The sequence below is a fragment of the Peribacillus sp. NPDC006672 genome (assembly GCF_050274955.1).
Classification (GTDB): Bacteria; Bacillota; Bacilli; order Bacillales; family DSM-1321; genus Peribacillus.
In genome coordinates this window covers 1-57,136 of the sequence record NZ_JBNNOR010000013.1, presented here as the reverse complement: position 1 = coordinate 57,136, position 57,136 = coordinate 1, and the positions used below count along the sequence as shown (strand labels likewise).

Annotated in this window: 52 protein-coding genes, 21 tRNA genes, 1 rRNA gene, 1 riboswitch and 1 other annotated feature (1 of these 76 cut by a window edge); of the genes, 20 read left to right on the top strand and 54 right to left on the bottom strand. The window is 41.9% G+C overall.

Annotation, left to right across the window (positions count from 1 at the left end):
* A protein-coding gene (gene gltB / locus ACQKKK_RS19605; RefSeq protein ID WP_427618362.1) for a glutamate synthase large subunit crosses the window boundary here: on the bottom strand, nt 1-1,077 show its beginning. The gene continues 3,468 nt to the left of window position 1, outside the view; 1,077 of the gene's 4,545 nt are visible here — the first part of the coding sequence; it begins with the start codon at nt 1,075-1,077; its stop codon lies off the left edge, out of view.
* A gap of 134 nt (nt 1,078-1,211) precedes the next feature.
* Between gltB and ACQKKK_RS19600 the strand changes: the two genes are divergently transcribed.
* Together ACQKKK_RS19600 and ACQKKK_RS19595 are read left to right on the top strand one after the other, a co-directional pair.
* Entirely contained in the window at nt 1,212-2,114 is a 903-nt protein-coding gene (locus ACQKKK_RS19600; RefSeq protein WP_427618360.1) for a LysR family transcriptional regulator, read from the top strand.
* A gap of 282 nt (nt 2,115-2,396) precedes the next feature.
* Nucleotides 2,397-2,993 (top strand): hypothetical protein, encoded by a 597-nt coding sequence (locus ACQKKK_RS19595; RefSeq protein WP_427618358.1) that lies wholly within the window; start codon nt 2,397-2,399, stop codon nt 2,991-2,993.
* Between the two features lie 835 nt (nt 2,994-3,828).
* Here the strand turns inward: ACQKKK_RS19595 and ACQKKK_RS19590 are convergent.
* The 4 genes from ACQKKK_RS19590 to ACQKKK_RS19575 form a co-directional block, all read right to left on the bottom strand.
* Complete coding sequence (locus tag ACQKKK_RS19590) at nt 3,829-6,996, bottom strand: Ig-like domain-containing protein (RefSeq protein WP_427618356.1); 3,168 nt, start codon at nt 6,994-6,996, stop codon at nt 3,829-3,831.
* 338 nt (nt 6,997-7,334) lie between these two features.
* Nucleotides 7,335-9,749 (bottom strand): leucine--tRNA ligase, encoded by a 2,415-nt coding sequence (leuS, locus tag ACQKKK_RS19585; protein ID WP_427618354.1) that lies wholly within the window; start codon nt 9,747-9,749, stop codon nt 7,335-7,337.
* 54 nt (nt 9,750-9,803) lie between these two features.
* Nucleotides 9,804-10,036, bottom strand: a binding site (T-box leader).
* Between the two features lie 152 nt (nt 10,037-10,188).
* Complete coding sequence (locus ACQKKK_RS19580; protein WP_089362672.1) at nt 10,189-10,452, bottom strand: DUF2524 family protein; 264 nt, start codon at nt 10,450-10,452, stop codon at nt 10,189-10,191.
* 95 nt (nt 10,453-10,547) lie between these two features.
* On the bottom strand, nt 10,548-11,054 hold the full coding sequence (locus ACQKKK_RS19575; RefSeq protein ID WP_427618352.1) for an SMI1/KNR4 family protein: 507 nt from the start codon (nt 11,052-11,054) through the stop codon (nt 10,548-10,550).
* Nucleotides 11,055-11,224: 170 nt separating this feature from the next.
* Here ACQKKK_RS19575 and ACQKKK_RS19570 point away from each other — a divergent pair, with 170 nt between their 5' ends.
* Both ACQKKK_RS19570 and ACQKKK_RS19565 read left to right on the top strand, forming a co-directional pair.
* The gene (locus ACQKKK_RS19570; RefSeq protein WP_427618350.1) at nt 11,225-12,193 is read left to right on the top strand and encodes a TIGR01212 family radical SAM protein; all 969 of its coding nucleotides are present in this window, start codon (nt 11,225-11,227) and stop codon (nt 12,191-12,193) included.
* Complete coding sequence (locus ACQKKK_RS19565) at nt 12,183-12,755, top strand: class I SAM-dependent methyltransferase (RefSeq protein WP_427618348.1); 573 nt, start codon at nt 12,183-12,185, stop codon at nt 12,753-12,755. Before ACQKKK_RS19570 ends, ACQKKK_RS19565 begins: the two co-directional genes overlap by 11 nt.
* A gap of 528 nt (nt 12,756-13,283) precedes the next feature.
* Here the strand turns inward: ACQKKK_RS19565 and ACQKKK_RS19560 are convergent.
* The gene (locus ACQKKK_RS19560) at nt 13,284-14,087 is read right to left on the bottom strand and encodes a lysophospholipase (protein ID WP_427618346.1); all 804 of its coding nucleotides are present in this window, start codon (nt 14,085-14,087) and stop codon (nt 13,284-13,286) included.
* 211 nt (nt 14,088-14,298) lie between these two features.
* Between ACQKKK_RS19560 and ACQKKK_RS19555 the strand changes: the two genes are divergently transcribed.
* Nucleotides 14,299-14,817 carry a gamma carbonic anhydrase family protein gene (locus ACQKKK_RS19555; RefSeq protein WP_061466260.1) on the top strand — a complete coding sequence of 173 codons (519 nt, stop codon included), beginning with the start codon at nt 14,299-14,301 and terminating at the stop codon, nt 14,815-14,817.
* Nucleotides 14,818-15,279: 462 nt separating this feature from the next.
* Here ACQKKK_RS19555 and metK read toward each other — a convergent pair whose 3' ends face one another.
* Entirely contained in the window at nt 15,280-16,473 is a 1,194-nt protein-coding gene (gene metK, locus ACQKKK_RS19550) for a methionine adenosyltransferase (RefSeq protein ID WP_427618344.1), read from the bottom strand.
* A 163-nt stretch (nt 16,474-16,636) separates the two neighbouring features.
* Nucleotides 16,637-16,800, bottom strand: a riboswitch (SAM riboswitch).
* 407 nt (nt 16,801-17,207) lie between these two features.
* Between metK and pckA the strand changes: the two genes are divergently transcribed.
* Nucleotides 17,208-18,797: a phosphoenolpyruvate carboxykinase (ATP) gene (gene pckA / locus ACQKKK_RS19545; RefSeq protein WP_427618342.1), complete on the top strand. Its 1,590-nt coding sequence runs from the start codon at nt 17,208-17,210 to the stop codon at nt 18,795-18,797.
* A 440-nt stretch (nt 18,798-19,237) separates the two neighbouring features.
* On the opposite strand, the gene ACQKKK_RS19540 is transcribed toward pckA, so the two are convergent.
* Genes ACQKKK_RS19540 through ACQKKK_RS19530 form a run of 3 tightly spaced genes read right to left on the bottom strand, consistent with a single transcriptional unit; the run spans nt 19,238 to nt 23,137 of the window.
* A complete protein-coding gene (locus tag ACQKKK_RS19540; protein WP_427618340.1) occupies nt 19,238-20,539 on the bottom strand; it encodes a nucleotide sugar dehydrogenase in 1,302 nt (433 codons plus the stop codon).
* Nucleotides 20,540-20,583: 44 nt separating this feature from the next.
* A complete protein-coding gene (locus ACQKKK_RS19535; protein WP_427618338.1) occupies nt 20,584-21,900 on the bottom strand; it encodes a glycosyltransferase in 1,317 nt (438 codons plus the stop codon).
* A 28-nt stretch (nt 21,901-21,928) separates the two neighbouring features.
* A complete protein-coding gene (locus ACQKKK_RS19530; protein WP_427618337.1) occupies nt 21,929-23,137 on the bottom strand; it encodes a glycosyltransferase family 4 protein in 1,209 nt (402 codons plus the stop codon).
* Between the two features lie 191 nt (nt 23,138-23,328).
* Here ACQKKK_RS19530 and wecB point away from each other — a divergent pair, with 191 nt between their 5' ends.
* Nucleotides 23,329-24,465 (top strand): non-hydrolyzing UDP-N-acetylglucosamine 2-epimerase, encoded by a 1,137-nt coding sequence (gene wecB, locus ACQKKK_RS19525; RefSeq protein ID WP_427618335.1) that lies wholly within the window; start codon nt 23,329-23,331, stop codon nt 24,463-24,465.
* A 212-nt stretch (nt 24,466-24,677) separates the two neighbouring features.
* Here the strand turns inward: wecB and ACQKKK_RS19520 are convergent, their stop codons facing one another.
* From ACQKKK_RS19520 to ACQKKK_RS19510, 3 genes are all read right to left on the bottom strand, one after another.
* The gene (locus tag ACQKKK_RS19520; protein ID WP_427618333.1) at nt 24,678-26,135 is read right to left on the bottom strand and encodes a S8 family serine peptidase; all 1,458 of its coding nucleotides are present in this window, start codon (nt 26,133-26,135) and stop codon (nt 24,678-24,680) included.
* A gap of 760 nt (nt 26,136-26,895) precedes the next feature.
* A complete protein-coding gene (locus ACQKKK_RS19515; protein WP_427618331.1) occupies nt 26,896-28,251 on the bottom strand; it encodes an MATE family efflux transporter in 1,356 nt (451 codons plus the stop codon).
* 25 nt (nt 28,252-28,276) lie between these two features.
* Nucleotides 28,277-28,855: a TetR/AcrR family transcriptional regulator gene (locus ACQKKK_RS19510; RefSeq protein ID WP_427618330.1), complete on the bottom strand. Its 579-nt coding sequence runs from the start codon at nt 28,853-28,855 to the stop codon at nt 28,277-28,279.
* Between the two features lie 248 nt (nt 28,856-29,103).
* On the opposite strand from ACQKKK_RS19510, the gene ACQKKK_RS19505 reads away from it, so the two are divergent.
* Complete coding sequence (locus tag ACQKKK_RS19505; protein ID WP_427618328.1) at nt 29,104-29,511, top strand: VOC family protein; 408 nt, start codon at nt 29,104-29,106, stop codon at nt 29,509-29,511.
* A 49-nt stretch (nt 29,512-29,560) separates the two neighbouring features.
* Here ACQKKK_RS19505 and ACQKKK_RS19500 read toward each other — a convergent pair whose 3' ends face one another.
* The 7 genes from ACQKKK_RS19500 to ACQKKK_RS19470 all read right to left on the bottom strand — a co-directional run bounded on the left by ACQKKK_RS19500 (nt 29,561) and on the right by ACQKKK_RS19470 (nt 33,656).
* Nucleotides 29,561-30,334, bottom strand: a complete 774-nt coding sequence (locus tag ACQKKK_RS19500) for a sulfite exporter TauE/SafE family protein (protein WP_427618326.1) — start codon at nt 30,332-30,334, stop codon at nt 29,561-29,563.
* A 42-nt stretch (nt 30,335-30,376) separates the two neighbouring features.
* Complete coding sequence (locus ACQKKK_RS19495; RefSeq protein ID WP_427618480.1) at nt 30,377-30,841, bottom strand: DUF523 domain-containing protein; 465 nt, start codon at nt 30,839-30,841, stop codon at nt 30,377-30,379.
* Between the two features lie 358 nt (nt 30,842-31,199).
* Nucleotides 31,200-31,472, bottom strand: a complete 273-nt coding sequence (locus ACQKKK_RS19490) for a hypothetical protein (RefSeq protein WP_427618324.1) — start codon at nt 31,470-31,472, stop codon at nt 31,200-31,202.
* Between the two features lie 18 nt (nt 31,473-31,490).
* Entirely contained in the window at nt 31,491-31,892 is a 402-nt protein-coding gene (locus ACQKKK_RS19485; protein ID WP_427618322.1) for a hypothetical protein, read from the bottom strand.
* Between the two features lie 3 nt (nt 31,893-31,895).
* Nucleotides 31,896-32,102, bottom strand: coding sequence for a helix-turn-helix transcriptional regulator (locus ACQKKK_RS19480; protein WP_427618320.1), 207 nt, complete (start codon nt 32,100-32,102; stop codon nt 31,896-31,898).
* Between the two features lie 472 nt (nt 32,103-32,574).
* On the bottom strand, nt 32,575-32,817 hold the full coding sequence (locus tag ACQKKK_RS19475) for a DUF2584 domain-containing protein (RefSeq protein WP_427618318.1): 243 nt from the start codon (nt 32,815-32,817) through the stop codon (nt 32,575-32,577).
* Nucleotides 32,818-32,867: 50 nt separating this feature from the next.
* Nucleotides 32,868-33,656: an alpha/beta hydrolase family protein gene (locus ACQKKK_RS19470; protein WP_427618317.1), complete on the bottom strand. Its 789-nt coding sequence runs from the start codon at nt 33,654-33,656 to the stop codon at nt 32,868-32,870.
* A 180-nt stretch (nt 33,657-33,836) separates the two neighbouring features.
* Here ACQKKK_RS19470 and ACQKKK_RS19465 point away from each other — a divergent pair, with 180 nt between their 5' ends.
* The 4 genes from ACQKKK_RS19465 (at nt 33,837) to ACQKKK_RS19450 (ending at nt 36,752) form a co-directional block, all read left to right on the top strand.
* Nucleotides 33,837-34,793 carry an ABC transporter substrate-binding protein gene (locus ACQKKK_RS19465; RefSeq protein WP_427618479.1) on the top strand — a complete coding sequence of 319 codons (957 nt, stop codon included), beginning with the start codon at nt 33,837-33,839 and terminating at the stop codon, nt 34,791-34,793.
* 27 nt (nt 34,794-34,820) lie between these two features.
* The gene (locus ACQKKK_RS19460; protein ID WP_427618315.1) at nt 34,821-35,591 is read left to right on the top strand and encodes an ABC transporter ATP-binding protein; all 771 of its coding nucleotides are present in this window, start codon (nt 34,821-34,823) and stop codon (nt 35,589-35,591) included.
* Nucleotides 35,581-36,372: an ABC transporter permease gene (locus tag ACQKKK_RS19455; RefSeq protein ID WP_427618314.1), complete on the top strand. Its 792-nt coding sequence runs from the start codon at nt 35,581-35,583 to the stop codon at nt 36,370-36,372. The genes ACQKKK_RS19460 and ACQKKK_RS19455 overlap by 11 nt, the downstream gene beginning before the upstream one ends.
* Before the next feature lie 71 nt (nt 36,373-36,443).
* Nucleotides 36,444-36,752, top strand: coding sequence for a hypothetical protein (locus ACQKKK_RS19450; RefSeq protein ID WP_427618312.1), 309 nt, complete (start codon nt 36,444-36,446; stop codon nt 36,750-36,752).
* A 126-nt stretch (nt 36,753-36,878) separates the two neighbouring features.
* On the opposite strand, the gene ytkD is transcribed toward ACQKKK_RS19450, so the two are convergent.
* Both ytkD and ACQKKK_RS19440 read right to left on the bottom strand, forming a co-directional pair.
* A complete protein-coding gene (gene ytkD, locus ACQKKK_RS19445) occupies nt 36,879-37,340 on the bottom strand; it encodes an RNA deprotection pyrophosphohydrolase (protein ID WP_427618310.1) in 462 nt (153 codons plus the stop codon).
* Between the two features lie 93 nt (nt 37,341-37,433).
* The gene (locus ACQKKK_RS19440) at nt 37,434-37,784 is read right to left on the bottom strand and encodes a hydrolase (protein WP_427618308.1); all 351 of its coding nucleotides are present in this window, start codon (nt 37,782-37,784) and stop codon (nt 37,434-37,436) included.
* Nucleotides 37,785-38,019: 235 nt separating this feature from the next.
* Here ACQKKK_RS19440 and ACQKKK_RS19435 point away from each other — a divergent pair, with 235 nt between their 5' ends.
* Nucleotides 38,020-38,277: a DUF6154 family protein gene (locus ACQKKK_RS19435; protein ID WP_427618306.1), complete on the top strand. Its 258-nt coding sequence runs from the start codon at nt 38,020-38,022 to the stop codon at nt 38,275-38,277.
* A 106-nt stretch (nt 38,278-38,383) separates the two neighbouring features.
* Here ACQKKK_RS19435 and ACQKKK_RS19430 read toward each other — a convergent pair whose 3' ends face one another.
* Nucleotides 38,384-38,824, bottom strand: coding sequence for a Dps family protein (locus ACQKKK_RS19430; protein ID WP_125161299.1), 441 nt, complete (start codon nt 38,822-38,824; stop codon nt 38,384-38,386).
* 124 nt (nt 38,825-38,948) lie between these two features.
* On the opposite strand from ACQKKK_RS19430, the gene ytzI reads away from it, so the two are divergent.
* Nucleotides 38,949-39,104 (top strand): YtzI protein, encoded by a 156-nt coding sequence (ytzI, locus tag ACQKKK_RS19425; RefSeq protein ID WP_214793202.1) that lies wholly within the window; start codon nt 38,949-38,951, stop codon nt 39,102-39,104.
* A gap of 39 nt (nt 39,105-39,143) precedes the next feature.
* Here the strand turns inward: ytzI and ACQKKK_RS19420 are convergent, their stop codons facing one another.
* Nucleotides 39,144-39,617, bottom strand: a complete 474-nt coding sequence (locus ACQKKK_RS19420; protein ID WP_427618303.1) for an S-ribosylhomocysteine lyase — start codon at nt 39,615-39,617, stop codon at nt 39,144-39,146.
* Between the two features lie 190 nt (nt 39,618-39,807).
* Here ACQKKK_RS19420 and yidD point away from each other — a divergent pair, with 190 nt between their 5' ends.
* Nucleotides 39,808-40,047, top strand: coding sequence for a membrane protein insertion efficiency factor YidD (yidD, locus tag ACQKKK_RS19415; protein WP_427618302.1), 240 nt, complete (start codon nt 39,808-39,810; stop codon nt 40,045-40,047).
* A 122-nt stretch (nt 40,048-40,169) separates the two neighbouring features.
* Nucleotides 40,170-41,117 (top strand): metal ABC transporter solute-binding protein, Zn/Mn family, encoded by a 948-nt coding sequence (locus tag ACQKKK_RS19410; protein WP_427618300.1) that lies wholly within the window; start codon nt 40,170-40,172, stop codon nt 41,115-41,117.
* Between the two features lie 88 nt (nt 41,118-41,205).
* Here the strand turns inward: ACQKKK_RS19410 and ACQKKK_RS19405 are convergent, their stop codons facing one another.
* A complete protein-coding gene (locus ACQKKK_RS19405; RefSeq protein ID WP_427618298.1) occupies nt 41,206-42,270 on the bottom strand; it encodes a DctP family TRAP transporter solute-binding subunit in 1,065 nt (354 codons plus the stop codon).
* A gap of 141 nt (nt 42,271-42,411) precedes the next feature.
* On the opposite strand from ACQKKK_RS19405, the gene ACQKKK_RS19400 reads away from it, so the two are divergent.
* Both ACQKKK_RS19400 and ACQKKK_RS19395 read left to right on the top strand, forming a co-directional pair.
* Complete coding sequence (locus tag ACQKKK_RS19400) at nt 42,412-44,022, top strand: ATP-binding protein (protein WP_427618296.1); 1,611 nt, start codon at nt 42,412-42,414, stop codon at nt 44,020-44,022.
* Nucleotides 44,015-44,710, top strand: a complete 696-nt coding sequence (locus ACQKKK_RS19395) for a response regulator (RefSeq protein ID WP_427618294.1) — start codon at nt 44,015-44,017, stop codon at nt 44,708-44,710. The genes ACQKKK_RS19400 and ACQKKK_RS19395 overlap by 8 nt, the downstream gene beginning before the upstream one ends.
* A 50-nt stretch (nt 44,711-44,760) precedes the next feature.
* Here ACQKKK_RS19395 and ACQKKK_RS19390 read toward each other — a convergent pair whose 3' ends face one another.
* The 7 genes from ACQKKK_RS19390 to ACQKKK_RS19360 all read right to left on the bottom strand — a co-directional run bounded on the left by ACQKKK_RS19390 (nt 44,761) and on the right by ACQKKK_RS19360 (nt 52,908).
* A complete protein-coding gene (locus ACQKKK_RS19390) occupies nt 44,761-44,907 on the bottom strand; it encodes a hypothetical protein (RefSeq protein ID WP_427618292.1) in 147 nt (48 codons plus the stop codon).
* Nucleotides 44,908-45,449: 542 nt separating this feature from the next.
* Nucleotides 45,450-46,553 (bottom strand): o-succinylbenzoate synthase, encoded by a 1,104-nt coding sequence (menC, locus tag ACQKKK_RS19385; protein ID WP_427618477.1) that lies wholly within the window; start codon nt 46,551-46,553, stop codon nt 45,450-45,452.
* Complete coding sequence (locus ACQKKK_RS19380) at nt 46,550-48,031, bottom strand: o-succinylbenzoate--CoA ligase (protein ID WP_427618290.1); 1,482 nt, start codon at nt 48,029-48,031, stop codon at nt 46,550-46,552. Before ACQKKK_RS19380 ends, menC begins: the two co-directional genes overlap by 4 nt.
* An 85-nt stretch (nt 48,032-48,116) precedes the next feature.
* Nucleotides 48,117-48,935, bottom strand: coding sequence for a 1,4-dihydroxy-2-naphthoyl-CoA synthase (gene menB / locus ACQKKK_RS19375; protein ID WP_053347924.1), 819 nt, complete (start codon nt 48,933-48,935; stop codon nt 48,117-48,119).
* A gap of 1 nt (nt 48,936) precedes the next feature.
* Entirely contained in the window at nt 48,937-49,758 is an 822-nt protein-coding gene (gene menH, locus ACQKKK_RS19370) for a 2-succinyl-6-hydroxy-2,4-cyclohexadiene-1-carboxylate synthase (RefSeq protein ID WP_427618288.1), read from the bottom strand.
* A complete protein-coding gene (gene menD / locus ACQKKK_RS19365) occupies nt 49,755-51,506 on the bottom strand; it encodes a 2-succinyl-5-enolpyruvyl-6-hydroxy-3-cyclohexene-1-carboxylic-acid synthase (RefSeq protein WP_427618286.1) in 1,752 nt (583 codons plus the stop codon). Before menD ends, menH begins: the two co-directional genes overlap by 4 nt.
* Nucleotides 51,499-52,908, bottom strand: coding sequence for an isochorismate synthase (locus ACQKKK_RS19360; protein ID WP_427618284.1), 1,410 nt, complete (start codon nt 52,906-52,908; stop codon nt 51,499-51,501). Before ACQKKK_RS19360 ends, menD begins: the two co-directional genes overlap by 8 nt.
* A 298-nt stretch (nt 52,909-53,206) precedes the next feature.
* Here ACQKKK_RS19360 and ACQKKK_RS19355 point away from each other — a divergent pair, with 298 nt between their 5' ends.
* Together ACQKKK_RS19355 and ACQKKK_RS19350 are read left to right on the top strand one after the other, a co-directional pair.
* Complete coding sequence (locus tag ACQKKK_RS19355) at nt 53,207-54,127, top strand: 1,4-dihydroxy-2-naphthoate polyprenyltransferase (protein ID WP_427618282.1); 921 nt, start codon at nt 53,207-53,209, stop codon at nt 54,125-54,127.
* Nucleotides 54,128-54,273: 146 nt separating this feature from the next.
* Entirely contained in the window at nt 54,274-55,023 is a 750-nt protein-coding gene (locus ACQKKK_RS19350) for a TraR/DksA C4-type zinc finger protein (RefSeq protein WP_427618280.1), read from the top strand.
* A gap of 41 nt (nt 55,024-55,064) precedes the next feature.
* Here ACQKKK_RS19350 and ACQKKK_RS19345 read toward each other — a convergent pair.
* The 22 genes from ACQKKK_RS19345 to rrf form a co-directional block, all read right to left on the bottom strand.
* A tRNA-Glu gene (locus ACQKKK_RS19345) sits at nt 55,065-55,136 on the bottom strand.
* 3 nt (nt 55,137-55,139) lie between these two features.
* Nucleotides 55,140-55,230 (bottom strand) — tRNA-Ser (locus ACQKKK_RS19340).
* A gap of 1 nt (nt 55,231) precedes the next feature.
* Nucleotides 55,232-55,306 (bottom strand) — tRNA-Asn (locus ACQKKK_RS19335).
* Nucleotides 55,307-55,318: 12 nt separating this feature from the next.
* Nucleotides 55,319-55,395 (bottom strand) — tRNA-Ile (locus ACQKKK_RS19330).
* A 5-nt stretch (nt 55,396-55,400) separates the two neighbouring features.
* Nucleotides 55,401-55,474 (bottom strand) — tRNA-Gly (locus ACQKKK_RS19325).
* Between the two features lie 4 nt (nt 55,475-55,478).
* A tRNA-His gene (locus ACQKKK_RS19320) sits at nt 55,479-55,554 on the bottom strand.
* A 16-nt stretch (nt 55,555-55,570) separates the two neighbouring features.
* Nucleotides 55,571-55,646: transfer RNA gene (locus ACQKKK_RS19315), tRNA-Phe, on the bottom strand.
* A gap of 22 nt (nt 55,647-55,668) precedes the next feature.
* A tRNA-Asp gene (locus ACQKKK_RS19310) sits at nt 55,669-55,744 on the bottom strand.
* A gap of 6 nt (nt 55,745-55,750) precedes the next feature.
* Nucleotides 55,751-55,824, bottom strand: a tRNA-Met gene (locus ACQKKK_RS19305).
* A 101-nt stretch (nt 55,825-55,925) separates the two neighbouring features.
* Nucleotides 55,926-56,018, bottom strand: a tRNA-Ser gene (locus ACQKKK_RS19300).
* A gap of 21 nt (nt 56,019-56,039) precedes the next feature.
* Nucleotides 56,040-56,116: transfer RNA gene (locus ACQKKK_RS19295), tRNA-Ile, on the bottom strand.
* Nucleotides 56,117-56,126: 10 nt separating this feature from the next.
* Nucleotides 56,127-56,203 (bottom strand) — tRNA-Met (locus ACQKKK_RS19290).
* A gap of 28 nt (nt 56,204-56,231) precedes the next feature.
* Nucleotides 56,232-56,307, bottom strand: a tRNA-Ala gene (locus tag ACQKKK_RS19285).
* A gap of 17 nt (nt 56,308-56,324) precedes the next feature.
* Nucleotides 56,325-56,401 (bottom strand) — tRNA-Pro (locus tag ACQKKK_RS19280).
* A 9-nt stretch (nt 56,402-56,410) separates the two neighbouring features.
* Nucleotides 56,411-56,487, bottom strand: a tRNA-Arg gene (locus ACQKKK_RS19275).
* A gap of 9 nt (nt 56,488-56,496) precedes the next feature.
* Nucleotides 56,497-56,585, bottom strand: a tRNA-Leu gene (locus ACQKKK_RS19270).
* Between the two features lie 12 nt (nt 56,586-56,597).
* Nucleotides 56,598-56,672, bottom strand: a tRNA-Gly gene (locus ACQKKK_RS19265).
* 8 nt (nt 56,673-56,680) lie between these two features.
* Nucleotides 56,681-56,762, bottom strand: a tRNA-Leu gene (locus tag ACQKKK_RS19260).
* Nucleotides 56,763-56,770: 8 nt separating this feature from the next.
* Nucleotides 56,771-56,846: transfer RNA gene (locus ACQKKK_RS19255), tRNA-Lys, on the bottom strand.
* A gap of 22 nt (nt 56,847-56,868) precedes the next feature.
* A tRNA-Thr gene (locus tag ACQKKK_RS19250) sits at nt 56,869-56,944 on the bottom strand.
* Between the two features lie 10 nt (nt 56,945-56,954).
* Nucleotides 56,955-57,030: transfer RNA gene (locus ACQKKK_RS19245), tRNA-Val, on the bottom strand.
* A gap of 11 nt (nt 57,031-57,041) precedes the next feature.
* Nucleotides 57,042-57,136, bottom strand: a 5S ribosomal RNA gene (gene rrf / locus ACQKKK_RS19240); the annotation flags it as partial.

The following is a 57,136-nucleotide window of genomic DNA, read 5'->3' as shown; positions in this document are numbered from 1 at the left end:
TTGCTTGCCATTCGTAAAGGATATCGCCGTCGGACCATCCCATGGCTCCATGAGCATGCTATGATATTCATAAAATGCCTTCTTTTCCTTCGTCATATGTGGATTTTCGGTCCACGGTTCAGGAATGAGCATCATGGCCGCGTGTGCCGGTTTACGCCCTGCAAGCACGAAGAATTCAAGTGCATTATCAAGAATCGAAGAATCACTGCCGTCTGTATCCAAAATAGGCAGGACCTTTTGCAGGTCATCCCCGAATGCTTCTGAAACAAACTGCTGCTCACGCGCTTTCATCCAATTCACATTACCTCTAAGCGTATTGATTTCACCATTATGGATCAGGTAACGGTTTGGATGTGCCCGTTCCCAACTAGGAAAAGTATTTGTGCTGAAGCGGGAATGCACTAAAGCGAAAGCAGAAACGAAATCCTCCTGTTGAAGGTCAAGATAAAAAGCATCCACCTGCTCTGGCGTCAATAATCCTTTGTATACGATCGTAGCACTTGAAAGGCTGGCAAAATAGAAACGTTTGCCGCGTTCACGGGCCCAGTTTTCAGCTTGTTTTCTAATAATGAACAATTTACGCTCAAAAGCTAAATCATCGGTTATCCCTTCACTTGCCCCAATGAATACTTGGCGGATCGTCGGACATGTCTCCTTACCGACCTCACCGATTTTCGCTGCATCAATAGGAACCGTTCTCCAGCCTATTAGCGTTTGGCCCTCTTGTTCGATAAATGCATTCAAACGAGCTTCGATTTCATTCCGTTCCACATCATTGTTTGAGAAAAAGAGCATCCCTACACCATAACGCCCTTTTGCTGGCAAATTCATTTCCGGGCAAGCCAGCCTGAAATATCTATCAGGAATCTGTACCATTAATCCTGCACCATCTCCTGTAAGGGGATCGCTGCCTTGTCCGCCGCGATGATCTAATTGGCACAGCATTTTCAGTCCCTGTTTGATTATGTCATGTGTAGCAAGCCCTTTTAAATGAGCATATAACCCGATCCCACATGCATCATGTTCAAATTCAGGATGATAGAGCCCTTGTGCTTTTGGTATTTGATTGTATGTCATATTAATCGCCCCCATCGTTTTCTTACACCGGTATTTCACTTACATTTTATTCTAGGTTTTCAAATCGATATAAACAATATATAATTTTAATAGAATCTATCTCGATTCGAGATGAATGGTAGGAGGATGAATAAATGGAACTACGACAATTACGTTATTTCATTGAAGTTGCCGAGAGAGAACATGTCTCTGAAGCCGCAGTGCACCTGCATATCGCACAATCAGCAATCAGCCGGCAAATCTCTAAATTGGAAGATGAGCTTGGTGTTCTTTTATTTGAAAAAACCGGCCGAAATATTCAGTTAACTCCCATCGGAAAAATATTCCTGATCCATGCAAAAACGGCTATACAAGCGATAGAATATGCCAAATATCAAATTGAGGAATTTTTGGACCCTGAACACGGAACCATTAAAATCGGGTTCCCGACCAGCCTCTCCACCCATTTGCTGCCTACCGTCATTTCCGCTTTTAAAGATGAGCAGCCGAATATCGGATTCCACTTAAGACAGGGATCTTATTCCTCTTTAAAGGAAGCCGTCAAAAATCGCGAAATCGGATTAGCCTTTCTTGGACCAATCCCGATAAACGATCCAGATATCGAAGGTCATATCCTGTTCACGGAAAACATTTCCGCATTGCTGCCCATAACCCACCCATTGGCGGAAAGGAAGAGTCTGCGCCTAAGTGACTTACGAAATGATCCATTCGTCTTGTTTCCCAAAGGATACATCCTTCACAGTATTGCTATCGAAGCATGCAAAGCAGCCGGTTTCGCACCGAATATCGCCTCGGAAGGTGAAGACATGGATTCTATAAAAGGACTCGTATCAGCCGGAATTGGGGTCAGTTTACTCCCTGACAGCACCTTTTATGAAGTCACGCCAAGACTGACTGTCAAAATCCCGATCGACACCCCCGAAGTCAAACGGACTGTTGGCATCATTACTCCAAAAAACAGGGAATTGGCACCATCGGAAGAACTTTTCTATCAATTTGCCAAAAAGTTTTTCTCTGTTCTCGAGCAATATCAATAAATCATGGTTGAGGATGTTCCATTCATCATTCATCATTCATCATTCAGCATTCAGCCCATCAGCATTAATCCGGTAAAACCGCCCCTCTTTCAAAAAAACGTATGGAAGCCAGGGGCGCGATCCTTCTAAACTATGAATGTTGCCAACAATGCTCTTTCCCAGCCATTCTAAATGTAAAAAAAGGTTTACCTTTTATCGCGTTCCGAATCATTTTTTCATTGAAATGTTATAATATATGGAAATTGAGTTTAATTACGCAAATTTATCAAGGGGGTGAAATACATGAAAAAGATCATATTATCCATCATCCTATCCCTGCTCTCACTTTCTTTAGTCGCCTGTAAGGTTAATGATCCAAAATCCGGGAATACCCTTTCAGTTCCTGAGCTGACAGCAAGGGAAAATGCCATCCTGGAGAATACATCTGAACATTCCTTTCTTATCGATTTCAAAATTGATGATACATACAAGGAAATGTCCGTCTGGGTAGAGAAATATGAATTTGGTAAACTAGTTGAGGATGAAAAAGGCCGCATGACAACTGGGATTGCAAAGAATGGGACGATCATCTTCACCACATCCAAAACGGATGATGACAAAGATCAATCGATGTTCAATATCAGCATTCAAAACGACGATGGAACGTCTACAGCTACTTACCCTGAAAAGATTGAGAAGATGGATGCAAGCGTATGGGGCAGTCCTAGTAATTTCAATATAAACACAAAAAAGCTTGCATTGGCGAGTATTTGCTATTCAAGTGGAGATGAAGGCATGCATTCACTTTCCAATGATTTTTACAATGACATGGATCGTCATATGGAAGAGTTAAAGGAATACGATGTCGTCTACCTTCTGAGAAGTGAATTCACTAAATGAGCTGACAAATACAGGTGCAAGTTGAATCAAAACTTGCACCTGCACAGTTTGTTTTAGCACGCTAATACTACAAAACTCTATGATTTCAAGAAAAAATGAGGCATTTGAAGATTCCAAAAAAGGGTTGGCAATCAACTTGATGAAGTGAAAAAGTCCAAGCACTGGCTGATTTATGGGCGAATCCAAATTATGGGTATGAAAAAAATTTCATAAAATCAATTTTTCTACTTTTTTAAAAGGGGGTTGAAGGAAAAGGCATTTGGGTGTAATCTTTAAAAATAAAAAAAACGGAAAGAAGATATTAAATTGAAGAAAATCATCCTCCTCTTTGCAGCAGTAGTCATTGCGAGCTCTCTCGGACATCAAATAACCGGTGGATATATGGATCCTCGAAAATCCCGTCATAGGTATATACATTTAAAAAAAGGAATCCGTAATACATGAGATTGATTCCTTATAATGCAGAAATTGAAAAATGTTTGGATTTTGCAGGAATTTACTCCAAACGCTCATTCCCGGCCTCAACTGAAAGCGTTCCTAACCCAATTGAACAAGCTAAAATAGTACTTAACGCTATTACTCTTCCTTTTTCCATCTTATTTCCTCCTAATTTCGGGATTACTACACTTTAACTTCTAGTCCCCTTTCTTCCCACTTCTCTAATAAAGATTTATAGTACAGGATTAAAACGCCAAACTCCAGATTTGATATCATGCAATGACAACACGCAGGCAAAAGACACAATCATTTCAAAAACACTACTAGCGGTGTTTTCATTCGTTTTCTCATAAAAAAAGGCCGTTTAACATGTAAGTTAAACGGCCTCCACCTGTTACTATTTAGATTTTTTAACCGTTACTTTTGTAGCTTTTCCTGCGTTGCCCGCTTTATCTTTTGCTGAGACATATAATGCGGAACCTGCTTTTTTCTTGCTGATTTTAACAGAGAATTTTCCATTTTTATCAGCTTTTGCAGTTCCGATGTTTTTATCATTGTACTTCACGGTAACGGTTGAACCGATTTCCGCTTTACCTGTTACTTTGGTTGCTTTGTCGTTTACTTCATTCACTTTCGGTGCACCTGGAGCAGTTTTATCTTTAACCGTTACTTTTGCTGCTTTTCCTATATTACCTGCTTTGTCTTTTGCAGAGGCATATAATACGGACCCTGCTTTTTTCTTGCTGATTTTAATAGAGAATTTTCCATTTTTATCAGCTGTTGCCGTTCCGATGTTTTTATTGTTGTGCACCACGGTAACTTTTGAACCAATTTCCGCTTTACCAGTTACTGAGGTAGCTTTATCGCTTACTTCATTCACTTTTGGCGCATCTGGAGCCGTTTTATCAAGAACAGTCACGGTTGCCGCCTTGCTTTCACGTTTTGCTAAGTCTGTAGCTGTGACTGAAAGTTTAGTGCCAGCCTTTTGCTTGCTGATTTTTACTTTGAAATTCCCTTTGCTGTCCGTGTTACCTGAACCAATCACTTTTTTTGCGCTATTTTTAATCGTGATTTTCATGTCAGCTTGTGATTGACCCGTTACATTCGTATCTTTGTCACTTAGAGCTTTAACAGTTGGCTTGTTAGGGGTTGCACCCTTATTCACGAATACTTTAATTGAAGATACTGCTAGTTTAGAAGAATCAGAGATATTCACAGTAAGCTGCTGCTCAGCTTTTTGGACTGGAATAGTAACAGTGAACGTTCCGTTAGCTGCCGCTGTTGCTTTACCGAGCGATTTCTTCCCGTTTTTCACTTCGATTACTGAACCTTTTTTAGCTGAACCAGTCAGTTTTGTTTGCGTATCCATCACAAGATTGACTTTAGCTTGTAAATCCACTGCACTAAGTGCACTATATGCATTCAGTCTACCAAATCCTGATACTAAATCTTTTCCGACAGGCAGTTCTTCTTCCGGTATGATGATTTCCCCATCTTCTGGTTCATAGCCCTCATAAGGGTCTACATTATCTTCTTCTTCAAAAGCCACATATTCCGATGTCTCATGAAGGATTTCCCTTACTTCATTCACTTTCAACCCAGGGTTTCCGGATAATAACAAGGCTGTAGCTGCCGCAACATGGGGAGCTGCCATTGATGTACCATCCATGTAGGTAACATTTCCATTAGGTACAAGGCTCGGGATGGCTGTCCCTGGAGCGACCATGTCCAATTTCGATCCATAATTGGAATAATCGGATACTAAATCAAGGGCATTGGTTGCACCGACGGATATGGCGTATTTAGATGATGCAGGATAAGATAGATCCTCCATCCCATCATTACCGCTTGCTACGACAACCATTACATTCTTGGCAGCGGCATGTTTCAAGGCATATTCAATCGTTCTGCTATATTCTCCGCCCAAGCTAAGGTTTATGACCTTTGCTCCATGATCCACGGCATATTTAATGCCTAATGCAATTTTCTCATTGTCTCCATATCCTGAAGAATCGAGAACCTTTACAGGCATGATTTTAGCTACTGGATTGATTCCTTGCATCGAATAACCATTATCTGCTTTTGCAGCGATGATTCCGGATACATGTGTACCATGACCATTGTCATCGATTGCTTTTTCTTTCTTATCGATGAAATTCTTACCTGACTCCATTTCAACGACACTCTGTAGATCCGCCAGTGAATCATCGACACCTGTGTCGACAACCGCTACCATTGTATCTTTTAAATTACGTTTCTTAATAAGGTTCTGCAGTTTTTCGTTATCGATGTCCGCTCCCTTTATGCCTTCTTCCCCACCGGCGTTAGCTAAAGACCATTGATACGGTGATTGAATGTCGGCAGAAAATGCTTTGTACGTTTTTACCGGTTCGATATATTCCACTTCTGGAAGTTTTTCGATATTCGATAGAGATGCTGTGCTCATTTTAGCTTGATTGTTTAACTCTACAACGTACATATCATCATACAGAACCTCTTGTTTCTTGGGTGTCGATAATGTTCCATATCCGTTTCCTTTTACCTTGGATTGGACTGAACTCAATGACTTACCAGGTTTAAGTTTGACAATATATTTGTTCTTTATATTCTTCGAAGCTGGAAGTTCAATTCCTGCTTTGCTTGCGATATCGACGATTCTCTCACCTGCAAGCTTATCAAGGTTGATTTTCTTTGCCATGCTGTTCATTTCTTTTTTCAATCCAGCAGGTGCTACGTCTGCCGACTTTTTGAATAAAGCTTTAATCGCTTCTTGCTGCTTGTTGCTAATGACTGCCGTACTGCTTACTCCATTCTCATTAAGATCCTCAATAAGGGGCTTAATGACGACTAAGTGATTATAGACAGCTTCCCTTGCCGTTTTATTACCAGCCAGATGAATGGCCAGGAATGGGGAAGCCTTATAGTATAAAGAGGAAAGGGAGCGCCCCTCAGACGACTTCGTGAGAACTTCATCTCTAAACACACGGAGTGTTTTTAACATCGATTCTCCCGATTTCTTATCATTTACACTCATTTCAACCGGGCATGATTCGAGATCCATCTCTTCGTCCCCGGCAGATGGCGGCAATGTCACTGAATGCGCATTGATGGAGTATTTAGCTACATTTTCCGCATCCGGGATGGGATTTCCCTCATCATCCGTATCGCCGAAATATTCAACTTTAACATAATATGTGCCTTCCCAAGCATATGGAAAATCGACTACAGCTTTTTCATCAGGATAAGAAGAGACGAAATAATTGCTCTCATCTTTTTCTGCTTTTTCTTTATCTTGATATACAGAAATATTCAAGATTTTGTCCGAATTGACTTCGAACTCAATATGGGAGAACTTTTGTATTTCTTCTGTTGTAGGACTGATTTGGTACCATTGAACTTCCGGTTTTTCAAACTTTCCGTCCAGAGTATCCCCATTTTTAATCGTTTTTACATTTTCAATGGGTTTTACAGCTGCAGCTTGAGAATTTAATGGAACCATCAAGCTGAAAATCAGTGCAAAAATAAGTACAAACGCCGTAAATCGACTCACATTCTTAAATTTCACGGTTTTCCCTCCAATAATTGGTTAAAATCACAATACTATACCAAACTATCACACTGTTAAATTTTATCAACCATTTTTTTGCCTTTTTTATGGCAAATGCTTGATATAATTGGATATTGAGTTAAAAAATGATTCTGATGTACCAATTAAGCAAGATATTTAAGTTCCGATGGACATCTCCTACCGCTTGTTGATGCCAAAATTTGATAGACTCATCGCTAATAGATTTAAATCGGGGAAAATCCTAACATGACCTAATTCCTATGTTCAGCCGATGCCCACGCAAAAAAAAGCTGTCCCAGCATTAAAATATGCGGAACAGCCCTCAATCGATTTAGTTAGTTTGCGACGATATTGACTAATTTTCCTGGTACGGCAATAACTTTGCGGATGGTTTTCCCATCGATTTGTTCTTTGATGGAATTATCCCCCATAGCAATTTCTTCCAGTTTTTCTTTTGTAGTGTCAGTCGGCACCATTAATTTCGCTTTGACTTTTCCGTTGATTTGGATGACGATTTCGACTTCGTTATCCACTAACTTGGCTTCGTCGAACGCAGGCCATGTTCCGTATGTGATGCTCTCGGAGTGACCTAGTTTAGACCAAAGCTCCTCGGCGATATGCGGTGCAACTGGTGCAAGCAATTTGATGAAGCCTTCGATATATACCTTAGGAAGCGAATCCGCTTTATAGGCATCATTAATGAATACCATCAATTGTGAAATCGCCGTATTGAATTTCAATTCTTCATAGTTCTCGGTCACTTTTTTAACCGTTTGATGATAGACTTTTTCAAGCTTGCCCGTGTCATCCGTTTCGGTCATCTTATCTGTGATCGTATTGTCTTCGTTTACTAATAAACGCCAGATACGGTCAAGGAATCTGCGGGAGCCGTCCAATCCGTTTGTGGACCAGGCAATCGAAGCATCCAATGGTCCCATGAACATTTCGTACATGCGAAGTGTATCGGCACCATGGCTTTCAACGATATCATCCGGGTTCACGACATTCCCTTTGGATTTACTCATTTTTTCATTATTCTCGCCAAGGATCATTCCTTGGTTAAATAGGTTTTGGAAAGGTTCCTTCGTTGGCACGACACCGATATCGTACAGGAATTTATGCCAGAAACGAGCGTACAATAAGTGAAGCACCGCATGCTCAGCGCCGCCAATATAAATGTCGACCGGCATCCATTCTTTTAATTTTTCAGGATCTGCAAGTGCCTCCTTGTTGTCCGGATCGATATAACGAAGGAAATACCAGCTGCTGCCTGCCCATTGCGGCATGGTGTTTGTCTCACGGCGCCCTTTTCGTCCGTTTTCATCCGTTACGTTCACCCATTCCGTAATGTTTGCAAGTGGTGATTCGCCTGTACCTGAAGGCTTGATGTCTGTCGCTTTCGGTAAAATCAATGGAATTTCTTCTTCCTTCACTGCAGACATCGTACCGTCTTCCCAATGTATGATTGGAATCGGTTCACCCCAGTAACGCTGACGGCTGAATAACCAGTCGCGAAGACGGTATGTTATTTTCTTCGTACCGATTTCTTTTTCTTCCAGCCATTTAATCATGGTTGAAATGCCTTCTTCTTTATTCAACCCATCAAGGAATTCCGAATTCACATGAAGTCCATCGCCTGTATATGCTTCACTTGTCACATCTCCGCCAGCTACGACTTCCTTGATTGGCAATTCGAACTTGACTGCAAATTCATAATCACGCTCATCATGTGCAGGAACGGCCATGATCGCACCTGTTCCGTAGCTGATCAACACGTAATCAGCAATCCAGATCGGCATTTTTTCGCCGTTTACCGGATTAATGGCATAAGCCCCTGTAAACACGCCTGATTTATCCTTTGCCAAGTCTGTTCTTTCCAGGTCGCTTTTATGTTTCACTTCATCTAAATATGCGTCAACTGCTTTCCTTTGATCAGCCGTCGTAATTTTATCGACAAATGGATGTTCAGGTGCCAATACGGCATATGTTGCACCGAATAACGTATCCGGACGAGTCGTGAACACCGTGAATGTATCATCAAAGCCATCGATATTGAATGTAACCTCCGCGCCCTCGGAACGGCCAATCCAGTTACGTTGCATATCCTTGATGTTTTCCGGCCAATCCACATCATTCAAATCGTCGATCAAGCGGTCCGCATAAGCCGTGATTCGAAGCATCCACTGTTTCATCGGGCGGCGCTCAACCGGATGGCCTCCACGCTCACTTTTTCCATCGATGACTTCTTCGTTCGCCAATACCGTGCCAAGGGCAGGACACCAGTTAACGGCCACTTCATCAATATATGCAAGGCCCTTTTCATATAATTTCAAGAAGATCCATTGCGTCCATTTGTAATAGTCAGGGTCTGTCGTGTTAATTTCGCGATCCCAGTCATAAGAAAAACCAAGGGCTTTAATTTGGCGGCGGAACGTGTTAATGTTGTGCTCTGTGAATTCAGCTGGATCATTTCCCGTATCGATCGCATATTGCTCTGCCGGAAGTCCAAAAGCGTCCCAACCGATCGGATGCAAAACATTATACCCCTGCGCCCGTTTCATCCGTGCCAAAATATCGCTAGCCGTATAACCTTCCGGGTGACCTACATGAAGACCTGCCCCTGAAGGATATGGGAACATATCCAGCGCGTAGAATTTGCGTTTGCCGCTTTCTTCACCCGTTTTGAATGTCTTGTTGCCTTCCCAATACTGCTGCCATTTCGTTTCTATGCTTCTATGGTCAAAACTCATATTATTTCCTCCTAATTTCCGTATAAAAAAACAATAAAAAACCCCTCATCCCAAAATAGGGACGAGAGGATTATGTATATCTTCCCGCGGTACCACCCACATTGGCGATAGCTAAAATCCGCCCAGCTTAAAACATCCGTAACATGGATTCAAACGCCAGGCATTACTTTTTACCTTCACACCTGGAACTCCAAGGGGAGTTCACGACCATCCCAGGTTGACTTGCACCACCCGTCAACTCTCTTTACTGAAATAAAATCGCTACTGTTCCTCATCATAGTCTTTATGAGAATATTTGATTATATTACATTCTAGTCAATTTCTCCGATAATTGCAATAGCCGTACATAAACATTATCGACAGGTTTTTCATTATATATGCGAATTCAAGAAAAAACGTGCAAAAAAGAGAGCTATGCATCCATAGCTCCCTTGCCTCTTTAATGTCGCAGTAAAATCATTTCATTTTTCAATTCATTCAATTGCTGCCGCATCCGCGAAAGCATATCCCGTTGTTGGGCATTCGAACTGGCATACAATCGTTCCATATCAGTCAAAGCCTCTTCGATATACTTTTGCGAATTTTGAAATTGTTCATCATCATAATGCTCCTGCCGAGAGGCCTCATTAAATTCAAACTCTGCAAAATGGAGAGCCCCTTCACATTGCTCTAAAAAATGATCGACGGATTGTCTGGTTGCCATTTCAAACCCTCTCCTTCGCGTCTCATTTGGATGATTCAGTATCATCTTGTTTAGTTTGAGCAAATAACGAGCGGATTATCATTTTTTTTGAGGAATCATCCTTTATCCCAAAACTTCTCCCCTTGATGGGAAATGAACTGCTTGATCCATTCTGCAAAGCCCATATGGAGTTTCTCGCCTTCTTCAAAATCATCGATATGACCTTTTACCATTAAATAATCCTTTTCACCTTTTGCGACGGCCTCACCATCGATCACGATATTATCTTGATAAATGCAGGCCACTTTAAAGCATCCTTCGTAGGAATTTTCATATGTGTAATTAACAATATCATCCAAGCTGTATAAATCATTTCCCCCACCAGATTCTACGCTATCGAACAGACGGCATCCATTCGTTATTTTCAAAAATTCTTTATAATCATCGGGCAGAAGCAATCCGGTTTTCTTTTCAAAGGAATCAATTTGTTCATCCGAAGCAGGCGAATTGAAGGTGCAAGTGGCTTTGTATATGAACCCATCCTCATTTACTTCAATTACTTGATTATTTTCGGCTAATTTCTTTTTCATTTGATTAATCGCTTCTTCAACTTGACCGGTCATGTCCATCAGCTCCCGATTGGATATAGTCATTCACTAGAGATACTAGAAAAAGCAGCTAAATGTTTAGCCTTCAAGTATACAGTATACGCTTATTTTTCAAAAAAAGACCTAGCTGCAAGAATGTTGTATAATATATGATGCGCTTTATTTTTACTTAGGAGGTTGCTGATTTGAATCAAGCAAACCCGGTTATATATGCAACGGATAACAAACGATATCATACATGGAATTACCACTTGAGAAATCATTTTGGACATAAGGTTTTTAAAGTTGCCCTTGATGGCGGTTTTGACTGTCCCAACCGTGATGGGACAGTCGCACATGGAGGCTGTACCTTTTGCAGTGCCTCAGGCTCGGGTGACTTTGCGGGCAGCAGGGTTGAAGCCCTCGACGTGCAGTTCAAGAAAATCAGCGAACGTATGCATCATAAATGGAAAGATGGTAAATATATGGCCTATTTTCAAGCGTTCACGAATACGCATGCACCCGTGGCAGAGCTTCGCGAGAAATATGAAAGTGTATTGACCCAGGAAGGTGTCGTCGGACTCTCCATTGCAACACGTCCGGATTGCCTTCCAGATGATGTAGTCGAGTATTTAGCGGAATTGAACGAACGCACTTATCTATGGGTGGAACTTGGCCTTCAAACGGTTCATGAAAAGACCGCGACGATGATCAACCGTGCGCATGACTTCGATTGCTACAAGGAAGGGGTCGATAAACTGCGCAAACACGGCATCCGCGTATGCTCCCATATCATCAATGGCCTTCCTCAGGAAGATTATGACATGATGATGGAAACAGCCCGTGAAGTCGCCAAACTCGATGTGCAGGGCATAAAGATCCATTTACTTCATCTATTAAAAGGGACTCCGATGGTCAAACAATATGAAAAAGGCCTGCTTGAATTCCTTGACCGTGACGATTATGTCAGCCTGGTATGTGATCAACTGGAAATAATCCCTCAGGAAATGATCGTTCACCGCATAACGGGTGACGGTCCGATCGATTTAATGATCGGTCCAATGTGGAGCGTCAATAAATGGGATGTCTTGAATGCCATTGATGCCGAATTGCAACGCCGCAACAGCTGGCAAGGGAAAAATCATCATACGGAGGTACAATCAGATGAAGCTTGACCGAATTTTGCCATTCGCCAGGATCCTGCTTGAAAAAGCGGTCCAGCCTGGGGATATCACCATTGATGGCACGATGGGCAACGGTTTTGATACGGTCTTCCTTGCAGGACTTACCGGTGAAAACGGACATGTCTATAGTTTTGACATTCAGAAAGAAGCACTGCAAATCACAGCGGCCAAACTGATGGCCGAGAATTTACAGGAACATTGCACCCTCATTCACGATGGGCATGAACAACTCAGCAAATACATCAAGAAAGAACATTCCGGAAAGATTACAGGTGCCATATTCAACCTAGGTTATCTTCCTGGCGGTGACAAATCAATCATCACCCAAGCAGATACGACGATATCAGCAATTGAACAGCTGTTCGAGATGCTTGCACCTGAAGGCATCATCATCCTCGTCATTTACCATGGACATCCAGGAGGATCGACGGAACGGGATGCATTGATGGATTATGTACAGGACTTCCCTCAACAAAAAGCGCATATCTTGAAATATGGCTTCATCAACCAAGCCAACAATCCGCCATTCATTGTCGCGATCGAAAAGAGATGATGACTTTTGACACCGTTCTTTCGGAACGGTGTTTTTTCAATCCCAACTCGAAGGCAGCAGAATTACCAATCATAACTTTTCGAATTTTTCGTCTATAATGATTATAATTAAGGAAAATAGATAAGAGGGATTCAAGTGAAGAGTACGGGGATTTTGTCAGATCACTTAATTCATTGACAGAAAAACAAAAAAACATGGAAGACCTCAAACAATTTGAAAATCATTTTGATAAGTTCCTGCCACAGCTCGATTTGGTGATTTCCACCCAAAACCATGAAGAAATCATGAATATGTAAGCGACGCTTTTAGATTTATTCGCTAATGACTTGAGCTTTAAATCCATCTATCTCCTATCCACCGCCTTATCCAATAAAAATAAACTTACACACTTGAGCCAATTTATGTACCCGGTTACTTTCTGGGCACCGGTCATCAAGTCGAACGAATTGCTTAAAAACGCAGGCTGATCAAAAAAACTGCCGAAGTCTAACTTCGGCAGTTTTCTATTTATCCTGAAGTATGTACTGATCAAACGACATACCCTAATATCTTTAAACGGTTTTCAACAAAACTCAGCGCATATTGAAATACATCATCACGTTCTGGTTCATTGAAGATTTCATGATAAAGCTTCGGCCATTCCTTATATTGCTTTTCACTTGCCAAGTTATAATTGAACCACTCACGAACCGCCTTCTTGTTCACGATTCGGTCATCTCCGCCCTGCATTACCAAAAGCGGCACATCCTGAAATTCGGGAATCTCTTCAAAAGCATCCTTCATAGCCTGTGCAAGCTCGCGATACCAGCGAACCGAAACCTTTGTGATATATAATGTATCGTTTCTATCGGATTCACGAATTTCCGCACTTCTCGTCGCCATTTCAGGTGTCAATCCGGAATCTACCCTGAACTGAGGCATAACGATATTCAAACCATGCGAGAGTGTTGTAAGGAACTTCCGCGGCTTCGTCACGAGGCCCAAACAAGGAGAAGAAAGAATCACCCCTGCAATGTCCCATTCCTCTTCCTGAAGAAGGCGTATCGAGATCAAACCGCCCATGCTGTGTCCAAGTAAAAAGACCGGCAGCGAATATTCGTAAGCCTCTTCTATCCAGCTTTTCACTTCGTCCAAATACTCATCAAAGGAATCGATATGTCCCCTGTAGGCGCGAGTAGTCATACCCTGCCCAGGAAGGTCGCCCATGACGACATGGTATCCAGCTGAAAGCCACATTTGTGTTACCCACTTATAACGTCCGTGATGTTCCATCGCCCCATGAATGATGACAATGACGCCTTTTGCGTCTCCTTCTGTCTCCCATTTCCACATTCGAAATCCCCCTTTCACTTTTCACTTGTTGTATACGATCTATGATAGTTAAAATAATTTATATAAATTATAACCATATTCGTGATTTTCGACAAAAAAAGAAACCTAACAAGTTGTACATTTATATTATAAATAGCCAAGTGTATTTGCATACGGTATATTAAAATAATACATAAAAACATTCACTTCGGGAAGGAAATGATTGAAAATGATTATTTATCCGTTTAAAGGTAAAGAACCTGATATCGCTGAAAGCGCTTATATTGCTGAAAACGCTGTCGTGACAGGTGATGTGAAAATTGGTGAAGAATCGTCAATTTGGTTCAATTCCGTCATACGCGGCGATGTATCCCCAACCATTATAGGGAACAAAGTCAGTATACAGGATAACAGCGTTCTGCACCAAAGCCCAAATAATCCATTGATCATCGAGGACGAAGTAACCATTGGCCATCAGGTCATATTACATAGCTGTAAAATTCGAAAAGGAGCTTTGATCGGCATGGGGTCGATTGTGCTTGATGCAGCGGAAATCGGCGAAGGGGCTTTTATAGGTGCAGGCAGTCTCGTTCCCCAAGGCAAAGTCATTCCACCGAACATGTTGGCATTCGGACGCCCAGCTAAGGTCATTCGTGAAATCAATGAAGAAGACCGTCAGGATATGGAACGTATCGTACGCGAATATGCTGAAAAAGGACAATACTACAAAACGGCAGAACGAATAAAATAAACTGAATTTAGCGGAAACTTATAGGTATACGCACCAAACTTACGAGTAAATGAGCCAAACTCACGAGTAAATGCGCCAATCTCACGAGTATATGCACCAATTTCACGAGTAAATGCACGAAACTCACGAGTAAATGCACCATCTCACAAGTATACGAGCCAAATTCACGAGTATACGCACTAAACTCACGAGTATACGCACGAAACTCACAAGTATACGAGCCAAATTCACGAGTATACGAGCCAAATTCACGAGTATACGAGCCATCTCACGAGTATATGCACCATCTCACAAGTATACGAGCCAAATTCACGAGTATACGCACCAATCTCACAAGTATACGCACTAAATTCACGAGTATACACGTTAGTGAATTTCTATATGGGATTTCGAATTATTCTCTCAAAATTAATCAATAAAAAAAGGTGTCCGCTATAAGCGGGACACCTTTTCATTTATGGATTATGCTTGTGCTTTTAATGTTTCTGCTTTATCTGTGCGTTCCCATGGAAGATCGACATCTGTACGGCCAAAGTGTCCGTATGCAGCTGTTTGTTTGTATATCGGGCGACGAAGATCAAGCATTTTGATGATACCGGCTGGACGAAGGTCGAAGTTAGCGCGAACTAGGTCAACAAGGACTTCTTCGCTAACAGTACCAGTTCCGAACGTATCAATCGAGATTGATACGGGCTCTGCCACACCAATTGCGTATGCCAATTGAACTTCCGCTTTGTCAGCAAGGCCAGCTGCTACGATGTTTTTCGCAACGTAACGAGCAGCATATGCCGCAGAACGGTCAACTTTAGTAGCATCCTTACCAGAGAATGCACCGCCGCCGTGACGAGCGTATCCGCCGTAAGTATCAACGATGATTTTACGTCCAGTAAGACCAGCATCCCCTTGAGGTCCGCCAATTACGAAACGGCCAGTCGGGTTGATAAAGTACTTAGTTTCAGCATCAATCAATTCAGCTGGAACAACTGCTTTAATCACATGTTCTTTTAAATCTGCTTGAATTTGTTCAAGCGTAATTTCTGAATCATGCTGTGTAGAGATAACGATCGTATCTACACGTACAGGACGGTTATTCTCATCATACTCCACAGTTACCTGTGTTTTACCATCAGGGCGTAAGTAAGCAAGCGTTTCATCTTTACGAACTTGAGCCAGGCGGAATGAAAGTTTATGTGCCAATGAGATCGGAAGCGGCATAAGCTCTTCAGTTTCATTACAGGCAAATCCGAACATAAGACCTTGGTCCCCTGCACCGATTGCATCGATTTCTTCCTCTGACATGTTTCCTTCACGAGCTTCCAATGCTTTATCGACGCCAGCCGCGATATCGGCAGACTGCTCATCAATTGAACTCAATACAGCACAAGTTTCAGCATCGAAACCGTATTTCGCACGTGTGTAGCCAATTCCTGCAATCGTATCACGAACGATACGCGGAATATCCACGTAAGCGGATGTTGTAATTTCTCCAGCAACAAGTACAAGACCTGTTGTTACACTTGTTTCGCAAGCAACACGTGCATTTGCATCCTTAGCAAGGATAGCATCTAAAATGGAATCTGAAATCTGATCACAAATCTTGTCCGGATGGCCCTCTGTAACAGATTCAGAAGTAAATAGACGTTTCTTTGACATCATATTTCCCCCTTGGAAGTTAGTATGTTGTAGGCATAAGCCTGATTTTTTACGGAACTCGTTTCCCTCATTAGTTTCAACTATAGACACAGAATTACTTATAAAAACACAAAAACCTTCCCTGGCAAATGAGGAAAGGTTTAAAATTCTGTCTTCTATCCTTTCACTCTTATCGTTCAAGGGTTTTTTACCTTGCTCAGGTTAGCACCATCACCACTATTCCTTGAAGAACCATCGCTTTATTTTCGGCAATCGATCTTGGAGTCAAGTTCAATATGGCAGGTTGCTGGGTTTCAAAGGGCCTGTCCCTCCACCAACTCGGGATAAGAGAATCCGTACAATTTAACATATTATCGTATCTGGTTGGAATTTGTCAATGCTTTTCAAAAGAACATTCCCCCCAGAATGGCGTTCACGTGAAAACACGTATTGGTTCAACGTCTTTAAAGGGTTACCAAGTCAGGGCGAATAGAAATGATGAAAATTGCCATTAATAATAGAACATTGAGAATAAGAATTGGAAAGGCATCATGATTTCCCATTCAAAATTATGATGCAATGAAAATCACTTCCTTGAAAGTATATGCGATCATCCTGACTCGGTTCCTTCCCATTTAAATTGATTAATGCGGCCAGTTGAAAATTATCACAAAAAAAAATAAATAGTATAGACTATTTAAATGAATGTGTTATACTAATTGTAATATAAAACTTAAACAAAGGAAGGTACCTCATATATGAATTCTGTAGATGTTTCTAATGAGTTACACCAATTATTAACAGGAAACAATGTACAAACTCAACTTTCAGTTCCTCAATTGGTTGAAAAAGTATTAAGCAGAAACGAAGGCGTTTTAACATCAACTGGCGCAGTAAAAGCTGAAACCGGCAAATATACTGGCCGTTCACCTAAAGATAAATATATCGTGGAAGAAGCATCTGTTAAAGACAAAGTAGATTGGGGTTCAGTGAACAAGCCAATTTCCGAAGATGTGTTCAATAAACTATATAATAAAGTAGTTGACTACCTAAAAGCAAAAGAAGAGATTTTTGTTTTCAAAGGTTTCGCTGGTGCAGACGAATCATCACGCCTTCCTATCCAAGTTGTTAATGAATATGCATGGCATAATCTTTTCGCCCATACTTTGTTCATCCGTCCAAACGAAGAGGAACTAAGGGGTCACGAATCAGAATTCACAATACTTTCTGCACCTAATTTCAAAGCAGATCCAGAAGTGGACGGAACTTCTTCTGAAACTTTCATCATCGTTTCATTTGAACGCCGCACCATCCTTATCGGCGGAACGGAATATGCAGGAGAAATGAAAAAATCGATCTTCTCAATCATGAACTACTTACTTCCAGAGGCTGGAATCCTTCCAATGCATTGCTCTGCTAACGTAGGACGTGAAGGGGACGTCGCTTTATTCTTCGGACTGTCCGGTACAGGTAAAACAACGTTATCCGCAGACACTAATCGTAAACTGATTGGCGATGACGAGCACGGCTGGTCTTCTAACGGTGTATTCAACATCGAAGGCGGATGCTATGCGAAAACGATCAACCTTTCACGCGAAAAAGAACCACAAATTTTCGATGCGATCCGTTTCGGTGCCGTATTGGAAAACGTAGTTGTTGATCCTGAAACACGTGAAGCAAACTACGATGATAGTTCACTAACAGAAAACACTCGTGCTGCATACCAAATGCAAGCGATCGATAACATCGTGAGCCCAAGTATCGCAGGACACCCAAATACAATCATTTTCTTAACAGCTGATGCTTCAGGCGTACTGCCTCCAATCAGCAAGCTTTCCAAGGAACAGGCAATGTTCCATTTCCTAAGTGGGTACACAAGTAAATTGGCTGGTACTGAAAGAGGAGTAACTTCACCGGAAGCTACATTTTCAACATGTTTCGGTTCACCATTCTTACCGCTTCCCGCTACACGCTATGCTGAAATGCTTGGAGATAAAATTGACGAGCACAACGCAAAGGTATACCTTGTCAACACTGGATGGACTGGCGGTGCATACGGAACTGGCAGCCGTATGAAACTTGCTTACACTCGCGCAATGGTACAAGCGGCACTTGAAGGCGAATTAGCAAATATCGAGACAGTTAAAGACGATATCTTTGGTTTGGATATTCCACTTCATGTTCCTGGTGTTCCTGACGAAGTGCTTCAGCCAATCAAGACTTGGGAAGATCCTGCTGCATATACACAAGCAGCTACAGCTCTTGCTGCCCAATTCCGTGCAAACTTTAAGAAATTCGGAAGCGTTCCAAGTGAAATCGAAGAACTTGGCGGCCCGACAGCAAAATAAATTGTACCAAAAGGACCAAGCCCTTGCTTGGTCCTTTCTTTATGACTAATCTGGAAAAACAACCACCACGATCTCACTCCTGTAAAGCCACATTAGCCTGAAGCGCCAGGCAAACCAAATCTGTCTTCACATGCCCGTATAGAAAGTCATATTTACAGAACATATATAGATTATCCAATCTATACTTTTGAATTAAAAACAGCCAAGAAGCTGTCTCCTTTGTTCCAGCTAGTGGCTATCATTCCATTTGTTTCAGAAAAGCCCGGAGAAAGGTCTCCTGAACCACTCCTCTACATCCTGTTGGCCATATGACTGCGCTGGTTCATCCTATTATTATTTCAAATGATTTATTTAACATCTATAAAGGGCGCTGACTGAGTCAACACCCTTTATATCTCTATCATATCCATTTCCGGCCTTGCAGCAGAATCGATTGGTTATTAGATAATCATTTTGTTCCTTACTTCTTTCAAATGTTCTGTTTTATATTCGAATACATTGCCTAAGTTGGCAATTTGGATGTTATGTTTATTGGCATCAATGCAATTTCGAGTATCCAAAATTATTTTCTGAGCCATCTTATTCGAAAGTTTGTCATAATCCATTTCTTTAAATTCATTATGATCGGTTAAGACAAGAATCAGGTCGGCATCCTTTACAGCATCTTCGACAGAAACGACTGGCATTTTCCCAGATTGAACATGTGGGTCATGCAAGGAAACTTCCACCTGATCCATGCTCATTAGGATATTTACAACATCAATGGCCGGGCTTTCACGGATATCATCTACATTTCCTTTGTAGGCAAGTCCAAAAACCGCTACCTTTGGTTTACGGATACCTTCAAGTAACATCCTGACACAATTGACGATATAATACGGCATCGAAACGTTCGTGTCGCGGGCTAATTTGATGATTCTAGCTGTCTCAGGAGCTTTAGCGACAATGAAATAAGGATCGACCGCGAGACAATGTCCACCTACCCCTGGTCCTGGTTGATGAATATTTACACGTGGATGCTTATTTGCCATTGAAATGACATCCAATACATTGATATCCAATTCGAAGCAAACTTTAGCCAACTCATTCGCAAGAGCAATATTCACATCACGGAAGGTATTTTCCATCAACTTGGACATTTCAGCCGTTTTCGCATCCGTACGAATGATTTCCCCTTTAACGAAAGTTTCATAGACAAGGCTTCCTTTGTAGGAGCAGGCTTCTGTGATGCCGCCGACGATTCGGTTATTATGCACCAATTCTTCAAGTATTCTCCCAGGCAAAACACGTTCCGGACAATGTACGAGAAAGATATCTTTCCCGATCGTTAGCCCTGACATCTCAATCAATGGCTTAATATGATCATCCATGCTCCTTGGTGCAATCGTCGATTCGATAATGATGACATTTCCCCTCTGAACAAAAGGAAGTATACTTGAAGTTGCTTGCATAACATAGGTAAGATCACACGATTGGTGTTGATCTTCATTGTTTGGAGTCGGGACCGCAATGATGAAAACATCCGCAGGCTCCGGATTCAAGGCTGCACGAAATCTTTTGGCATCTAGCACTTCATTTAACACTTCTTCTAGTCCAGGTTCTTCAATATGGAGCTTTCCATTATTCAATTTATTAATAACATCAGGATGGATATCCACGCCAACAACATCTACTCCATGTTTTGCGAACATTAACGAAGTTGGAAGTCCTATATAACCTAGTCCCATTGTACATAATTTCATAATAACCACTCCTCATCATATTTTCTTCTAGTATTCTAGTTTTGTTAAGCTGATTGATAGATTTGGATGAAGATTTCTTTCTCTTGTTTCCAATTGTATTTTAGGCGGGCTTTCAGACAGTTCCTGCTCATTTCCGCTCTTTTTTCTGGATGCTTTAATAAATAATTGACTCCGTCTGCAATAGAACGGGGATCATGGGAGTCGACGCACATACCAATTTCCTCAGTCTCTACTACCTTTTGAATTTCCGGAAAGCTGCAGGCAATGACAGGAACCCCGCTCATCATATATTCAAACAACTTATTGGAAGAAGCAGAATAATGATTAAAGCAGACATTATTCAGTACCTGAAAACCTAAATATGCGTTTTTCGTATAATGAAGCAAATCGTCAACAGGCACCTTCGGGATAAATTTCACCCGATGTTCGAGACCCAATGCCTCTACCTTTTTTATTAATTCAGGCTTGATCTTTCCATCTCCAATAAAAACAAGCGTTCCAGCTTCCATCATCGGCACTGCCTCAACCACTTTCTCTAACCCCCTGCCCGTTTGAATGCCGCCTTGATATAACAATATCGGCTCGTCCTCTGGCAGCTTGAGCAACTCGTGTAAATCCACGACTGTACTTTCCTCAGGCAATGTAGGGATTGGGTAGTTATGGACCACTTTCGGATATAGACCGTATAAGTCTTCATTATATTTAGCACGAGTATGATTTTCGGCAATCATTTCGTCGACAAATTTTAATAGAAACTTTTCCATTATCCCGTAAACCCGGCTATTATAACCGGTTCTGCTCGTTTGAACTTCATGAGAATCATATATGAGCTTTTTACGTCTTAGAAATTTACTGCTGATCGCTCCCTGCATTAACGTATTCAAATCATTCGAATGATAAAAGTCATATTTCTTTTTCCGGCCGAAATGAACCATTTGAAAAAAAATATAGCTTCTTGTCAAAAGATTCGGTAGTTTTGTTTTCGTAACAATTGTGGCGAGTATTGCAAGAAGCGCCATAACACCCACCAATACGACAGTACTGATCCAGCCCGTAATCAGGTTCATGTTCAACAAGGTATTCCAAACCAATAAAGTGAGAACGGTCAATTCAAACATCTTATTTTTCACTTTTTTCACAATTCTTAGTACTCTATTAAGTCTATCCCAGCGATTATTCACTCGAATGACATTAAATCCATTTTTATGTTTCTCTTTTTTTGGTAATTCTTCGTTTTTCCAGTTATGAATTGCAATTAAGTCGACTTCATAACCTTCTTCAGTAAGGGCAGTGCACTCCCTTAGAACCCGTGCATCGTTGGTAAAATGATTCCACACAAACATACATACCTTCTTCGCCATTTTTACCTCCACTTTTCCAGATATGCCGTCAGCTAGATGCTTCCATCACGTTAATGAGCCCTTGTATATTTTTTGACCATAGAAAATTTTGTTTCGCATATCGATGGCCATTTTCACCAAGCTCTTCGCGAAGAGCCTTCTCAGAGGCCATTGTTAAAATATGTTGACTGATTTCATCAACCTTTCTACTATCTGCCACAATCCCGCATTGCGCCTCTGAAATCATTTGTCTGGCACGCCCGGCGACATCACCGACAATCGGTTTCCCGACACACATATAGTCGATTATTTTTCCAGGGAGCACCTTGTTAAAGACATCCTTCTCAACTAAGCTTACATACGCGATATGGGATGAGGATACTTCTTTAAGAGTCACCCTCCGGTTCATCGCTTTGATGACCCTTATATTGGTTAACCCTTTAGAGGATATCTCGTCTTGGACCTCGGACATTCGATAGCCATATCCAATAATCGTGAACTCAATTTGTTTATGTTCTTTCAGTGTTTCAGCAACTGCTATTAACTTTTTAATATCTTGGGCAAGTCCGATATTACCCGTATAAACGACCTTGATCCTATTTTCCGAAATTGGCGGAAGCCTTTTTTTCAAGTTCAACTCGTCCGCAGTAAGCGAGTTTGGAATGAATTGGATATCATCATCTTTGACTCCTTTTGAAAGGATATAATCCCTAAATCCAGGACTATTGATGATAATTTGGTTAGAGTGTCGATATATTTTTCTTTCAAGGAAAAAAGCCATTTTCAAGATCCACTTATTCGTGAATACGCCTACCCCCTGCAATGATTCGGGCCATAAGTCTCTTACATCGGTTATTAGCTTTGCCTTCATCTTTTTCTTGGCAATCAATGCCGCCAATATCGGGAAAATAGGCGGGGTTGTGACAAACACATAGTCATATTTTTTTTCCAATCGAATGATTGTGTAAATGAAGAGCCACATCGCTTCCAAATAATGAAGCAAGCGTCTCCACATATTGCTTGTATACCTCTTCACTTTATCTGGTTGAATCCTGATGATATCTTTTTCCTCAATATCGACTTCATCCCAAAAATGGGCATCTTGATATAAACTTTGATGAGGATAACTCGGCTTCAAAGTGATGACTGTAACCTCATAGCCGCTTCGCTTCAAATTGAGATATACATTTTTCATCCTGTTTCCTGCGCTCCCAATTTCAGGATAAAAGTTTTGCACAATCATCAGGACACTTTTCATATGAGCCTATCACCTCGATTCTTTATATCGTCCTGCTTTTTATTGTAAATGGACGATATTAAGCGGGGGTTAAAGAAATATAAAGTCCCTATTAAGTTTGTAAATATTCTGTTAATTGTTGCGTTAATAAAATTTTTCTTAAGAACAACTCGTTATAATAGGGAGGAAATAAAGAAAGCGAGGAAATCATAATGCCTAAAAATCGTTTAAAGGTCATGACTGTGTTTGGGACAAGACCGGAGGCCATTAAAATGGCACCTGTCGTTTTGGAACTGAAAAAACACCAGGAAGAAATCGAAACCATCGTAGTGGTCACCGCCCAGCATCGAGATATGCTTGATCAAGTCCTGCAATGTTTCAAAATAAGACCAGACTACGATTTGAATATGATGAAAGAAAGACAAACATTAGAAGAGATCACAACTCGCGGTATTGGGGAACTGAGCGCTCTTATGAAAGAACTACAACCAGATATCGTGCTCGTTCATGGAGATACAACGACGACTTTCATCGCCAGCTTAGCCGCTTTTTATAATAAAATTCAAATTGGCCATGTTGAGGCTGGTCTTCGGACTGGTAATAAGTATTCTCCATTTCCTGAAGAAATGAATAGACAGCTGACAGGCGTCTTAGCTGATTTGCATTTTGCCCCAACAAATCAGGCAGCAGAGAATCTAATTTTGGAAAATAAAAAGAGTGATTCTATCCATATTACCGGCAATACGGCTATCGATGCTTTGAAAACCACAGTAAGGAAAGACTACGAACATCCAATTCTATCTGGTTTGAATGGAGATCGTATGTTATTGATGACAGCGCATAGACGAGAAAATATCGGTAAACCAATGGAAGAAATATTCCGTTCCGTCAAACGGCTGCTTGAGGATCAGACGGATATCCAAGTTGTTTTCCCACTTCATAAAAATCCAGTCGTCCGTGAAATTGCTTACCGGATTTTTGGTGAAACGGAAAGACTTCACTTAATAGAGCCGCTTGAGGTGCTTGATTTTCATAATTTTGCAGCGCACGCCCATCTAATACTGACAGATTCGGGAGGCGTGCAAGAAGAAGCCCCTTCACTTGGCGTTCCTGTCCTTGTGTTACGCGATACGACAGAACGGCCAGAAGGAATTGAGGCTGGCACCCTTTTATTAGCAGGCATTGAGGAAGAACGAATTTATCAATTAGCAACAGACTTACTTACAAATGAAGAAACCTATAAAAAAATGGCGACAGCTTCCAACCCCTATGGGGACGGGTTTGCCTCGAAGCGGATTGTTGAAGTCCTATTAAAACATTGTGAAATTAAATCCCCCCTTCCATTATGAAAATAGTTCATGAAAGTGAGATAACTGAAAACGCCTGCCACTTTAGCGGCAGGCGTTTTCTCATTAAGTTAGATTTTGAAACGGCTCATTTCCACTTTCAGGTTCTAAAGCCAATGTCGGCAGTGCTTGTGCACCCTCCGGAATCTGTTCAGCCGCTGCATGCTGTTCTTCAGTTGCAGTACTTGTATTTGCCCGTTCTGCAGAAGTAACCGCTATTTCTTTATATTTTCTAAAGCTCTATAAGCATTTGCTTCTCCTGAACCAAATAAAGCATCTTGTCCTTTCTTTCCATAGTCAAGAGATGTTTGCTTAATACGTGCTGTTACTTGGGCGGGTTTATAGTCCGGATGAGCTGCCTTAATAACTCCTGCAATTCCAGCTACTTGAGGAGCTGCCATAGAAGTACCAGCATTAAACTCATATGAAGTACCTAAATAGGTTGGCCAAGTACTTAGGATTAAGTTACTTGGATCAGCCGCCGCAGGATCATTGGTTTCCGCAAATTTAGGCCCATAATCTCCTCCAGGAGCTGCCACGTCAATAGCACTGTTTCCATAATTAGAGTAGAAAGCAAGCTGCTGAGTTGACCATTTTGTGGAGGCAGACACATTAATAACTCCTGGCATTTGTGCTGGCACTACAGTTGCAGGCCCTTTCACACTCATTCCATATGGTTCATACATTTTATTTAAATATTCGTTTACTTCCTTCTTGTCATCTAAATTTAAACTTTCATTACCACTGCCGGCTACTACAGTTACTCCATTCTTTACTGCATATTGAATTGCTCTCTTCCAAAGTAACGTTTCAGCGACTGATTTATAACTTTCTCCCTCAATTGTCATTTTGGTATTATTATAGAATCGAAGAGACATATTAATAACATCTACCTTGTCATTTGTCGCTGCAATAATTCCATCTATAATCCAAGCTGGTAATCCAAGGGCTTGCTCTGAGTAAAGTACGCGATAGGATCGGATTCCTAAATCTGGTCCTACACCGTTTACTTTACCATTTGCTCCAATGATCCCGGCAACCTGTGTACCGTGCCCATTGCGATCTTTTATATCAGTAGGATCACCTGTTTCAGATTCATCCATTCCAGCAGGAACAAGATTACGTCCACCTATTATATTATTCTTTAAGTCAGGATGAGACTCATCAATTCCAGTATCAACCACTCCCACCACTGCTTTATGAGTAATACTACCGTCTTTATTTTTATATCCGCCTGTTTCTAAATCATATGATTTCCCGTCGTTGGTCACCCTTTGAATATCCCATTGGGAGTCCCAATAACTCTCCGAATTTTGCTGGCTGATGATACTAGACTTATAGTTATAAGGGCTGACTGTTGTTTTGTCTATGGTTAGTGGAATTTCTCTGTTAGCAGCTTCTATTGAAGAATTACCTTTTAGGTTTTTAAGAAAAGAAGGCTCGTCAGATTGAGCTTCTATTCCTCCAACTTCGGGAAGAACTTTAGTTACTTTACCACCAGCTTTCCGTATTACCTCTTGATAATTCTCTGGTAATCCACTTTTAAAAGCTATTGCGTATGTGTCATTCATCTCCTGATTTTGACTCTTAGCTTGGGTAGGAACACCACCAACGGACAATATCCCTGCTCCTACTACAATCGAAAGTGCCGTATGTAGAATTTTCTTTTTCATATGTCTCCTCCTATATATGGAAAATATTAACCATTTACTATCTTAATATACAACAACCTAAATTCCAAGTTTTCCTAATAAATCTCATATTCTTGAAAATATTTTTTAATAAATAAAGGCTGTTTTCGCATACTTTGTTGCTATTTTACCAAGTAGTGCCGTGTGGTTGATTTCCCCTCCAGATGCTCGCTTTCCGCGGGGCGGGCGGTGAGCCTCCTCGGCGTAAACGCCTGTGGGGTCTCACCTGTCCCGCTGCTCCCGCAGGAGTCTCGCACTTCCGCTCCAATCAACCTTAAATAGTTTCGTTTTAAAAACAACAATCTTTACGAAAAGAGCCTAAATAAAAGAGCAGCGTCCCGTGATAAAGCTCGGAATACTCCTCTCATTATTATTTATGATGAACGCAATATGTATCGTCATTAGTTCCAACGTTAAAAACATAAATATATTAAATGGAATGACAAAAATAGCTTCTGTACGCAACTCCCCAAAGTGAGTAAGTCGAAATTGAATTTGATTTACCCTGTTCCATTTTGATAAAAGTTCATCACTTCTTAAGGTGTTGCAAATAATTGACTTCCTAATGGATTCCCCAGCACACTTAATTAAAGAAGATCCTGGCCAAGATCGACTCAATCATTTTACCTGCTGATATTTTAATTCCAATCCAACACCAAACATGATAGCTAATAGTCCAAGCAAAAAAGACCACCAAATTGGTGATCTTTTAGGAATTTCTAATTTTCAGCTTATCCTTTAATTAACCGGACATTTTTCCAAAGTTTGAACCTATGCTTTTTAAATAAAGTAAGACGGTTAAGAATATGACCACCTCAGATAATGGAATGGCCAGCCATGCAGCATTCGTCCCGAATATAAGCGGCAATGTTAGCAGGAATATAAGCATGAAAATAAATTCGCGCCCAATCGTGATCCAGGCTGCCATTTTCACTTGCCCTATGGATTGGAAATAGGTCATCATGACAAAGTTGACCCCCATTAGGATATAGCCGCTAAAGAATATCCTAATCCCACTTGTTGCAAGTTCTTTAACATCACTTGAAAAATCACCAAATAAATTCACGATTGGAGAGGCCGCAACCTGTCCCAGGAGGGTAATGGATATTCCCGCACCCATTGCCGTGAAAATGGCAATGCGGACCGTTTCCCGCTTCCTCTTTTCATCTTTTGCACCATGATAATAACTTACAAGCGGCTGGATTGCCGATCCTATGCCGAGAAACATCAACAGCATGACACTATGGGCATAATTTACAATCGAAAATGCAGCTAATCCATCGGTGCCTGCAAGGCGGGAGAACACATTATTATGAGCGATAGTAAAGACGGATACACCTATTTCCGCTAAGAAACTAGGAAAACCGATCATCATCGTTATCATGAAAAGTGACCTATCAAAACGGAACTTGACGAGACGAAGCGTATTCTTCTTTGTGAAGAAATGCAGGCTGAGAACCACTATCCCCAACGCGGCTGCAATGATCGTCCCATATGCTGTCTCACGCACCCCTAATTCAAGTACGTAAAGGATAATGAAATTCAAAACGAAATTCGAAATGGCTGTAACGATAAGGGAGGCCATGGCCAAATTCGGATTGCCATTGTTCCTGACGAATATGCTTAAAGTGTTTTCCAACGTGAAAACAAAGCCCAGCATCAAGAATACATTCATGTAGTCCGTTGCAAAGGGAGCGGTTGCCTCATTGGCTCCTAGTGCATAAACAAGCTGATGGTGAAAAGCGTAGGCAATCAGACCAATGATTACGGTGAATATTGTGATTAAAATGATTGAATGGGTGAAAATAAAGCGTGCACGATCATATTGCTTTGCCCCCATGCTTTGTGAATAAAGCGTTGCCCCGCCGACTCCAATCCAAATCGACATCGCTACAAAGATTGTATAAATCGGCCCTGCAATATTAACTCCTGCAAGGGCAACAGATCCAAGTTTATTGCCGACCATCACGCCATCGACAACAAAGTTCAATGCCATCAATACCATTCCGATCATAGAAGGGATCAAATAGCGAAGAAAGACCTTTCCCGTCGACTCCATCTCCAATAGATTTTGTTGTTGTTTTTCTCTTAATGACATGTATACCATCTCCTGCTATTTTACATTACCTTGAAATCCCTCTCCAAAAGATGGACCATGACGCCCCAAGTTTTTCTGCAACCCGCTCTGGATTATCGGCGTAAACCAATTCAACCATAATGGCCACGATGATACCTGAATACGCCAATGTCAGGGTCCGCGCATCCCCTGTATTTAAAGCCCCCTCTGATATCCATGTTTGGAATATCACTTCCATTAAGGCTTCCTGTTGAACCTGGAGATCATCAGTCTCCTTCTGAACTTCATTGTATAGATGTGTTGGCGGAAAGAATCCCATGCGAAGCCAGAACTTTAAACTCTCCACCTCTTGGAACATCTTGATCATTTCTTCCAAGAATCCGTATAGCGTCTTTTCCGGATCGCTTTTGCGCATGATATTGAAATACTCTACATAAAGCGAAAGCTCCATTTCCTTGGCGTCCTTAAGGACAGATAAAAACAGATCGTCCTTCCCTTTAAAATGAGAATAAATGGATTGTTTCCTTATTCCGACTTCTTCTGCAATTTGGGAAAGTGAAGTCCCCTCATAACCATGAATCGTAAAATATTTAAGTGCCGCTTTTTTTATTTCATCGCTTTTCATAATAACGTTCACCTTTCATTGCCGAATATTCTTTTTTGTATTTCTGATAAATCTATCATAACCTAACGAACGGTCGTCAGGCAAGTTATTCATTCTGGGAATTTGAGGTTTACCTCCAATTGAGATAAAGATTGGTCCGTTCTATAAAGAAGGTTTCCTCATCCATGCTGCTACATTATTCCCTAGTATAAAAAGGATTATCAGGTCTACCTGTCGAAATGATTGTCATAATAAAAAGGAGGATTCAAATGAAAAATCAGGTTACCCCCTATTTAATATTCGACAGAAAAGCAAAGGAAGCATTAGCATTTTATGCAGAGGTATTCCACGCAGAGATTACCGACCTGCAAACTTACGGGGAAGCTGATTTCCCGACACCTGAAGAAGCGAATGACCTTGTTTTGCATGCTAAAATCAAAAAAGGCGATTTGTTGATCATGGTATCTGATACGTTTCCGGGAAATCCCCTTGAAGTCGGAAATAATGTATCGCTGGTCCTCGATTGTGAAAGCGAATCGGAAATCCAGCATTTATACGCTGCCATGTGTGAAAAAGGATCATCCTTAATGGAGCTGCAAGATACCTTTTGGGGAGCTAAGTATGGTAAGGTCAAGGATCAATTTGGCGTCCAATGGGACTTGAATTTCACAAAATGAATGTAAAAATGGCCGAAGATACGATTAGTATCTTCGGCCATCTTTTATATCATCCAAACACATGAAAATAATTCAAGATATTTTTTCCAATCAGTAAAATCGTGACGCAAATGAATAATAAACGCACATAAGAAGCACCTTTCTTAATTGCAAAATTCGTTCCGACTAAGGCTCCTGCAACCATCGCAAGCCCCATCGGAATTCCATAGGCAAAATTGACGGTCCCCATTGATAAGAAAATGATAAGTGCGGCTATATTGCTTCCAAAGTTCAATATTCTTGCATTCCCAGCTGCCTGGACAAAATCAAACCCTATAATCAAAAATGAAAATAACAAAAAGGAACCTGTGCCTGGTCCAAGAAAACCATCATAAAAGCCAATGGCAAATATAATGACAATCAAAAGAATCATTTTCTTCCTTTTCAATCCTTTATACTTTGCATCTTTACCCCAATCCTTTTTTACCACCGTGTAAATCGCAACAATGACCAATAGGATCAAAATGAGAGGCTTTAGGATCTCTGCGGAAACGAAATGGACAACATATGCTCCTATTGCCGCTCCAATCACAGTAATCGGAAACAGCTTGATGACGAATTTAAAATTGACTTTTCCAGCCCGAATGAATGAAATCGTACTCGTTAAAGATCCCATTGTACCCGCAAGCTTATTGGTGGCAAGTGCCGCTGAAGGCGAAATCCCCGTGAACAATAAAGCCGGAATCGAAATTAACCCGCCTCCGCCTACAACGGAATCAATGAATGCGGCAATAAAACCGGCCAGTATTAAAAATAGCAAAGTATAGAGGTTGATATCCTCCATATATTCCCCTTCTTTCATAAGCACTCACTAAAACGCCATTACTCATTTTTCAACCAGATGATCGAATAACCTTTCCTCTGAAGTCACCGTAAACCCATGCCGTTTAAGCAAAGCCGCGGTCACTCCATTCCCGGCCTTCTTCTTCCCCTTGAAATCACCATTATAAATCGTCGCACTTCCACAGGATGGACTATTTTCTTTTAATACGACTAGCGTCGCTCCGACTTCCTGGGCTTTCAATAATGTAAGATTGGCTCCTTTTATGTACAATTCCGTTACATCCCGGCCAGACTTTTCGATTATTTTCGCTTTTCCATCAAGGACATCCTCACCTTCACCGCCAATTATCTCAGCAGGTTCCCTAGGTGTCGAAAAACCTCCAAGCAACTCAGGGCAAACCGATATAGCCTTATTCTCCCTCATTAATTCCAGAATCCTATCATCCAGGCTGTGTGTACCGTTGTATCTCACCTCAAGACCTGCTAAACAAGAACTCACCAAAATCATCAAATCACCCCAACTCATGCTTTTTACACCATTTTACCATTTTTTAGCGTCATTCATTTCGAATATTGACTATCAACCAGAACTTTGCGGTGAAGAAAGATGAAGTCGATGGTCGATTTATTGGGTGTGAAGGTCGATTTATTTGCGTGTAAATTGTAAGTTTACACGACCTTTCTCAATTAATTTTTTTGCTAAAGAAAGCATTGTCTCTTTCTCTACCTCATTGCAACTATTGCTTCTAATACCGTTTCTATCATTTGTGTTTCATTCGTCATATTAATTCCCCCTAATTTTTACTCATTACACTTTTATAGGTGGAATTAATTTAGAAATACTAAAGAATATATTGTTTTATTATTTAAACTCCTAGTATAAGAGTAGCAATAACGTTATATAAGATAGGGAAAATAAATAAAACTATATTAAAAATTATCCCAACCAATGCGATCTTATCCCGATTCATTCTATATCCTACAAACCCTAATACAGCACCTATTGGACATAGCACAAACGGCATGATGATGGGCAATCCTTGAATTTTTAAAGATACAATATCGAATAGAAAGTTAATAATAAATATAGTCAATACAGTTGGAATAAGAATAGATATAAGTCCTAAGATTTTTTTCATAACAATTTCCTCCTTAACTCAATCAAAAAATAATAAATACGTTTTAGTTCCAAAATATACTACCGTCCCCAACAAACCCAATATAGCCATTGCATTTATCGGGTTTAAAAAATTGTCTAGAACACTGTAAGCTGAGAAAAAGACAAACAAGGCCCCGATTGTAACGGTAAATGCGTAAAAACCCGCCTGGTAATTATGTCTTTGAGCTCTTTCATCAAATGCTTCTTTCTCTTGTACCCATTTATTGGCCTTTAGAATTCCAACACCTTCTGTTATTGTAAAAATAACCCATAGTAAAGCTGTTATTGGTAGTATCCAATGAAGCAAATTAGTATCTGTAGATTTCCATATTTCAAAGGTTGTAACCATTAACAACACAGAAACAGCCACTTTTAATAAAAAACTTTCTAAATAATTCATTTTTTATTCCTCCACAACGAATAAGTCTTCAACCATACAACCAAAGGTTTTAGCTAATTTAAGAGCCAAACCAACAGATGGGTCATATTTCTTCTTCTCAAGTGAAATAATTGTCAGCCGAGTCACCCCAACCAATTCTGCAAGTTGATTCTGCGTTATACCTAAATTGGTTCGGTATTCCTTAACCTTGTTTTCGGTTTTATTCTTCATCTCAATCTACCCACCTCGATGTATAGTAAAGTATACTTTATAATGTATACTTTACTATACATATTTGGAAAGTAAATACAATCAATAACAAAAAAAGCAACGCTCGAAAGGGCATTGCTTTTTAAAATTGCTAGTACCATATTATTTTAATGGGTTACACGGTTGTTTTTTGAACCATTCAGAACCACCTGCACAGTGGTTTAAGACAAGTCTGAAGTTTTTTATCACAAGAACAAGCAAAGTAACCACTGTCACCATAACAGCCATCGTGTGCTTTGCAGCATTTGTCTACCACATTGAACCAATTACCGTAAATACACGGTAGTTGTTTAATAACATCTTCTTTGTTATCAGCGACTATTAATGCATAGGTCGAATTTTTGGCGTGGAGGTCGATAAGGCTGAATTCCGCCATCCAAATCAACAAAAAAAGCGCTTGCAGCGAAATTTATTCTCTGCAAGCGCTTATCTATTAGTTAGTTGAGTTCAATGATAGTAATTGGTACGTAATGATGGTTTTTCCACTGGTCCATTCAACTTTTTGGATAACGGCTGTTCCGCTTGAATCAGATTGAATCGTTTTGCGGACATCGATTGGAATATCGATAGGGTATAACCGGTAACCTTCTTTCGACAGCCGAAAAATATTCTCTTCTTTACGGATTTCGTTCCCTTTTGTAACGATCATGGTATTGAGTTCCATAGGCATGCCCATGTGCATTTCCTCCTCTTGCAAATATACTTAGAATATAATTCATTCTATCATCATTCGGTTTTATTTTTCATCCAAGATGTTAAATCTTCGACAACTTTTCTGTTAACGGCCGGCGGGAAGTAATGTGTGAATTGAGGGAAATACCAGCTTTCGACCTCTTTGTTATGCATTTTCAACCTTTTCTCCAACCGGTACGCGTGTTCAATGGCGACATTGTCATCTTTTTCACCATGAATGATCAGAACGGGTACATTCAAATCTTCAATTGCAAACAGTGGTGTACGGTATTCATATTGATCGGGGCATTTTTTAGGTGTTCCGCCGATGACCCGCTTCATCATCCGACGCATATCCACACGCTCGACGTATGTTAAAAACATATCCGATACGCCACCCCATGTGACGATTGATGCTGCATTCCTGCAGTATATCCCAGTCCAAAGCGCCATGATGCCGCCACGGGAAAATCCGAGGATATGAATGTGATCCTTATTTACTCGGGGGTGCTGTTCAAGAAGATTGAATCCTGATATCGCGTCGAACCTATCTTCGCCTCCAAAATCTTCATCTCCCTCTCCGCCTTGATTTCCGCGGTAAAAAGGGGCAAAAACGATGAAACCTTCTACGGCATATTGTACAATCCTTGCTGGCCTCACCTTGCCGACATTTTTAATCCCCCCGCGTAAATATAAGAACGCATCATGAATTTCGCCATCAACCGGTTCAGCTAGTAACCCCTTTACTTTCAGGCCTTGTGAAATGTATGTAACTGAATAAAGATGGATTTGTGGATGCGGTGATGGAAACCGCCTTTTTGAAATAATCGTTCCGTTTTCCAATTTCCACTCTCCTTTCTCTTTAATCTTATTGTAAAACATCCGCTTGTTTTTATCCTCTGAGAGGCATTCACATTTTTTTCTTCCATTCATACGATAATGTAGGCAAAATACCTATTTATCAAGGAGGAAGGATTTTTGAAAAAATGGTGTAAAGCAGGTGTCGTATTTATACTTCTGTGCATGCTTGTGATCCCGCTCGGAGCATGTGGCAACAAGGACAAGGAAACAACGAAGGTCAGGGTGGCCGAAGTAACTCGCTCCCTTTTCTATACACCGCAATATGTAGCGATCGAAAAGGGATTTTTTAAAGATGAGGGCCTAAGCATTGATTTGAAAACAACGGCAGGCGGCGACAAGACGATGACCGCTCTTCTGTCCGATGGGGCGGATATTGCTCTCGTTGGCTCTGAAACATCGATTTACGTTCAGGCACAAGGTTCAAAGGACCCCGTTATCAACTTCGCTCAATTAACACAGACTGATGGAACGTTTCTTGTTTCACGTGAAAAAATTGATAACTTCAGTTGGGATATGCTGAAAAACTCTACATTCCTAGGCCAGCGAAAAGGTGGGATGCCGCAAATGGCCGGCGAGTTCGTATTGAAAAAAAATAACATAGACCCGAAAAAAGATTTGAACCTCATACAGAATATTGATTTTGCGAATGTCGCAACTGCGTTCGCTTCCGGAACCGGCGATTTTGTTCAACTGTTCGAACCAACGGCAAGTGTGTTTGAAAAAGAAGGAAAAGGCTATATCGTTGCTTCTTTCGGTTCCGAATCCGGGCATCTTCCCTATACGGTTTATATGGCTAAGGAAAGTTATTTGAAAGAAGACAAAGAGACGGTCAAGAAATTCACGAAAGCATTGAAGAAAGCACAGGATTGGGTTCAGGAAAATGACGCTGCTGAAATCGCCAAAGTCATTCAGCCGTATTTTGAAGATACCAATCTCGAGACCATGGAAACAGTTATCAACCGCTACAAAGAACAAGGTTCATTTGCCACTGATCCCATTCTTGATAAAGAGGAATGGAACAATCTGCAAAACATCATGGATGAAGCAGGCGAGCTGCCTTCACGTATAAGACATGATGAGCTGGTCAATACCGATTTTGCTGAAGAAGTCACAAAATAACATAACTAAAGGTAAGGAGGATGTCCGATGAGCTTTTTAAAAATCCAAGACATTCACCATACTTATTTTTCAAATCAGACGGCAGCGACCGCACTCGCGGACATTTCCCTCGACATTGAAAAAGGTGAATTCGTCTCTTTTCTAGGTCCGAGCGGCTGCGGAAAGAGTACCTTGCTTTCCATCATCGCTGGGCTATTTTCGCCTACTTCGGGAAAGATCCTGCTCGAAAACAAACCGCTGGAGGCCAACAGTGACCTTTCAATCGGCTATATGCTGCAGCAGGATTATCTATTTCCATGGAAGACGATAGAAGAAAATGTATTATTAGGATTGAAACTGATTAAAAAGGATGAAGGCCTTGAGAGAATAAAGACGCTGAAACTATTAAGTGACGTTGGATTGGGAGGCACCGGAAAATTATATCCGCGCGAACTCTCAGGCGGAATGAGGCAAAGGGCTGCACTGGCAAGGACCCTAGCGGTCGACCCAAAAATCCTTTTGCTTGATGAACCCTTCTCGGCCCTTGATTACCAAACGAAGTTGAAGTTGGAAGACCTTGTTTTTGAAACCCTGAAATCTTTCGGAAAGACAGCCGTGCTCGTCACCCATGATATCGGTGAAGCCATCGCAATGAGTGACCGCATTTATCTGTTTTCCGCGAACCCGGGAAGCGTGCACAAAACATTCGAGGTACCCGATGAACTGTGTGAACTGACGCCTTTCCATGCACGCAACCATCCACAGTATCCATTGCTATTCCAAACGATCTGGAAGGAGCTTGAGAGCCTTGAATATTGAAAAGCTTCATAACCAATATAAAACCAAATTAAAAAAGGAAAACAGGCTCATTCGCTTTTATCAGATCCTGATTTTCATCGTTTTTTTCAGCAGTTGGGAACTTTTTTCCCGGATGGGATGGGTAGATCCGCTCATCTTCAGCTCCCCAACCAAAGTGTGGCATCTTTTCATACAAAAATTGGGTGATGGAACACTGCTTTCCCATTCCGGAGTGACGCTATTCGAGACCGTTCTCGGCTTTATCATAGGGACACTGCTTGGAACCGTCCTGGCATCCCTGCTTTGGTGGTCGCCAAGACTATCAAAAACGCTTGACCCCTATCTCGTCATTTTAAATGCCATGCCGAAAGTGGCACTCGGCCCCATCATCATCGTAGCATTCGGCCCTGGCTTTCCATCCATCATCTCGATGGGGGCGATCATCTCCATCATCATCACCACCATCGTTGTCTACACCGCATTTCGCGAAGTGGACCCGAACTATCTGAAGGTACTCCAAACTTTTGGAGCCACAAGAACACAAGCATTTCGGGAAGCCATATTACCCGCCTCCTTCCCAACGATCATATCGACATTGAAAGTGAATGTCGGACTCTCCTGGGTCGGCGTCATCGTCGGGGAATTCCTCGTTTCGGCGAAAGGACTCGGCTACCTAATCATTTATGGCTTTCAAGTCTTCAACTTCACCCTCGTCATGCTAGCATTGATGATCATCGCCATCTTTGCCACCATCATGTATCAACTTGTCGAACTGCTTGAACGAAAATTAATCAAAGACTAACCTACTGCCGAAAAACCTCGGCAGTTTTTCATTCATGCTGGAATAACCTCTTGAACTTTGGTGTTTTACTCGTGAGTTTGGGCGTAACTCGCGAATTTGGGTGTTTTACTCGTGAGTTTGAGTGTTTTACTCGTGAATTTGGACGTTTTACTCGTAATTTTGGGTGTTTTACTCGCGAATTTGGGCCTTACTCGCGAATTTGGGCCTTACTCGCGAATTTGGGTGTTTTACTCGTGAGTTTGGGTGTTTTACTCGTGAGTTTGGGTGATTTACTCGTGAGTTTGGTGCTTTTACTCGTAAATTTGGGCGTAACTCGTGAGTTTGGGTGTTTTACTCGTAAATTTGGGCCTTACTCGCGAATTTGGGTGTTTTACTCGTGAGTTTGGGCGTTTTACTCGTGAGTTTGGGCGATTTACTCGTGAGTTTGAGTGTTTTACTCGTGAATTTGAGCGATTTACTCGTGAGTTTAGGCGATTTACTCGTGAGTTTGTCCCATTTACTCTTTTTTACAGAGAATTACTACTATCCAGCCTTGATATGCTCAACGGCACAATCTCATCTTTCATGATGAAACTAAACTCTTCACCCAGTACAGCCGGCAATGCTTCCAAAAAGATTGGGCCGTCCGTTTCCAGGTAATCTTCTTTCTTTTTCACCTCACGCAAATTAGCATAGAATATCGATTTAACGATTGGCTTCACTGGATCATGTACTTTATATTGTCCCAAAAATTGAAGTTGCCCCACCAAGCCCCCTGTTTCTTCATACACTTCCCGTATGGCTGTTTCTTCAATCGACTCCCCTGCTTCCCGCTTACCTCCCGGGAACTCCAACCCCCGCTCTCTGTGTTTGGTCAATACCCACCTTCCCTTATACCTGCTGAGTACAAAAACATGCCAAGACTCTCCAAAAACAGGATCCTCGGAGAATTCCACCGTATATCCGTTCGTATCAAAAAAACGTTTCATTTTTCCCCTTCTCTCCATATAAGAAATAATGCTTTATTTCTTTCATTATATGGGTAAAAAAAAACACTATCCAGCAAAAAAACGATGGCCCCCTCAGTATTCGAGGCCATCGTCTGTTGGTTTTGCTTGTAAAATCCCCATACTTTCTATATGCCGTCTTCCTTCTTCTGTACCTAGTGCATGAATCATCTCATAAATTTTTTGGAGAGTGATATCCTGTTTATCATTTTCCCGGTCAAAATGATATTGAAGGTATGGGACATGTGCCCTGTAAAAGTTTTCTTCCCCTATTGAATAATTATAATCAAATAACTCACGTAACTGGATGATTTCATTATCGGTCGCCTCGATCTCAAAATTCCATGGAGAACTTTCTCTATCCTGTGTTATTTGCCCATTCGGAAGCCAAATGTAATACTTTTTCCTGCTTTCAGACACATTCATCCACCCTTTCCATAAATCCTACGCTTATTTTTTCACGTAATTCCCTACTTCATACAATGGAAAATTTTATTTACAGAAGTACAAAGATGTTAAATAATAGATTAAAGTATCTTTCAAAGGGTAAAACATATAATAAGCCCAAGCATCCCTTCAGATTTTTATATGCACCCAGAGTTTTTTTTGATAACCTACATATAAAGAGATAACGATTTCTAATAAATGTGAGGTGAAAGTTTTGAAGTTAATTGAAGAATTATACAATATGTACCGTAATAAGATGACTGGTGATGAAGAAGATATTGATATGCTTACTTTTGCGGTCCTGGAGCAATTGGACCGTAAGGAGATTTTCGAATTGCTTCAAGAGATGGATGATCAAGAACTAACCAATCTAATGGGCCTTTACATTATTGAAACGTTAAAAGGGAAGTTCGCTCAAAATAGCCTGAACGACACGAAACCTACACATTTTCCGCCACGGAATATTCATTAATACATACCTGTCTGGTGTCCCTCTTTTGATGGATGCCTTTTTTATTGTTTTAATTCTTCCCTCCATAAAAAAAAAAGCCCTACCGAAGTAGAGCTTTCCCTAAACCTTAATGTCCTAAATACGCACGCAGCATCCAAGCATGTTTGTTTAAGCTTTTCTTCATGCCTGTCAGCATATCAGCCGTAACCGGATCTTCTTCTTCGGCCACTTCGATAATTTCTAAGAACTCTCCGGAAAGCTTCTCAAAATCACTGATGACGCTTTGAACCATATCTTCGGTATTTTCGTTACCTGTCGCTTCTTCAATCGTAGTCAATTCCAAGTACTCTTTAAGGGTAGCGACCGGTTTTTCCCCAATGGCTAATAGTCTTTCAGCCAATTCGTCATAATTGGCTGTCACTTCTTTATATAGTTCTTCCAATTTTTGATGAAGTTCAAAGAAGTGCGGTCCATTCACGAACCAGTGGTAATTATGAATTTTCGTATAAAGAACACTGAAGTTTGCAATTTCCTTATTCACTAATATTCCTAATTTTTTCTGAGCCATAAATATCTACCTCCGTAAGTTGGTTATACCTTTATAATTCCCTCTATTCTAAAATTGAAACATTATCCGATCCGGTTCTTATGCTAAAATGAATCTAAAATGTGAACGTTAGGAGCTGTAGAGTATGATTACGGTTTTAGTTATCTCCATTATTGTGATTCTGATTGTATTGGCATTATCCGTCCTGACAATCGGAAAAGGTTACAGCTATAAGCATACAGTGGATCCCATTGACCCTTTGCCAGAGGATGAGGGGAAAAAGGAAGAACCCCAAAAATGAAAAAAGGTTCCTGTCACAAACTGACAGGAACCTTTTTTATTAACCGAAAACTTTATGAAGGTCTTCTTTATCTTGAGCAAGCCAGAAATTCATTAATTTCTTGGCTCCTTCAAGATCATGCAATTTTGCTTGGCCGCATTGTTTTTCATTTGCAGCTGGAATTTCTGTAATTTGAACAGCATCCTTGAATGTATCTTCAAGTACATCGATTATTTCCGTTACTGTCGGTTCGCCGCTGACAACAAGGTAATATCCTGTTTGACATCCCATTGGTGAAATATCGATAATATCAAAATGATCGTAGCGCTCAGAATGCTTACGGATATTGAAAGCAAGCAAATGTTCCAATGTATGGATCGTGTCCGGCTTCATCGCTTGTTTATTAGGCTGGCAAAAACGGATATCAAATTTATTAACAACACCATCTGTTCCTACCTTATGGACACCGCAATGTCTGACATATGGGGCTTTAACAGCGTTATGATCTAATTCAAAGCTTTCAACTGAAGGCATTTAATTCACTCCTTAATTGTATGTATCTCTATTCTACCTTGAATAACAATATATTACATCCATTAAAATTAATTCTTATTAAATATATCGGATTACCCATATACTTATTCCTTTTTTACCCTTATTGGAAATTTAAAAAATATGCTATAATTAAGGGTAATGAATTTACTCGAAAAGAGATGAAAGCATTGTGTTAAAAAAAATATTAATGGGAATCATCCGTTTTTACCAAGTTGCCATTTCTCCATTAAAACCGCCTACCTGCCGTTTCTACCCAACTTGTTCCCATTATGGTTTGGAAGCGATCAACCGTTTTGGCCCTATAAAAGGAAGCTGGTTAGCCATAGTCCGGATTCTTAAATGTCATCCATTTCATCCAGGAGGCATTGACCTTGTTCCAGAAAAAAAGAAAAAAAGTGAAGACAATTAGAAAAAAAACTTGCTTTCTTTTATAATCTTTTGTATTATACAGAAGTCAAATCGTAATCATTTCGTTTTTTATAAATAAAATCCAAATCGTAATCAATACGAATTATAAAGGGGCATTTCCATATGAAAAATCGAGCATTGCTGTCACTTTTCCTTGTTACTGCGCTATTTTTGTCAGCCTGCGGCAACTCAAAGGGAGATTCCACTAAAGAAGCCAAAGATACCTTAGATATTTATACGACGGTATACCCATTACAATACTTCACGGAAGCCATTGGCGGGGAGTATGTGAACGTCAAAACAGTTTATCCACCCGGAACGGATGAACACTCTTTTGAACCCTCTCAAAAAGATATTGTAAAAATGGCGGAGTCAGACCTGTTTTTCTACATTGGCTATAATCTTGAAGGCTTCGTGACGAAGGCTCAACCAATTTTAAGCAAAGAAGGCGTCAGAACAGTCGCAGTAGGTGAAACGGTTCATCTTGATGAAGGTGGGCATGCACACGAAGACGAACATGCACATGAAAAGGACGGTCATGACCATGGGGGCGTTAATCCCCATTTGTGGTTAGATCCCATCTATTCCATTGACATGGCTAAAACCATCAAAGACGAATTAATCAAGAAAATGCCTGAACATGAAGAATACTTCAACAGCCAATTCAACGAGCTTTCCGAAAAACTGAAGGCACTTGATAAAAAATTCGCGACGACAATCGAGTCGGGCCGTACCAATAAGATCATCGTTTCCCATTCCGCATATGGTTATTGGGAGGAACGCTACGGACTTGAACAGATTGGCGTTACAGGACTTACGTCTTCAAACGAACCCTCTCAAAAGGAACTTGCGAAAATCGTAACCATGGCCGATAAAGAAGACTTGAACTATGTCATCTTTGAGCAGAATATCAGTTCTAAACTAACCGAAATCATCCAAAAGGAAATGGGAGCGAAATCGCTTAAGCTCCATAACCTTTCCGTGTTGACGGATAAAGATATCCAAGCAGGCGAAGATTACTTCAGTTTAATGGAAAATAATATAAAGACACTGCAAACTGCGTTGCAATAGTCAAAAAAGGCGGGTCCTGATGGGTTCGCTTTTTTTGTCCCCCAATAAAAAAATGGACTCAAAAGTCGAAGCTCTTGAGCCGTTTTCATTATTCTTTTAAATGCTTCTCGCGGATTTTTTCCATTTTCGTCATCAATTCCGTTCCAATCGTGGATTCGAATTCCGGATAGATGACCGTCATTTCATCCATCCACTCTTTCTTTTCATCATCTGACAATGTATAGATGTCGATATTCGATTTTTGCTTGATTTCCAGAAGCTGTTTCTGATTCAATTCATTTGATTTGTGCCATAACCATTCCGTCGTATCATCCATCGCACGTTTGATTTGCAGCTGAATATCCAACGGGAGATTGTCCCAAAACGGCTTGTTTATCATGACGACATACCCTAAATACCCGTGATCACTGATCGTTAAATATTTTTGCACCTCATATAATTTCTTGGAATAGATATTCGAGATCGTATTTTCCTGGCTGTCCGTTTTATTGATTTCAAGGCTTTTAAACGTTTCATTAAACTCCAGCTCCGATGTTGTCGCCCCAAAATGCTTGAATTGGCTTGCCAGGACTGCACTTGGCATGATTCTAAAACTCTTTCCCGCAAAATCCCTCGGATGCCGTATCGGTTTATTGCTTGTAATCTGTTTATAGTTATTCGACCAAAATGCGAGTCCCTCGATATCCATGGAATTCAGCTGCTTAAGCAGCTCTTCCCCCACTTCTCCATTCAAAGCTTCCTTTAGCGCAGTGTCCGTTGGAAAGACGTAAGGGAGGTCCAAAAGCATCCATTTTTTTGATATGTTCGTAATTTTAGATGTAGTTGGAGCAATCATCTGCACCTTGTTTTCTTGTAACGCATTAATTTCTTCATGATCACTATATAATGACTGATTAGGGTAAACTTCAATTTTGACACGATGATCTGTATATTCATCTACAAGTTTGGCAAATCGGTTCGCAGCTAGCCCCTTAGGCGTATTTTCGGCAACGACATGACTGAACTTAATTACGATTTGATCCTTCATCCCCACCTGCTCCTCATCCTTCGGCAAATTGAAACCGAAGCTTGTAAAGAACGATTGAAACGATATATAAACTGCTATCAGCAGACCCATGCCAATTAAAACAAAATACCCCCATAATGCACGCATATCGACAACTCCTTACCGCTCACTTCACATTATTACTATTCTATCACAGCCTTTTTTCTGTCGTAATACAATGCGTGAAAAATAGCGAAAATAGATAGAAATTCTGTTACTATTAAGTATAGAAGTAATGGAGGAACAACAATGGATAAATCCTTTCATATGCCCGTTCAATTTAAAATCACCCTGCTATCATTCGTAATCGTCGCTTTTTCGATACTTATAGGCGGGATTTTTATATTTGGAAATATCGTTTCAGTCAGGGAAGATGAAATCGGCAAACGTTCCATGATCACTGCACACACCATTGCCGAACTCCCTGAAGTACAGAGATTGGTCCGTGAACCTGAAGGATGGACGCAACTCAATCCGATGATTGAAAACTTAAGGAAAATCCATCAAGCGGATTATATTGTTGTGCTCAACAATCAGCATATACGCTATTCCCACCCGGTGTTCAGACAATTGGGGACCCCATCTAGCAGCAATGACGAAAGCCCTGCGTTCGCTGAACATGAATACCTTTCAAAGGCGGCAGGCGAACTCGGCATTTCCGTTCGCGCCTTTGTCCCGATCCTTGATGAGGATAACGAGCAAATCGGCGTCGTACTGGTTGGGAACATCCTGCCGACGATACCGGAGTTAATAAAGGATTTGAAAAGCGAAATCGCGATTATCCTTATCCTTACACTCCTATTCGGGGTATGCGGCTCATGGCTCTTGGCCAGACGGATAAAAAAAGAGACCTTCCAACTTGAACCGCATGAAATATCACGGATGTTGGTTGAAAGGACCGCTGCCTTCAATGCCATGCATGAAGGGGTCATCGCCATCGATAATAATCAGACAATCACGATTTTCAATGAGAAGGCTAAGCAAATGCTCAATATCAACGGTGCCGTCATTGGCAAGAATATCAATGATATTATAAATGATACCCGTCTGCCAGAAGTACTCGACCGGACATCCCCCATTTTCAATCAGGAAATATCCGTTCAAAACAGGAATATTGTAAGCAACCGGGTACCAATAAAGGTTTCCGATAAAACGATAGGCGCCGTGGCCATTTTCCAGGACCGCACCGATGTGACGAAGCTAGCTGAAGAATTGACTAGTGTCAAAGCATTCGTTGAAGCCCTGCGCGTTCAAAACCATGAACATATGAACAAACTTCATACGATAGCAGGATTGATCCAGCTAGGTAACTTGGATGAAGCACTGCATTATATTTTTCAAATCACGGAAGAGCAAGAGGAACTGACCAGGTTTTTAACGAAGCACATTCACGATGATAATTTAGTGGGGCTTATATTAAGTAAAATCTCCTTGGGAAGGGAACTCGGAATCGAACTCATCATGGACAAGCACACGAAATTGGACCGCTTCCCAGCTGATATGGATCATCACGATTTTGTTTTGATAATCGGAAACCTGATCGAAAATTCATTCGCTGCGCTAAAGCATTGTGCAGAAGAAACAAAACAGGTTTACCTATCCATTTACCAAGATGAACGGCATTGTCAAATCGTGCTTGAGGATAATGGACCTGGTATTCCCGAGGACATTCATAAAGATATATTCGAATATGGTTTTACAACAAAAGGTGCGGAAGGATCAGGAATTGGTCTTTATTTAATAGACCAAATTGTTAAAAAGGCGAACGGCGAAATGAAATTCACGACACGCCCTAACGAAGGGACAAGCTTTTTTCTTTCTTTTCCCATGCACGATATAGAGGAGCACCAAAATGACTAACGAATTTCGTGTACTTTTAATTGAAGACGACCCAATGGTCCAGGAGGTTAACAAACAGTTCATCGAGCGCCTGCCCGCCTTTAAAGTCGTTGATACAGCTTCAAATGGGCTTGAAGGTCTGGTGAAAATCAGGAAGATTAAACCCGATCTTGTCATTTTGGATATCTTCATGCCCTCTTTAAACGGGGTCGATACACTTTATCAAATCAGAAAAGAGCAAATTGATGTGGATGTCATCATCATTTCGGCGGCCAATGACCAGAAAACGATCCGAAAAATGATGCAGAACGGGGCTTTTGACTATTTAATCAAACCATTTAAATTCGAAAGGCTAAAACATACACTTGAACAATATTTTGCTTTTCGGATGGAGGTTGAACCTGACCATCAAATCTCTCAAAATCAGCTCGACCGAATTCTCTTTCAAAATAAAACACCTTCTGAAGCGAGTCCGAAATATGATGTACCTAAAGGATTGAATGGCGCAACTCTTGAGCAAGTGACGAAATTCATAAAAACCCAGCCTGGATCTTTATCGGCAGAAGAAGTGGCTGATGGAATAGGAATCGCCAGAGTTACAGCAAGGCGCTATCTTGAATACTTGCACGGCGAAGAAGTCCTTCAGCTTGACGTCCAGTATGGCAGCATCGGCCGTCCAGTTAATAAGTACCGGCTTAGAAAAACTTAAATCGCATGGGGACCGGTCAGAATGAAACGGTTCCCTGTTAACTTTTTCATTTACGCTCCCGTTCTTCGATCATATATGCCCCACTTTCTCTTCAAAAGAAACAGCTCACACTCCGCCAACGCCGTCACTTCTTTAATGACATAGTCCGGCATGCCTCTTCTTAATAGAATTTCCGCAATAAGGTACGGTCTTTTCATATACTCTCCCCTCCCTATCCCTTGGTTGCCATCCTTTTATTTCATTATACAAAATAATCCAATAAAGAAAAAATAGACAAAGCCCCATTTTCCAAAAAAACATATGACTAATCGGGCCATTTAAATGATTTTCCTTCTCTAAAATTCCGTTTTATAAAAGGAATACTGGAGATGAAAAATATTTGCAGACTAAAAAGTTCCAGTCGATTTCAATAAGTAATCCGCTCCCTTTCCGCCGACTGTCTGCCAAGTCTCATCAAAGCAAGAATCTAGCGGGGACTCGGCTAGCCAGTTATTCGGCAGTAATCTATCAAACCTACTTTTGTCTGCAAACTGATATTTGTTAGTATCTTATTAAAATCATTTTCTAAAAGGGTGGGATTTCCGTCCAAAATGTATTAAATGGTTTTTTTACATATACCGGGGTATCAAAGGCAAGCAGCAAATAATATATTACAGCGAGCTAGGGGATTATTTTAAACCGGGGGTGAATCTGCAATATGGATTCAAAAGAGGCGGGCCATGCACCTCCTTTGATTTTTTCACCTATAAAGTTTACTATATGTAGTCAAATCCTTTAGCCGCTTTTCATTGATGGCAAAACCGATTCCCGCTTTATCAGGAACCTGGATCATGCCATTTTTGACAATGACTTCCGGATCGATTATATCCCCTTCCCAATATCGGGATGAGGATGATATATCCCCGGGAATCGTGAATCCTTTTAATGTGGCAAGAGCGATATTATGTGCACGCGATATGCCAAATTCAATCATCCCCCCGCACCAAACGGGCACATCATTTCCCAAGCATAGATCATGGATTTTGACAGCTTCTGTCCAGCCGCCGACTTTTGCCATCTTAATGCTGATCACCCCACAGCTCTCGAGTGACAGCGCACTTTTGGCATCATGAAATGAGTTTATGCTTTCATCAAGGCAAATGGGTGTCTGCAGCTGTTTCTGCAAAATGGAATGTTCAACAATATCGTCATGTCCCAGCGGCTGCTCAATCATCATCAGCTTAAACACATCAAGCTTCTGCAGATGCGGGATGTCATCGAGTGTGTACGCTGAATTGGCATCTGCCATTAGCGGGATATCTGGATGGGCCCGACGGATTTCCGATAAAAACTCCAGATCGTTATGAGGATTGATTTTTATTTTATATCGCTGATAACCAGATTTTGAAAAATCCTCAATCTGGTGCATCGCATCTTCAATATCATTGGATGCAACGACAACACCAGCGGCCACTTCACTTCGTTCACCGCCAAAAAGCTGTCCGAGATAGACGCCATTCTGCTTCGCATATAGATCAAGTATTGCCTGCTCCAAAGCTGACTTCGCCATCGCATTCCGTCTGATTCCGCTCCACAAGCCCGGCAGCTCATCGGGATGTCCAAACTGACTGGCCAATGTCAGCGGTATTAAGAAATCATCCAACATATGAAAGCAGGTTTTGATCGTTTCCTCGGTATACCAAGGACTTGAAAAAGGAACGGCTTCTCCGTATCCAATCAATCCATCTTCATCCATGGCTTCGACAATTATCACTTCCCGGTCGGATACCGTTTCGAGATGCGTCTTAAATGGCCGCTTCAAAGGGGCCTTAACGAGCTTTAGTGAAATGGAGGATAACTTCATTGCCATTCCCCCATTCTCTTCTTCAGTTCCCTTCTCAGTAGCTTGCTCGCGCCATTACGGGGAAGCTCCTGACAAAAAATCACGTTCCGGGGAATTTTATAGGCCGCCAAATATTCCCTGCAATACTCCAGCAATTCACTCTCATTAGCCTCAGCGCCTTGTTGCAAGACCACAAAAGCAAGTGGAACCTGTCCCCATTTTTCATCGTCGATCCCCGTCACACCCGCTTCGAAAATTTCAGGGTGCTTACAAAGGACATTTTCAACCTCTGCCGGATAGACATTCTCACCGCCGGATATGATTAAATCCGAGCGTCGGTCTAGCACATACAAAAAACCTTCCTCATCAAGATAACCAAGGTCCCCTGTATATAGCCATCCATCGGTAATAGCCTGCCGTGTAGCGTCCATTCGATTAAAATAGCCTTTTGTCACATTCGGACCTGAAACCACGATTTCCCCCACTGCACCCGGTTCACAAATATTGCCGTCTTTCTCTATCCGTAACTGCGAAGGGAACAAAGGTTTTCCCGCTGATCCGATTTTTTCCATGCTATACTCCGGTGCAAGTGTCACAATCTGTGAAGACGTTTCTGTCATCCCATATGTCTGATAGACTGGAATCCCTTTTTCCTTACATACTTCAAGTAAGTGAACGGGCGCTGGGCCGCCGCCTAACAGCATACAGCGGAAAGCTTCCGGATAGCTTGTTCCCTTCAAATCCTGCAACATCCTATTCACCATCGCCGTCACGACCGAAATGATCGTCACGCCATTTTCCTGGATGCTCAAGTTTGCTTCCCGTTCATCGAACCGTTCTGCCAAAACGACCTTCATGCCATAAATCACATTTTTCATCAGGATGGATAAGCCGCTAATATGAAAGATCGGAACTGCACAATACCAAGAATCCTCCTCATGCAATCCAAGGTTCAGCACCGACCCGACAGCACTCCACCAATGGTTGCCGAAGGTTTGGATCACACCTTTTGGATTTCCTGTCGTGCCTGAGGTATACATGATCGTAGCCGTATCCTCAAGATAAAACTCTTGAAGAATCTCTGCAGCTCCTTCATCCGGCAATTCTTCCATTAAAAGAAGGTGTAAATCCGGGAGAATACAACCAATTTCCGAGAGTTTTTCGGAAAAGGAACCTTCTGAAACCAGATAAGAAGTCTCACTATCCTCAATCTGCCAGGCCAACTCTTTTGCCGTTAACTTATTATTCAGCATCACAATCTTCACACCGAGATAAAATAGTGCGTGGATAACGACAACACCATCAATATGGTTACGGAGTAAAACCGCGCATGAATCGCCAGCCTTCAGACCAGTGTTTGCCAGCTTGCCAGCCATCTTCTCCGATAATGTATGAAGTTCAAGAAAGCTATAAGTATGGCCTTCAAACTCAATTGCCGGGCGATCTGGTGAAAGATGCGCCCGATTTTTCAGCCAGTTCGGCAACTTTTCTTCTGCCATGATTGCTTATCCTCCTCCATTTGATATAGAAAACAGCCCGGCGATAATCCGCCAAGCTGTCAGTCTCATCATTTCACGCGTTTCATCAAGGGAAACGAGGGAATTGTCCAAAGTCCGGATTGCGTTTTTCTTTGAATGCATCGCGGCCTTCTTTTGCTTCTTCAGTTGTATAGTATAAAAGTGTAGCGTCACCAGCCAATTGTTGAAGACCTGCAAGGCCATCAGTATCAGCGTTCATTGCCGCTTTCAAGAAACGAAGTGCAGTTGGGCTCTTCTCAAGCATTTCTTCACACCATTTAACGGTTTCCGCTTCTAATTGGTCTAATGGTACGACCGTGTTTACCAATCCCATATCCAATGCTTCCTGGGCATTGTATTGACGGCATAGGTACCAGATTTCACGTGCCTTTTTATGGCCCACGATACGTGCCAGGTAGCCAGAGCCATAACCGGCATCAAAGCTTCCCACATTCGGTCCAGTTTGTCCGAATACTGCATTGTCAGCAGCAATCGTCAAGTCACATACCACATTCAGAACATTACCGCCACCAATTGCATATCCTGCAACCATCGCTACGACCGGTTTTGGAATGACGCGAATCAAACGCTGTAAATCAAGAACGTTTAGACGTGGAATGTTATCTTCACCAACATATCCGCCATTTCCGCGTACTTTCTGGTCTCCGCCTGAACAGAATGCTTTACCGCCTACTCCAGTTAAAATTATGACACCTATGCTGGAATCATCACGCGCCCTTGCGAATGCATCAATCATTTCAGCAGTCGTTTTTGGCGTGAATGCATTATGTACATGCGGTCGGTTGATGGACACTTTCGCAATCCCGTTATATTTTTCATATAAAATTTCGTCATACTCACGTATTGTTTCCCATTGTATCGTCATTTTAATTCCTCCTCCGATTTCGCTTTAAAAACTCACTTATTATTTTACCAAACTTTTCTCCATCTTCCACATGAATCGCATGTCCGGCATCATTTATTATTTTCCATTCAGCCCGCTTCAGCTTTTTTTTCATCGAGTCCGCAATTTCACAAAACTTAGGATCGAGTTCACCGGTTACAAGAAGCACAGGGAAATCAAGGGTTTTCAGGTCTTCCCAGTAAGAAGGCTGACTGCCGGTCCCCATACCAAGGAGGCTATTGGAAAGGCCGGCAGGGACATTTTCCATCCTCTGCTCCCGAATGGCCGACCTGGTTTTGGCCGACAACCGTTTTTGACTTTCAAACAGCGGGATGTTTTCCCATTGATCCACAAAAGCTTCCATGCCATTTTCAAGAATCCTTTCGGCAAGCTTCCTATCATTTTGCCTTCGGATTTCCCGCTCTTCTTCTGTTAAAAGGCCTGGTGAAGCGCTTTCCAATATCAATTTATCAACATACTCAGGATACAAACAGGCAAATCCCAATCCAAGCCTTCCGCCCATCGAGTATCCAAGGACATGTGCTTTCGGGAAATGTAACTCATCCAAAATGAACTTGATATCTTCAGCCACCTGCTCCATCCCATACCTTCGATGATTGGCCGGTGACGCAGACATGCCATGACCGATGATATCGACCATGATCATTGTATACCTCTCACGCAATAGCGGAATGAGAAAATTCCACGTATCTCGATTTCCCGTAAATCCATGCAAAAGTACAAGAGGTTCTCCATTTCCCGCTATTTCAACAGCATAAGTGACATCTCTGCAGACAATTTTCATGGCATTTCCCTGTCTAACACCATTTTTATTTCCTGGGAAACAAAACTCCACAAATTTCGATGTTTTTGTAAATTGGACTCCCTTTCGGTCGGTACTTCAATGATTTTCAGACCTTGAATTCCAAATGACTCTGTAAATACCTTCTTTAACTCATCCCAATTTTGCACCTTGTTGTATTTACCGCCGTACAGCTTTGCAGTATGGGAAAAATCAAGCCCATGAGGGGTGCCGAATAGCATTTCGAAATGTTCTTTCTCATTCGCCTGTGGCAAGAAGGAGAAAATGCCGCCCCCATCATTATTAATCAGCAATATGGTGATATTTTGTTTTTGAAGTTTTGCTGCAAGCAAGCCATTCATATCATGGAAAAAGCTTAAATCTCCGATTGCCAGTACCGTATTTTTGGATACCGTACTTACTCCAAGCGCAGTGGAAACGACCCCATCGATGCCATTCGCCCCACGATTTGCAAAGGTTTTGATTCCTTTTCCATTATTCAAAAAGAATGTATCCAAATCTCGTATGGGCATACTATTCCCGACAAATAAGGTGGATTCCAATGGCAACATATCAGCAAGCAGGGAGAACAGCTTGCCTTCACTTAATTCCTCTTCATCCCTGATGGAAGCTAAGGCATTCTTCGTTGCTACGTTGACAGTTTGCCATAAGCCAAGCCATTTATCATCTGAGGCATCAGTAACTTTTTCACAAACACGCTGACAAAAATCTTTCTCTTCGCTGTAAATCATGTTCGATGCCAATCCCGCTGGTTCGCGCCAACCCGCTCCGCCATCGACGACCAAAGTGATAGCTTGTTTTTGTTTTTTCATGAATAACAATAAGGGTTTAGAAACAGGCATTGTCCCGAAACGTAAAATCACGTCCGGTCTGAAAGCCGCTTTTGCCGCTTCATCGCGTAGAAACGTATCATACGCATCAATAATGATGTCTTTGTCGTGGCTCCCGCTCCTTAACTGGGAAAGAGGGTCAGCCAATACCGGAAAAGCAAGTTTATCCGCTAATGCGGCGATTGCTTCCTTCATCCCTGAATGCGGTAATTCGCCACATACAATCATACCTTGCTTAGCTTGTGACAAAGTAGTTGCAACAGCATCTATTTGTGATGCGGACAGTGACCGTTCTCCACTATCAATCAATACTGCAGGCGTCATTTTATTTTGCCTATATCCCTTTGCTTGCTCCAGATTCGGAATCAATGGTTCTCGAAGCGGGAAATTCAAATGTACTGGCCCTGCAGGTTCAGTTGCCGCTGTAGCTACTGCCCTTGCACCGATCGTCCTTGCATATCGCATCATCTCATCTGTACTTTCCGGAAGTGCCATTTCGACAAACCATTTTACTTGTCTCCCGTACAGATGAATTTGATCGATCGCCTGTGGGGCACCGACATCACGCAATTCATGCGGGCGATCAGCGGTCAGTACAATAAGCGGTACCCTTGAATAGTAAGCCTCGATGACGGCTGGGTAAAAGTTTGCAGCCGCTGTACCGGATGTACAAAGAAGTCCGACAGGTCCTTTTAAGGCCTTAGCCAAACCCAGGGCAAAAAAAGCAGCCGAACGCTCATCCACATTAATATGAATTTCGATATCAGGATGTTCCACTAACAACAAAGCTAGGGGTGTGGATCGCGAACCAGGGCTCACCACCACATGCTTCATCCCATTTTGTGCCAGCTCATCGACAAATGAAGCGGCATACGCTGTCAATGCATCTCGGTCATTCATTAAGATTTCCTCCTAAAGCACTTAGCATCGGATTGAATTTAATCCCCGTTTCCCGGAACTCACTTTCGGGAGTCGATTCTTCAACTACGCCGCATCCCGCAAAGAGCGATGCCTCATTGTTCTGTATTAGGGCAGAACGTATCCCTACGGCGAATTCCCCATTTCCATACGTATCCACCCAGCCTAATGGCCCCGCATAAAAGCCGCGCTCAAGACCTTCCATTTCCCGAATCCGGACAACGGCCTTTTCTTTTGGAAGTCCGCCCATGGCGGGTGTAGGATGGAGATTTTCAACGAATTCAAAAATCGTGACACCTTCCTTGGATATACCGCGGACCGGTGTATACAAATGCTGGATATGACGGTTTTTCATAAGTTTCGGTTCGCCTGGGACCATTACCTTTTTGCACACAGAATCAAAGGCATTTGATATCATCGACACGACATATTGGTGCTCTTGTAAATTCTTTTGGTCATGAAGCAATTCTTCACCAAGACAAACATCTTCTTGCTCATCTTTCCCTCGCCCCATCGATCCAGCAAGACAGGTAGAGAAAACTTCATTTCCCTGTTTCTTAATTAAACGTTCAGGAGTGGCACCGACAAAACAGTCACCACCAGCTTCCAAACTGAAAATATAGCTTAATGGCTGCTCAGCAATCAATTGCTCAAGCACTTTCCCTGAATCGATGGAACGCTCGAAAACAAGTCGAAGCTCCCTTGCCAAAACGATCTTGTCGAGATCTGTCGTCTTGATTTCCTGAACAGCCTCTGCGACCGTTCGCTTCCATTCCTCAGGTTCGACTTCCCTCTGCATAACCAAGGCATTGGGAACCAATCCAGTGCCATCCAGACTTTCGAAAAGGAAAGCTTCCCGTTCATTTATCATATCTATGAAGAGTTTTTCTGAATCATCAGGCGAACAAAGTAAGTTTGTCGTTAAGTAAGCTTGTTTCCCCACTTTTGATAGCATGAAGGCAGGTATATAAAACAGGTTGTCCCCAAATTGATTCCAAAGGAGCGTACTGTTAGTTTCATAATCAAAGGAAAAGCCCCCAAACAGTAAAGGACCGGTCGCTTCTACATCGGTCAACCCCGTTTTGACAGCAGTATTCTGCAGATTGATCCAGCTCTTTTCGACTTCTCTATAACGTTCGGCATTAGATGCCGCTTCGAGTTTCTTAACATTGCCTAAACCGGTGATGGTTATTTCCTTTGCAGGGTCCTCCCAGAAAAAGCGTTCACCCGCGTACCGTTCTCTTCCAGCTTGATAAAATGAAAGGGGGTTGTTGCAATTAACTTTCTTAATATGACTGAATAGAACTTGATCATTCAAGTCCTTCGCCTTTTGTATAGCTGAAGCCAGTCCCTGAAACTGTTCAGTTTCTTCTGAGATAGCCAAAAAAATCCCCCCAAATGTACATTTTAAAAGCTTTTTAACCTATTTAAAGATACACCTCTCTTCAACCTCATGTCAATAAAACGCCCCTTTACCAAACGATTCATGCCTGCTTTTTTCCTTATTATATGAATCTTAGCGAATGAAGAGAAATATCCTTGATTTTGGAAGAGAATCTCCATGAAAGCCAATTGACACACTTCCCCATTTTTCCTACACTTATTAGGATAACCTTTTGTGCAACATTTCAATATTTGTTATAATTTCGAAAGAACCAATAATGATTTTGAGGAGAGAAATAATGCAAACAGAATACGACGGACTTCCCCTTAAACGGACCTGGAAAATTTGGTGGGAGTTAATTCGTCCACATACACTAACCGCAGCTTTTGTCCCAGTCTTACTTGGAACTGTGATTGCACTCTTGGAAGATGGAGTGAATTGGCTACTATTCGCTGCCATGATGGTTGCAAGTATCCTGATTCAAGCTGCAACTAATTTATTCAATGAATACTATGATTTCAAGAGAGGCTTGGATACGGAGGAATCCGTAGGCATCGGCGGCGGGATCGTGCGTCATGGGATGACCCCTAAACTCATCATGACCTTGGCACTTGGCATGTATGCCATCGCCCTGATACTTGGAATCTATATCTGTGCCGCATCATCTTGGTGGCTTGCAGCAGTAGGACTGGTTTGCATGCTTGTTGGCTATCTTTATACAGGAGGTCCACTGCCCATTTCATATACACCATTCGGGGAACTATTTTCTGGTTTGTTCATGGGCTTTTTGATAATCCTGATCGCCTTTTTCATCCAAACCGGTGATGTATCTTCAACAGCCATCTTAATTGCCATCCCTAGTGGAGTATTGGTCGGTTTGATCAACTTATCCAATAACCTCCGTGATCACGATGGAGATAAAGCACATGGCCGCAAAACCATGCCTGTAGTGATGGGCAGGAAAAACGCCCTGACATTCATGGCAATCATGTTTGCCTTTTCTTATCTATGGCTGGTTGGATTAGTCATTACTGGGAATGTAACAGCGTGGATTCTCCTTGCCTTCTTTAGCATCCCGAAAGCCATGGCCGCAATCAAAGGCTTCGTCGGTAAAACGCAGCCGATCACGATGGTACCGGCAATGAAAGCAACGGCCCAAACGAACACCTTCTTTGGCTTACTTATGGCCATTGGATTATTCATCAGCTATCTTATATAATTTTCAAGGACTGAGCTCATCCGCTCAGTCCTTTTTTTATCTTCCGTTCCATTTTGTTTTCCTATACTCCGATTCGGGTAATAGATAATACAACCATCATAACGAATATAATATGAGATATGGACTTTAGAAGGAGTGAAATGGATATGGCAACGAAACAGCAAATGCATAAATTCAAAAAAGAACTGCTTCAAGAAAAAGCTGAACTTGGAAATAGGATTAAAAATGATGAACGATCCGTTCTTGATAAAAGTCAGACGGAATCCGTAGGTGAATTATCTTCTTATGATAATCATCCCGCTGATCTTGGAACCGAATTATTCGAGATGGAACGGAACCAAGCACTTGATGAGCATGGACAATATGAAATGGATAAAATAGAAGAAGCATTGAATGCCATAGAAGAAGGTTCGTATGGCCATTGTAAAACCTGCCATACAGAAATCCCTATCGATAGACTTAAAGCGATTCCAAGCACTCTCTACTGTGTTGAGCATGCCCCGGAACGGCCTACTGCACAAGACCGACCGGTGGAAGAAGATATACTGATCCCATCCAAGGGTGATGATTTTGAAAATCGTCATGGAAATGAAATAGTTGATAAAGAAGATAGCTTTGGTGAAGTCGCCAAATTTGGTACATCCGAAACACCATCTGATTACACAGGTGATCATGACAATTATAATGATCTTTATAAAATCGAAGGTGAAACGAATGGATTTCCTGAAGACTATGAAGGATTTGCCGCAAATGATATCAAAGGGGAAAATAGGGTGAATATGCCGAACAAAAAACAAAAGGAATATGAAAATACACTAGATGAAGGGAATATCGATTCCAAGCTTGGTGACATTCCCTATAATCAAAAGGATAATTATATCAATGAAAAAAAATAAAAAAAAGAAGCATACATGTATGTATGCTTCCCTTTTTGTTATGACCCGTACGGGATTCGAACCCGTGTTACCGCCGTGAAAGGGCGGTGTCTTAACCGCTTGACCAACGGGCCAAATGGCGGAGAAGGAGGGATTTGAACCCTCGCGCCGCTCGCGCGACCTACACCCTTAGCAGGGGCGCCTCTTCAGCCTCTTGAGTACTTCCCCATGGCTCCGCAGGTAGGACTCGAACCTACGACCGTTCGGTTAACAGCCGAATGCTCTACCACTGAGCTACTGCGGAACAATATAAATATGGTGGGCCTAAATGGACTCGAACCATCGACCTCACGCTTATCAGGCGTGCGCTCTAACCAGCTGAGCTATAGGCCCATATTTGGAGCGGGTGAAGGGAATCGAACCCTCATCATCAGCTTGGAAGGCTGAGGTTTTACCACTAAACTACACCCGCGAAATGGGGCGACTGATGGGAATCGAACCCACGAATGCCTGAACCACAATCAGGTGCGTTAACCACTTCGCCACAACCGCCGTAATTATTAAAATATGGTGGCTCAGGACGGAATCGAACCGCCGACACAAGGATTTTCAGTCCTTTGCTCTACCGACTGAGCTACTGAGCCACAAATGTACTAAATTTAAAAATGGCGGTCCCGACGGGAATCGAACCCGCGATCTCCTGCGTGACAGGCAGGCATGTTAACCGCTACACCACGGGACCTAATAATTGCGGGGACAGGATTTGAACCTGCGACCTTCGGGTTATGAGCCCGACGAGCTACCGGACTGCTCCACCCCGCGACGGTAATAATGAAACGATTTGCATCAAGTTTTCGTGTATATCGTTTCTTCGCTTCCTTATGTAAGGTTGTTTCAAAACAACTTGCTGCGTTTGAAAAAAATGGAGGAGGTAGAGGGATTCGAACCCCCGCGGGATTTGACTCCCCTGTCGGTTTTCAAGACCGATCCCTTCAGCCGAACTTGGGTATACCTCCACGGCTTTAAAAAAATGCATATGGTGGACCTTGTAGGACTCGAACCTACGACCGGACGGTTATGAGCCGTCTGCTCTAACCAGCTGAGCTAAAGGTCCTTATATTTATTGGTAGCGGCGGAGGGGATCGAACCCCCGACCTCACGGGTATGAACCGTACGCTCTAGCCAGCTGAGCTACACCGCCAATATAATATAAGTATCTGATTGAAAAATGGTGGAGCCTAGCGGGATCGAACCGCTGACCTCCTGCGTGCAAGGCAGGCGCTCTCCCAGCTGAGCTAAGGCCCCATTCATTAAAAATCACGTGGTCGGGAAGACAGGATTCGAACCTGCGACCCCTTGGTCCCAAACCAAGTGCTCTACCAAGCTGAGCTACTTCCCGCAAAAAACATGGTGCGCCCGGCGGGAGTCGAACCTACAACCTTCTGATTCGTAGTCAGATGCTCTATCCAATTGAGCTACGGGCGCATATTAAGATGGTGCCGAGGACCGGAATCGAACCGGTACGGTAGTCACCTACCGCAGGATTTTAAGTCCTGTGCGTCTGCCAGTTCCGCCACCCCGGCACATACGAAAAGTGGAGCGGAAGACGGGATTCGAACCCGCGACCCCAACCTTGGCAAGGTTGTATTCTACCACTGAACTACTTCCGCATGAAAGATGCGGGTGAAGGGACTTGAACCCCCACGCCTTGCGGCGCCAGATCCTAAGTCTGGTGCGTCTGCCAATTCCGCCACACCCGCATATGAAATGGTGAGCCATGAAGGATTCGAACCTTCGACCCTCTGATTAAAAGTCAGATGCTCTACCAACTGAGCTAATGGCTCGTGCTTGTACTATCAAAAAACGTGGTGCCGGCAAGAGGACTTGAACCCCCAACCTACTGATTACAAGTCAGTTGCTCTACCAGTTGAGCTACACCGGCAGGTGTAAAATGGTGGAGGATGACGGGATCGAACCGCCGACCCTCTGCTTGTAAGGCAGATGCTCTCCCAGCTGAGCTAATCCTCCATATATAACCTGCTTGGCGACGTCCTACTCTCACAGGGGGAAACCCCCAACTACCATCGGCGCTGAAGAGCTTAACTGCCGTGTTCGGAATGGGAACGGGTGTGAC

What these genes read in the sequence shown, in the direction of transcription:
- ACQKKK_RS19405 (WP_427618298.1), bottom strand. Translation starts at nt 42,270, where the DNA reads ATGCGTGCATTATGGGGGTATTTTGTTTTAATTGGCATGGGTCTGCTG.
- metK (WP_427618344.1), bottom strand. Translation starts at nt 16,473, where the DNA reads ATGATGTCAAAGAAACGTCTATTTACTTCTGAATCTGTTACAGAGGGC.
- menB (WP_053347924.1), bottom strand. Translation starts at nt 48,935, where the DNA reads ATGACGATACAATGGGAAACAATACGTGAGTATGACGAAATTTTATAT.
- menD (WP_427618286.1), bottom strand. Translation starts at nt 51,506, where the DNA reads ATGAATGACCGAGATGCATTGACAGCGTATGCCGCTTCATTTGTCGAT.
- ACQKKK_RS19595 (WP_427618358.1), top strand. Translation starts at nt 2,397, where the DNA reads ATGAAAAAGATCATATTATCCATCATCCTATCCCTGCTCTCACTTTCT.
- ACQKKK_RS19440 (WP_427618308.1), bottom strand. Translation starts at nt 37,784, where the DNA reads ATGAATGTGTCTGAAAGCAGGAAAAAGTATTACATTTGGCTTCCGAAT.
- ACQKKK_RS19395 (WP_427618294.1), top strand. Translation starts at nt 44,015, where the DNA reads ATGACTAACGAATTTCGTGTACTTTTAATTGAAGACGACCCAATGGTC.
- wecB (WP_427618335.1), top strand. Translation starts at nt 23,329, where the DNA reads ATGCCTAAAAATCGTTTAAAGGTCATGACTGTGTTTGGGACAAGACCG.
- ACQKKK_RS19600 (WP_427618360.1), top strand. Translation starts at nt 1,212, where the DNA reads ATGGAACTACGACAATTACGTTATTTCATTGAAGTTGCCGAGAGAGAA.
- ACQKKK_RS19495 (WP_427618480.1), bottom strand. Translation starts at nt 30,841, where the DNA reads ATGATTTTGGTGAGTTCTTGTTTAGCAGGTCTTGAGGTGAGATACAAC.
- ACQKKK_RS19400 (WP_427618296.1), top strand. Translation starts at nt 42,412, where the DNA reads ATGGATAAATCCTTTCATATGCCCGTTCAATTTAAAATCACCCTGCTA.
- ACQKKK_RS19560 (WP_427618346.1), bottom strand. Translation starts at nt 14,087, where the DNA reads ATGTGGAAATGGGAGACAGAAGGAGACGCAAAAGGCGTCATTGTCATC.
- ACQKKK_RS19535 (WP_427618338.1), bottom strand. Translation starts at nt 21,900, where the DNA reads ATGGCGAAGAAGGTATGTATGTTTGTGTGGAATCATTTTACCAACGAT.
- ACQKKK_RS19510 (WP_427618330.1), bottom strand. Translation starts at nt 28,855, where the DNA reads ATGAAAAGCGATGAAATAAAAAAAGCGGCACTTAAATATTTTACGATT.
- ACQKKK_RS19530 (WP_427618337.1), bottom strand. Translation starts at nt 23,137, where the DNA reads ATGAAAAGTGTCCTGATGATTGTGCAAAACTTTTATCCTGAAATTGGG.
- ACQKKK_RS19430 (WP_125161299.1), bottom strand. Translation starts at nt 38,824, where the DNA reads ATGGCTCAGAAAAAATTAGGAATATTAGTGAATAAGGAAATTGCAAAC.
- ACQKKK_RS19500 (WP_427618326.1), bottom strand. Translation starts at nt 30,334, where the DNA reads ATGGAGGATATCAACCTCTATACTTTGCTATTTTTAATACTGGCCGGT.
- ACQKKK_RS19380 (WP_427618290.1), bottom strand. Translation starts at nt 48,031, where the DNA reads ATGGCAGAAGAAAAGTTGCCGAACTGGCTGAAAAATCGGGCGCATCTT.
- ACQKKK_RS19420 (WP_427618303.1), bottom strand. Translation starts at nt 39,617, where the DNA reads ATGCCTTCAGTTGAAAGCTTTGAATTAGATCATAACGCTGTTAAAGCC.
- ACQKKK_RS19350 (WP_427618280.1), top strand. Translation starts at nt 54,274, where the DNA reads ATGGCAACGAAACAGCAAATGCATAAATTCAAAAAAGAACTGCTTCAA.
- menC (WP_427618477.1), bottom strand. Translation starts at nt 46,553, where the DNA reads ATGAAGTTATCCTCCATTTCACTAAAGCTCGTTAAGGCCCCTTTGAAG.
- ACQKKK_RS19565 (WP_427618348.1), top strand. Translation starts at nt 12,183, where the DNA reads ATGAAGCTTGACCGAATTTTGCCATTCGCCAGGATCCTGCTTGAAAAA.
- ACQKKK_RS19575 (WP_427618352.1), bottom strand. Translation starts at nt 11,054, where the DNA reads ATGACCGGTCAAGTTGAAGAAGCGATTAATCAAATGAAAAAGAAATTA.
- ACQKKK_RS19580 (WP_089362672.1), bottom strand. Translation starts at nt 10,452, where the DNA reads ATGGCAACCAGACAATCCGTCGATCATTTTTTAGAGCAATGTGAAGGG.
- menH (WP_427618288.1), bottom strand. Translation starts at nt 49,758, where the DNA reads ATGAAAATTGTCTGCAGAGATGTCACTTATGCTGTTGAAATAGCGGGA.
- pckA (WP_427618342.1), top strand. Translation starts at nt 17,208, where the DNA reads ATGAATTCTGTAGATGTTTCTAATGAGTTACACCAATTATTAACAGGA.
- ACQKKK_RS19390 (WP_427618292.1), bottom strand. Translation starts at nt 44,907, where the DNA reads ATGAAAAGACCGTACCTTATTGCGGAAATTCTATTAAGAAGAGGCATG.
- ACQKKK_RS19355 (WP_427618282.1), top strand. Translation starts at nt 53,207, where the DNA reads ATGCAAACAGAATACGACGGACTTCCCCTTAAACGGACCTGGAAAATT.
- ACQKKK_RS19460 (WP_427618315.1), top strand. Translation starts at nt 34,821, where the DNA reads ATGAGCTTTTTAAAAATCCAAGACATTCACCATACTTATTTTTCAAAT.
- ytkD (WP_427618310.1), bottom strand. Translation starts at nt 37,340, where the DNA reads ATGAAACGTTTTTTTGATACGAACGGATATACGGTGGAATTCTCCGAG.
- ACQKKK_RS19515 (WP_427618331.1), bottom strand. Translation starts at nt 28,251, where the DNA reads ATGTCATTAAGAGAAAAACAACAACAAAATCTATTGGAGATGGAGTCG.
- ACQKKK_RS19520 (WP_427618333.1), bottom strand. Translation starts at nt 26,135, where the DNA reads ATGAAAAAGAAAATTCTACATACGGCACTTTCGATTGTAGTAGGAGCA.
- ACQKKK_RS19475 (WP_427618318.1), bottom strand. Translation starts at nt 32,817, where the DNA reads ATGGGCATGCCTATGGAACTCAATACCATGATCGTTACAAAAGGGAAC.
- ACQKKK_RS19505 (WP_427618328.1), top strand. Translation starts at nt 29,104, where the DNA reads ATGAAAAATCAGGTTACCCCCTATTTAATATTCGACAGAAAAGCAAAG.
- ytzI (WP_214793202.1), top strand. Translation starts at nt 38,949, where the DNA reads ATGATTACGGTTTTAGTTATCTCCATTATTGTGATTCTGATTGTATTG.
- ACQKKK_RS19490 (WP_427618324.1), bottom strand. Translation starts at nt 31,472, where the DNA reads ATGAAAAAAATCTTAGGACTTATATCTATTCTTATTCCAACTGTATTG.
- ACQKKK_RS19485 (WP_427618322.1), bottom strand. Translation starts at nt 31,892, where the DNA reads ATGAATTATTTAGAAAGTTTTTTATTAAAAGTGGCTGTTTCTGTGTTG.
- ACQKKK_RS19540 (WP_427618340.1), bottom strand. Translation starts at nt 20,539, where the DNA reads ATGAAATTATGTACAATGGGACTAGGTTATATAGGACTTCCAACTTCG.
- ACQKKK_RS19465 (WP_427618479.1), top strand. Translation starts at nt 33,837, where the DNA reads ATGCTTGTGATCCCGCTCGGAGCATGTGGCAACAAGGACAAGGAAACA.
- ACQKKK_RS19480 (WP_427618320.1), bottom strand. Translation starts at nt 32,102, where the DNA reads ATGAAGAATAAAACCGAAAACAAGGTTAAGGAATACCGAACCAATTTA.
- leuS (WP_427618354.1), bottom strand. Translation starts at nt 9,749, where the DNA reads ATGAGTTTTGACCATAGAAGCATAGAAACGAAATGGCAGCAGTATTGG.
- ACQKKK_RS19410 (WP_427618300.1), top strand. Translation starts at nt 40,170, where the DNA reads ATGAAAAATCGAGCATTGCTGTCACTTTTCCTTGTTACTGCGCTATTT.